This is a genomic window from Stenotrophomonas maltophilia (assembly GCF_006970445.1).
In the GTDB taxonomy this organism is placed as follows: domain Bacteria; phylum Pseudomonadota; class Gammaproteobacteria; order Xanthomonadales; family Xanthomonadaceae; genus Stenotrophomonas; species Stenotrophomonas maltophilia_AU.
Map to the genome: position 1 here is coordinate 1,276,883 of NZ_CP033877.1, position 57,671 is coordinate 1,334,553.

Below are 57,671 nucleotides of genomic sequence, written 5' to 3' on the forward strand. Positions count from 1 at the left end.
CGGGCTGAGCCGGGGGGATTGACCGCCGGGGCGCCCAGCCCGTAAAATCGCGGGCTCCGCCGGAATAGCTCAGTTGGTAGAGCGGCGCATTCGTAATGCGTAGGTCGCAGGTTCGACTCCTGTTTCCGGCACCAGTTGTAATGAAAAGCCCCGGCCTTGGCCGGGGCTTTTTGTTTGGGTTGTGCTGGCGGGCGCGGGCCCAAGGCCGGCGGAAACGTCTGATGGAACTGCGGGCATGTACCTGCTCGGTCGAGGTCATTACCATTGCCGAGGTGTATTGCTTGCGGCGCTGGGCTGGGCTGGGCTGGGCTGGGCAAGTCAGTTTCAATCAACAGGGGATGTCATGAAGAAGATCGTGGTGAGCCTGATGGCGTGCGTCGTTCTCGCCGGCTGTGCGACCCGTCAGATCAGCTCCGAACAGGCGCAGCCGGTGCCTGCCGAGCGGATTTTCGCCTTCAATGGGATGGGGGACAGTGCTTCCGGGCAGGTAATCGTCACGCGCGACGTCGGCGCGGTTGGTGGGGCGTGCCCACTTGCACTGTATATCGACGGCACCTTGGCAGCCCATCTGCAGCGGGGAGAGTCTGTCTCGCTGTCTGTGCCTGCCGGCAATCGCATTGTCAGCGCAAGTTTCGCGGGTAAAGGGCTCTGTTCGTGGGGGGATGAATCGGCGCACAGGCGCGAAATTTCCCACGTGGTCACGGCGGGTGGCAGAACCAAGATCCGTCTCGCATTGACCCATGATGGTGTGATTCAAATCGGTCCGACCGCGTTCTAGACGCACTCCACGCAAGACGAGCAGTTACATCAACAGAAAGCCCTGGCCGTTGCCGGGGCTTTCTGTTTGTGCCCGAAGGGAAAGGTCGGTCGGCGACGTCACCGATGCAAACACAGCTTCATTCACGTCCAACGATCACCGCACCCCGTGCCAGCCACCACGCCAGCTGCCGGAGATAGCCACCTGCTGCTCCCGCCGATGCACCGATCAGCAGGTGTGCGAGCACGCTGGCCCCGCGCGCGGCCCGCTCGCGCACCCAAGGCAGTACCGCCACCATCTGCGCAGCCAGCAACAGCATCAGCACGTCCAGCCCCAGCGCATCCACGACCGGCAACAACGGCAGCAGATCCGGATTGCAGGCCAGCACGATCACCAGCGCAGCACCCAGCACGGCCATCAGGCGGCGCCCGGCGGGCAGGGTGGTCCAGTGCAGCAGTCGGCTGATCAGGCGCATGGCGTTCCTTGTGTCACGTGCAGGAGTCCTCATCAGGCTCAATCGGGCGCACCGGCTGCCGCAGCACGGTTTTCAACCGCGCCGCGTCGGTCCTGCGCGGGTCGCTCAGGTAGATCTCATGATGGGGGCCGGCAAAGGTGTATCCCAGTGCGGGCATCAGTTCGTCATGCAGCTGCGCCAGGGTGGGGCCTTCGTCGTCGTAGGCGCCCACGTGCAAGGTCTGCAGGCTTGGGCCCTCGGCAAGGAGTTCATGGCGAAGGCTGGGCGGAGCCTCGCCCAGCTTCGTGCGCGCCTTGCTGATCGCGGCTTGCCACTGTGCGGGGCCGATGCCCTCTGGCGTGCGGATCATTACGGTCCAGGCCCACTCATCCTTCCGCCGCGCGGCGAAGCTGGCCGGGTCCTCGGCGCTCCACAGCGCTTCCAGCGGTGGCACCACGTAGTCCTGCCCCTTGGCCTTCAGCGCGAACTTCAGTGCATAGCTCACCGAATACAGCCACTGCACGGCCTGCAGGTAGGTGGGGGCCGTGTTCGGGTCGCCGCGACCATCGACCATCACGTAGGGCAGGGGCGGCACATCGACCCGTACGAATTTGCCGGCGGGCGGTTGATAGAGCGCCCGGTCGCGCTTCTTGAAGTCGATCTTGTCCACGGGCCTTCCTCCTGCGCCGAGCATCCCACGCCAGGCACCCGCCAGCACGCCTGAACAGGTTCAGATGACTTTGCCGAACGAGGGCGGACCGCGGGCCAGCACCTGATGCTAGGATGCCGGCCCCGGGCGTCCTGCCCGCCGCGCCCGCGCGGTGCGACAACGTGTCGCAGCCAGAATCGGGCCTTTCCTGCGCTCGATCATTGTCAATGCCTTTCTTAAATGGTGGGTGACGGCCTAAAATTGAAAGGCTGACTCGACCCCACCTCCCTGCCTGTCTTCCGGACCGGTGGGACCGGCTTTGGCCGGAACAGGCAGGACGGGGAACGGCATTCCCTCGCAATTGGATCGACCGATGATTCCGTTGAAAACCCTTGGGCGCTGGTTGCGCCCGGGCCTGCTGCTGTCGTTGCTGGTGATGCTCACCGGTTGCGATGCGGTGGCCATCCTCAGTCCGAAGGGCCAGATCGGCCAGGATGAGAAGACCCTGCTGATCACGGCCACCGTGCTCATGCTGCTGGTCGTCATCCCGGTCATCATCATGACCCTGACTTTCGCGTGGAAGTATCGCGCCTCCAACACCAAGGCCCGTTACGAGCCGAAGTGGTCCCACTCGACGGCGATCGAGGTGGTGGTGTGGTCGATTCCCTGCATGATCGTGCTGGTGCTGGCGGTCCTGACCTGGCGCTCGTCGCACGCACTGGACCCCTACAAGCCGCTGGATTCGGACGTCAAGCCGGTCACCATCGAGGCGATCTCGCTGGACTGGAAGTGGCTGTTCATCTATCCGGAAGAGAAGGTGGCGGTCGTCAACGAAATCAAGTTCCCGGTCAACACGCCGCTGAACTTCAAGATCACGTCCGATTCGGTGATGAATGCCTTCTTCATCCCGCACCTGGGCAGCATGATCTACTCGATGGCTGCGATGGAGACCAAGCTCCACCTGATCGCCAACGAGACCGGTGAATTCCCGGGCATGTCTTCGCACTACAGCGGCGCGGGCTTCGCCAAGATGCACTTCACCGCCTACTCGGTCACCGATGCCGAATACCGCCAGTGGCTGGACCAGGTCCGCGCCGGCGAGCAGACCCTGGACAAGGCCTCGTTCAAGGCGCTGGGCGAAGCACGCAACGCCGAGTGGTACCCGGTCACCTACTTCGGCAAGACCGAAGAAGGCCTGTTCGACTGGGTCATCGCCAAGCACATGGGCGACAACAAGCATTACGGCATGAAGCACAAGGCCCCGGCCGACGGTGCCGCTGCTGAAGGCCATGATGCCCATGCAGGTCACGAGGGCCACGAAGGCCATACCGACGCTGCCGCCGCTCCGGCCGAACACGCCGGACACACTGCTGACGAGCACGCCGCCGCCGGTCACGCCGGCCACGCGGGCTCGGGAGAATGAACATGTTGGGTAAACTCTCAATTGAGTCGATCCCCCACGATCCGATCGTCCTGACGACGTTGATCGGCGCGGTTCTTGGTGGCCTGGGCGTCATGGCCCTGATCACCAAGTTCAAGCTGTGGGGCTATCTGTGGAAGGAGTGGTTCACCTCGGTGGATCACAAGAAGATCGGCGTGATGTACCTCATCGTCGCCTTCGTCATGCTGCTGCGCGGTTTCTCCGACGCGATCATGATGCGTACCCAGCAGGCGCTTGCCGTCGGCGGGTCCGAGGGTTACCTGCCGCCGCACCACTACGACCAGATCTTCACCGCCCATGGCGTGATCATGATCTTCTTCGTGGCGATGCCGCTGATCACCGGCCTGATGAACCTGGCCGTGCCGCTGCAGATCGGTGCGCGCGACGTCGCGTTCCCGTTCGTCAACTCGCTCAGCTTCTGGCTGTTCGTGTCCGGTGCGGTGCTGATCATGCTGTCGCTGTGGATCGGTGAGTTCGCTGCCACCGGCTGGCTGGCGTTCCCGCCGCTGTCGGGCATCGAATACAGTCCAAGCGTAGGCATGGACTACTACATCTGGGGTCTACAGGTGGCGGGTTTGGGTACCACGCTCAGTGGTATCAACTTCTTCATCACCATCCTCAAGATGCGCACCCCGAGCATGAAGCTGATGCAGATGCCGGTGTTCACCTGGACCGCCCTGGTGACCAACGTGCTGATCGTCGCTGCCTTCCCGGTGCTGACCATCACCCTGGTGCTGCTGACCCTGGACCGTTACCTGGGTACGCACTTCTTCACCAATGACGGTGGCGGCAACGCCATGCTGTACATCAACCTGATCTGGATCTGGGGTCACCCGGAGGTGTACATCCTGGTCCTGCCGGCGTTCGGTGTGTTCTCCGAAGTCATCGCGACCTTCTCGCGCAAGGCGCTGTTCGGCTACAAGGGCATGGTCTACGCCACCGCCTGCATCGGCGTGCTGTCGTTCATCGTGTGGCTGCACCACTTCTTCACCATGGGCTCGGGTGCCAACGTCAATGCCTTCTTCGGCATCACGACGATGATCATCTCGATCCCGACCGGCGTGAAGATCTTCAACTGGCTGTTCACCATGTTCCGCGGTCGCGTGCAGTTCACCACGCCCGTGCTGTGGACCATCGGCTTCATGGTCACCTTCACCATCGGCGGCATGACCGGCGTGATGCTGGCGATCCCGGCCATCGACTTCGTGCTGCACAACAGCCTGTTCCTGATCGCCCACTTCCACAACGTCATCATCGGCGGCGTGGTGTTCGGCATGTTCGCCGGCATCACCTACTGGTGGCCGAAGATGTTCGGCTTCCGCCTCAATGAGTTCTGGGGCAAGTGCGCGTTCTGGTGCTGGTTCATCGGCTTCTACGTGACCTTCATGCCGATGTACGTGCTGGGCTTCATGGGCATGACCCGTCGTCTGCAGAGCACCGTCAACCCGGCCTACGAGCCGCTGCTGCTGGTGGCCGCTGCGGGTGCCTTCATCGTCGGTGCCGGCATCCTGTGCCAGATCATCCAGGTGGCCGTGTCGATCCGCGACCGCAAGAAGACCGCCGACCTGACCGGCGACCCGTGGGATGCCCGTACGCTGGAGTGGGAAACCTCTTCGCCGCCGGCCTTCTACAACTTCGGCAGCCTGCCGGAAGTCACCGAGCTGGACGATTTCTGGGAGCGCAAGCAGCGTGGTGAAGCCTGGCCGAAGCCGGCCAAGTACACCGACATCCACATGCCGCGCAACACCGGCACGGGCGTTGTCATCGGTGCCTTCAGCCTGGTGTTCGGCTTCGCGATGATCTGGCACATCTGGTGGCTGGCCATCGTCGGCTTCGTCGGCATGATCGCCACGTTCATCTACCGCACCTTCGACCAGGACGTGGACTACTGGGTCCCGGCCGCCGAGGTGGAACGCATCGAGAACGAACACCGCAAGCACCTGGAAAACCAGGGCCTGGTGAAGTCGGAGCTGAAGGCATGAGCACCAATACCTCGACCCTGAGCCACGGGCACGCCGCGCAAGCGGCGGCCCATGGCCATGACGACCACGAGCACCACGACACCGGCGGCAACACCGTCTTCGGTTTCTGGGTGTACCTGATGAGCGACTGCCTCATCTTCGCCTCGCTGTTCGCCACCTACGTGGTGCTGTCCGGCGGTACCGATGGTGGTCCCACCGCGAAGGACCTGTTCGAGCTGCCGTTCGTGGCGTGGGAAACCGCGCTGCTGCTGACCTCGTCGCTGACCTTCGGCCTGGGCATGATCGCCATGCACCGCAAGCAGGTCGGCCAGATGTTCCTGTGGCTGGCGGTCACCTGGCTGCTGGGCTTCGGCTTCATGTGCATGGAAGTCTATGAATTCCAGCACCTGATCCATCAGGGCTACGGTCCGGACCGCAGTGCCTTCCTGTCGGCGTTCTTCGCCCTGGTCGGCACCCACGGCCTGCACGTCAGCGCCGGCCTGCTGTGGCTGCTGGTGATGTTCGTGCAGCTGAAGAAGTACGGCCTGACCCCGACCAACAAGACCCGCATGGCGTGCCTGAGCCTGTTCTGGCACTTCCTGGACCTGATCTGGATCGGCGTGTTCTCCGTCGTCTACCTCAATGGAGCGCTGTAATGGCACATGACAACCATGCACACGACCACGCGGCCGGCGGCGAGAGCCACGGCAGCGTCAAGTCCTACCTGATCGGCTTCGTGCTGGCGGTGGTGCTGACCGTCATCCCGTTCTGGATGGTGATGTCGGGCGACTTCTCGCGCACCGTCAACGGTGTGGTGATCGCGGTCACCGCGGTGCTGCAGATGCTGGTCCACCTGGTGTTCTTCCTGCACCTGGACCGCTCTTCGGAAAGCCGCTGGAACGTCAACGCTGCGGCGTTCACCGTTGTGGTGATCGGCATCATCGTGATCGGCACCCTGTGGGTCATGCACAACATGAACGTGCACATGATGCACTGACGTCCTCGCGACGTTGCCACGCAGAAAGGCCGCCCTCGGGCGGCCTTTTTGTTTGCAGTGGGGGGCGGTGAGGAACATCCACGCATGGCGTGGATCTACTGGAGTGGTGGGTGCGGAGCTTGCTCCGCACACCGACTCACCCCACCCGGCGCATGAACTCTTCGGCCTCCATCGGCCGGCCGAGGTGGTACCCCTGCAGCTGGTCGCAGCCGAGCTCGCTCAGGTACTCGCGCTGCGCCTGGGTCTCCACGCCCTCGGCCACCACCTGCAGCTGCAGGGTGCGGCCCAGCGCGATGATCGACGAGACGATGGCGGCGTCCTCGTCGTTGCGCTCCAGGTCGTGCACGAACGCACGGTCGATCTTCAGTTCGGTGGCCGGCATGCGCTTGAGGTACAGCAGGCTGGAATAGCCGGTGCCGAAATCATCGATGGCGATGTGCACGCCCATCGCGGTCAGGTCGTTGAGAATCGCGAGGCTGGCATCGACGTCCTTCATCGCCGTGGTCTCGGTGATCTCCAGGGTCAGGCGTGCCGGTTCGATCCGGTGCCGTTGCAGCACCTCGCGCACGCTGTCCAGTAGCGCCGGCGAGGCAAACTGCAGCGGCGACAGGTTCACCGCCATTGTCCATTCGGCATGCCCGGCATCGTGCCATGCCCGCAGCTGCGCACAGGCCTGGTCCAGTACCCAGTCACCGATCGGCAGGATCAGGCCGCTGCGCTCGGCGATGGGAATGAACACATCCGGCGCCAGCAGGCCAAGCTCCGGATGCTGCCAGCGCAGCAGTGCCTCGGCGCCGGTGGCCGGTGCGCCCGCGGCAGGAAATTTGGGCTGGTAATGCAGGAGCAGTTCGTTGCGGGCGATGGCCTTGCGCAGGTCCTGCAGCAGGCGCAGCTGGCGGTTGGCACTGAGCTGCATCGAGGGGGTGAAGAAGGTATAGCCGTTACGCCCGGTTTCCTTGGTGTGGTACATCGCCGCATCGGCGTGCGCCATCAGCTCGCGCTCGTTGCTGGCGTCATCCGGGTACAGGGCGATGCCCAGGCTGGCGCTCACCTGCAGTTCGGCCGCATCCAGCGTGAACGGTTCGCCGGCAGCGGCGATGATGCGCTCGGCCACCACCACCGCATCGTCGGGAATATCGATGGCCAGCACGATCACGAACTCGTCGCCGCCAAGGCGGGCGAACGTATCCTGCGGCCGCAGCAGGCTGCCGATGCGCTGTGCCACCGCCACCAGCAGGCGGTCGCCGAGCTGGTGGCCATAGGCATCATTGACCGCCTTGAAGCCATCCAGGTCGCAGAACATCACCGCCACCGCATGATTGCGGCGCCGCGCCTTCTCGATGGCCTGCTCGATGCGGTCCTGCAGCAGCATGCGGTTGGGCAGCTGGGTCAACGGGTCGTGCAGTGCCGCCTGGATCAGCTTGTTGTTGGCGTGCGCCAGCGAATCGGCCAGCAGCCCGGTGCGCACGCGCATCTGCCGGTCGAACAGCGAGGCGACCAGGGCGATGCCCAGCGTGGCCACTGTGGTGACGATCACCAGCACCGCGAGCCAGCGCGTGTCGATGCCGCCACTGCCGACGGCGCCACAGATGCTGCCTTCGGGGAAGCGCGCCGCGGCCATGCCGGTGTAATGCATGCCGACGATGGCCAGGCCCATCACCAGTGATGCGAGCGCGCGCAGGAGAAGGGTGTGGCGATGCTCGGCGCGCAGGCGGAAGGCGATCCACAGGGCGGCGCCAGCGGCACCGATGGCCACCGCGATGGAGGCGGCAAACCAGCCCGGGTGGTAGTCGATGCCGGGCTGCATGCGCATCGCCGCCATGCCCAGGTAGTGCATGGTGGCGATGCCCAGGCCCATCAGCACGGCACCGGCCAGCAGCCGGCGCCACGGCAGGCTGGGGCGCGACACCAGCCACAGCGCATAGGCGGAAGCACCGATCGAGACCGCCAGCGAGTACAGGGTGATGCCAAGGTCGTAACCCACCGGGATCGGCAGGTCGAAGGCGAGCATGCCGATGAAGTGCATCGACCAGATGCCCAGCCCCATGGCCGCCGCGCCCCCCGCCAGCCACCAGCGGGCCACGCGGCCCTCGGCCGTGGCAAGGCGCCCGGCCATGTCCAGCGCCGTGTACGAGGCAAGAATGGCCACCAGCAGGGAGATGATGACCAGGCTCTGACTGTAACTGCCAGTCATGTTGAATCCAGTGGGGGAGGAAGGGGCGCCCGCAAGGCGCACGCCCGCGACCCCTATCGGCGCGGGTGGGCAGGACTTGAGCGGTCGCAGCACCTGCGACCCGGCTCGGCTATCCTGCCACGCCTGTTCCCGTTGCTGGAAATCATCCGATGGCAAAAGCCCGCACCGCCTACGTCTGCAATGAATGCGGCGCCGAATTCAGCAAGTGGCAGGGCCAGTGCACCGAGTGCAACGCCTGGAACTCGCTGTCGGAAATCGCGCTGGAAAGTGCCGCGGCCGCCAAGGCGCCGGCGTCGCGCCGGGCGGGCTGGGCCGGCAAGATCGATCCGCCGAAGATCACCGCCCTGAAGGACGTGGAGCAGACCGAGCACCGGCGGGTCACGACCGGCATCGGCGAGTTCGACCGCGTGCTGGGTGGCGGCCTGGTCGAAGGCGCGGTGGTGCTGGTGGGCGGCGACCCGGGCATCGGCAAGTCGACGCTGCTGCTGCAGGCGGTGGCGAAGATGGCGGTCGAACTGCCGGTGCTCTACGTCACCGGTGAAGAGTCGCTGGCGCAGGTCGCCGGGCGCGCGCACCGCCTGGAGCTGCCACTGGACGGGGTCAATGCGCTCGCCGAGACCGGGGTCGAGTCGATCCTGCAGCACGCGTCCAAGGCCGGCCCGCGGCTGATCGTGGCCGATTCCGTCCAGACCCTGTGGACCGAGAGCCTGACCGCCGCGCCGGGTTCGGTCAGCCAGGTACGCGAGAGCGCGGCGCGGCTGGTGCGTTTCGCCAAGGAAACCGGCACCGCCGTGTTCCTGGTCGGGCACGTGACCAAGGAGGGCGGCATCGCCGGCCCGCGCGTGCTGGAACACATGGTCGACGCGGTGCTGTACTTCGAGGGCGAGAGTGGCAGTCGCTTCCGCCTGCTGCGCGCGTTCAAGAACCGCTTCGGTGCGGTCAACGAACTGGGCGTGTTCGCGATGGGCGACAAGGGCCTGAAGGAGGTCTCCAACCCATCGGCGATCTTCCTGTCCGGCGGCAGCACCCATCAGCCGGGCAGCTGCGTGATGGTCACCCGCGAGGGCACGCGGCCGCTGCTGGTGGAGGTACAGGCACTGGTCGATGCATCGCCGCTGTCGAACCCGCGCCGTGTCGCGGTCGGCCTGGAGCAGAACCGCCTGGCGATGCTGCTGGCGGTGCTGCATCGCCACGGCGGCGTGCTGGTCGGCGACCAGGACGTGTTCGTCAACGTCGTCGGTGGCATCCGCGTGCAGGAGACCGCCGCCGACCTGCCGGTGCTGCTGGCGGTGCTGTCCTCGCTGCAGGACCGGCCGCTGGCGGAAAAGACCATCGCCTTCGGCGAAGTCGGCCTGTCCGGCGAGATCCGCCCGGTGCCCAATGGCGAAGACCGCCTGCGCGAGGCTGCCACCCATGGCTTCAAGCGCGCCATCGTGCCCAAGGCCAATGCGCCCAAGGGTGGTTCGGTGAAAGGCATGGAAGTGATCGCGGTGGAGCGCCTGTCCGAGGCCATCGACGCGGCGTGATGCCTGCCGCGCGCCCGCCGGGCACGGCCCGGCGTTGCCTTCGCGCGTGCGGAATGCGGCGGTGGGCACGGCAACGGTCAGCTTCCCTGTGCTAGTTTTTCCCGCTCGACGAAGACGCCCTCTGGCGTCTTTCCGTGCCCAGGAGTAAACGATTACATGCAGGACACCGCGCTCACTGCCCCCAACGCCGAGATCCGTCGTGCCGGGGTCGATCTCAATGGATTGATGACGGTGCTGGGCAAGCACCTGTATTCCACCCCGGTGGTGGCGCTGCGTGAGCTGGTGCAGAACGCGCATGACTCGATCATCCGCCGCCGCATCGAGCAGCCCGGCGTCGAGGTGCCTTCGCGCATTTCGGTGCAGGTCGATGCCGGTGCCGGCGTGCTGCGCATCACCGATACCGGTGCCGGCCTGACCCGCCAGGAGATCCACGATTACCTGGCCACCGTCGGCGTCGGCTATACCCGTGGCCTGCGCCAGGGCGGCGAGGACGATGAAGGCCTGATCGGCATGTTCGGCCTCGGCTTCCTGTCGGCCTTCGTGCTGGCGCGCCGGGTCAGCGTCCGCACTACGTCGTACCAGACACCGGATCTGGGCCATCTGTACGTGTCCAGCAACGCCGAGCAATACACCGTCAGCGAAGTGCCGGCACGTGCGGTCGGCACCGAGGTGGAGCTGGAGCTGCATCCGGACTTCCTGCCGCTGGCCAACGAGGCGCGCCTGCATGAGGTGCTGGGCCGCTACTGCGCGTTGTTGTCCGAGCCGATCTTCATCGGCGCTGCGGGCGAGGCGCTCAATCCCGAGCCACCGCCGTGGCGCGGCCAGGGGGATGTCGCCGTGCATCCGGTGCAGGCGCGTCGCCAGGCGCTGCAGTTCGCTGCTCGCTTCGAGCACGATTTCGAGCCGATCGTCACCGTGCCGCTGCGTGCCGATGGCAACAGCGATGCCACCGGCCTGCTGTGGGTGCAGGACGGCGCCACCTATGGCACCAGCGACAACCGCAACCTGTCGGTGTTCGTGCGCGGCATGCTGCTGGATGACGACGCCCGCGACCTGCTGCCGCCGTGGGCCGGTTTCATCGGCGGGGTGATCGAATCCTCGCGGCTGACGCCCACCGCCAGCCGCGAAGACCTGCAGCGCGATGACCAGTACCGCGCCGTGCAGCATGCCTTGCTGGAGGCATTGATCGACGGCCTGGCCGACGTTGCGCGGCAGCAGCCGGAAGCGTGGCGACGCGTATTGAGCCGCCACAACGAGGCGCTGCTGGGCGCGGCGCTGTGCGATGAGCGCCTGTTCGACCTGCTGCTGGAACACGTGCGCGTGCCGACCTCGCAGGGCGACCTGCCGGCCAGCGCGCTGCCAGCGCGGGGAGCCGTGCATGTGATCCTCGACAACGGCGGCGGCTTCGAGGAAATGCTGTTCCGTGCGATGGGCGTGCCGGTCGCGCATGGCCATCGCTACGCGGTGGTGCCGTTCCTGCGACGCTGGGCCCAGGCCAAGGGCCTGCGCCTGGTCGAGCTGGGGACCGAGCAGGGCAATCGCGCGCTGTTCCGCAGCGACGACAGCCTCGACGAGGCGCAGCTGGCATGGCTGCGCGAACAGTTGGGCGATGGCGAGCAGCTGCTGCCGGCGCGCTTCAGCCCGGAGGCATTGCCGGTGGTGGTGGTGCCCGACCGCGAGGCCGAGCTGAAGCAGCGCCTGGAGGACGACGAGAACGATAAGCGAGTTTCGATGGCGGCGCTGCGCCTGGCGCGGCAGTTCACCGCACGCATCGAATCGCGCGCACCCTCGCGGCTGTACCTCAACCTCGACAACCCGGCGGTGCAGGCGCTGCTGCGCGCCCAGCGCGAGGGCCACCCGCAGGCCGAAGCGGCGGCACGCCTGCTGCGCTCGCTGAAGATCATCGTCGCTGCGCAGGGCCGTCCCCTGGCCCGGGCAGCGACCGCCACGCCAGGCCCGGATCTCAACGGCGCCTTTACCGATATCGCCGGTGCCCTGCAGCAGATGCTGCGCTGAGCACCGCACCCTCTCATCCAGCCTTCGCTAGACAGGAGCACTTACCCCATGGACATCTGGAACTGGGTCGAAAAACTGCAGGGCGACCTGCGCCAGGCCGGCCAGGCGCAGAACGCGCACCTGCTGAACCGCCTCGCCGACGAGGTCAGTGAGCTGCAGATCGACCGCGTCGATGCGCTGCTGCCCGAAGCGCGCGCACTGGGCAAGGCGCTCGACAATCCCTGGGTCGACGTTTATGTCGGCCACTGGGCGCTGCGCAATCGTGTCGGCAACCGTGTTGAAGGCGAGAGCGCACTTGGCGAGGCCGTGTCGCTGTTCGAGCGCGCGCACCGCGAGGACACCCTGGAATGCCCGCAGTCGATCTGCGTGACCCAGGATCTGGCCGCCTGCTACGGCAATATCGATGGCCCGGGCTGGGTGCCGGAGCGCATCGAGGTGTGCGACGAGACCCTGGGCCGCATCGATCCAAGCTGGGCCTGCTTCCAGTGCCTGAGCTGCGAGAAGGCCGATGCACTGCTCGACGATGGCCGTGGCCAGGAGGCGCTGGATTACCTGCAGGTGCAGTCCGATGCGATCGAGGCCTGCGGCAAGGAGGTGTTCGACAGCTTCCCGGAGATGCAGATCAAGATCCTGCTCGCCGTCGGCCGGGCCGAAGAGGCACTGGTGCTGATCGAAAAGCGCGAGGCCGAAGTGGCGGCTTCCGGTGAGTACGAGCCGGCCAATTGCACGGTGCCGCGCCGCCTGTCCAAGGCGTGGGCGCTGGCCCAGCTGGGCCGCGACGAAGAGGCGCTGCAGCAGCTGGTGCCGTGGCGCGAGCTGACCCCGAACTACTGGCGGCTGTGGGCGAACACCGCCGCTGCGCTGTGCCAGCGTGACCCTGCACGCAATACGTGGGACCTGGGTACGCGCTTCAACACGATCATCGAGCACTTCGCCCGGGTCGGTTCGCATCGCCTGCTGATCGAAGTCGCGGCGCTGAGCCTGGAGCTGGCGCTGCAGCGGGGAGCGCGCTGGGTGGCGCTGCGCCAGCTGGAGCTGGCGCGTACCCATCTGGCGCAGCTGCGCCAGGACCGGGGTGCGGCTGCGCTGGTGGCCGGCCTGGCGGCACGCATCGATGCCTTGCCGGAGATGGCACCGCTGCCGGCACCGGCGGGCGAGTTGCTGGCGTGGCTGGACGCGCGGGGCGAGCAGAACCAGTCGCGCGATCCGGAGCGTGAGGCGCAGTGGCTGCTGCAGGCACAGGCGCAGCTGCCCGATGACGAGGCCTTGGCCGAGATGGCCGCCTCCGCGCTGGGCGCCTGTGGTGCACAGACCGAAGCGCGCGCATTGCTGTGGCGCTTCGTGCGCGCGCACGCGCAGGATGACGGCCCGGCCGCCTACACGCTGATGCGCTGGCTGGCCGAGCAGGGCGACGACGATGGCCTGCGCCAGCTGGCCGAACTCTATCGCGGCAGTGTGCCGGTGTTCGCGCACTGGTGCGAGGTGCAGCGCGCACGCCGCGTGTCCGACTGGCCGGCGCTGGAGCAGGCCGCGCAGGCGCTGCTGGCGGCATCGCCAGGTTCGCACGGTGCACGTGGCACGCTGGCGCGGATGTACATGGAAACCGGCCGTTTCAGCGAGGCGCAGGCCTGCTATGCGCAGCTGGTGGAGCTGCTGGAAGAGCCGAGCGCCGCGCATTGGGACCACATGAGTGCAGCCAGCGCGGCGCGCGACTGGGATGCGGTGCGCCGCTCGGCCGCAGCGATCGGCATGGAGCTGTCCAGCCAGGACGGCGTGGTCGAGGAGCCGTGGGGCTGGGTGATCATCCGCAGCGAAGAGAACGGCGAGCCGATGGAGTACTACGCCCGTCGCAGCGGCCCGGTGACCGCACGCATCGTCGAGAACGCGCCGGCCAACCGCGCGCAGCAGGTGGGTGACTGGGTGGTGTTCGATGCCGCGCTGGTGCATCCGGCACCGGAGGAGGAGGAAGCGCGCGAGCATTTCATCCCGACCTATGCGCAGGTGCATGTGCTGGAGCGCGGCGGCTTCGCCCGCAGCTGGCTGATCGACGGCGCACATCCGGGCGAAGAAGCCTGGAACGCCTTTGTCGCTGCGGCCGAAGCGCAGGGCTGGCAGGTGTGGTCGCACAGCCGCCCGGACTACACCGTGACCGATCCCGACGCGGAAGAGGGCACGCTGCCGGGCCTGCTGTTCACGGTCGCCCAGCCGCAGGACCATGCGCCGCTGGCGCTGCACCGCTTCCTGCAGCAGGAAACCGTGAAGTGGCCGCATCCGCACTGCTGGCTGCGCCTGGCTGAAGCCTGCGACCAGGATCGCCAGCCACACCTGGATGTGATCGAGCGTTACGGCTTGTAAGCCGGGTATCGGGTAGTGCCGGCCACTGGCCGGCAGCGCCGGGATATCCTGTATTGCCGGCCAGCGGCCGGCACTACCTCAAGGAGAAATACATGCGAAAGACAGGGATGTTCGTGATCGCCGGGCTGCTGCTGGCCCCCACCGTGCAGGCCGGGCCGGCCTGCCAGGAACCCGTGGCTGTGGCCCGCGCCTTCTACGAGGCAACGACGGGCGATGGCGACCTGCTGGAGCCACCACCGGCGCTGGTCAGCCCCGCTTTCGGCAAGGCGCTGCGCGGCGAGCGCGCCTGCCAGCAGCGCGAAGAGGGCATCTGCACGATCGATTCCGATCCGTGGCTGGATGCGCAGGACGGCGACATCGAAACGCCGGTGCGTTACAGCTGGAAAGAGGCGTCGGCCTCCGCCGGCCAGGTCGAGATGCGCTATTCGGTGTGGAAGAAGGCCTACGTGACCCGCCTGCCGATGGTGCGCCAGGGGCAGGGCTGCTGGCAGGTTGATGACATCCTCACCAACAGCGGCCGCTCGGTGCGGAAGATCCTGGCCCAACCGGTGCCTTGACCCGCTTACGGCATCCACGCATGGCATGGTCCAGTTGCCGGCCAGCGGCCGGCACTACGGGGGGGGGGCGACCGTTGGTCGGCACGCCTCTATCGCGAATGCCCGAACACCAGTTCGATCACGAACTGGCTGCCGAAGAACGCCAGCAGCAGCAACAGCATCGCCGCCAGTGTCCAGTGCACCGCCTTCATGCCGCGCCAGCCGTAGCGGCGACGGCCGATCAGCAGCACGCCGAATACGATCCATGACAGCACGCTCAGCACGGTCTTGTGCACCAGCTTCTGTGCCAGCAGGTCGTCGACGAACAGCACGCCGGTGACCAGGGTCAGGGTCAGCAGCGCGAAGCCGACGGTGATCACCCGGAACAGCAGCGATTCCAGGTCGGCCAGCGGCGGTAGCGCACGCAGCCACGGGCGGAACTCGCGGCGGCGCAGCGCGCGTTCCTGCAGCCACAGCATGATCGCCAGCAGCGCGGCGATGCTCAGCGTGGCATAGGCCAGCAGCGCCAGCCAGGCGTGGCTGGCCAGGCGCCAGCCCAGCACCTTGCTCGGTTCGTGGCCGTAGCCGTGGTAGGCCAGCAGCAGCACTGCGGCCAGCGGGAACACCACCACGCCCAGCGCCGACATCCGTCCACGCGCGCCGACCAGCGAGGTCAGCCAGGCCATGCCCAGGCCGACCAGAGACAGCGCGGCGAAGAAGTGCATGTCCGGCCCGCCGTTGGTACGCATCGCCACCATCACGTGGTAGCCGCCATGCAGCAGCATCGCCGGCAGGGCGGGCCACAGCCAGGTGGGGGAGCCGGTGCTTTCATCGCGGCCGAGCGCGCGCACCAGCAGGGCAGTGGCTGCCAGGTAGAGCAGGGCGGCGATGAGAACGATTGTCATCGTTGCAGTTTCGCATACCCCTGCGGTGGTGGCGACGGCCCCGTGGTCGCAGTCCGGGGGGACAGCCGGACCCGCTATACTGTCTGCCTTATTGTCCCCCGCTTTCAGACAGGTTGCGCCGCATGTTCGAGTCCCTGACCCAGCGCCTTTCCGGCACCATCGAGCGCCTGCGTGGCCGTGGCCGCCTGACCGAGGAGAACATCCGCGAGGCGACCCGCGAAGTGCGCATCGCGCTGCTCGAAGCCGACGTTGCGCTGCCGGTGGTGCAGGCCCTGATCGAGCGCATCAAGGTGCGCGCGGTCGGCCAGGAAGTGCTGAAGTCGCTCACCCCGGGCCAGGCCCTGATCAAGGTCGTGCGCGACGAGCTGACCGCGGTGATGGGCGCCGAAGCCAGCGACCTGAACCTCAATGTTCCCGCTCCGGCCATCATCCTGATGGCAGGCCTGCAGGGCGCCGGCAAGACCACCACGGTGGGCAAGCTGGCCAAGCACCTGAAGGAAAAGCGCAAGAAGAAGGTGATGGTGGTCTCGGCCGACGTCTACCGTCCGGCCGCGATCGAGCAGCTGAAGACCCTGGCCGAGCAGGTCGGCGTGCTGTTCTTCCCGTCCAGCGCCGACCAGAAGCCGGAAGCCATCGTCCGCGCCGCCATCGACGATGCACGCAAGTCGTTCGTCGACGTGCTGCTGGTCGATACCGCCGGCCGCCTGGCCATCGACGAAGCGATGATGGCCGAGATCAAGGCCCTGCACGCTGCGGTGAATCCGGCCGAAACCCTGTTCGTGGTCGACGCCATGACCGGCCAGGACGCGGCCAACACCGCCAAGGCCTTCGGCGACGCCCTGCCGCTGACCGGCGTGGTGCTGACCAAGACCGACGGTGACGCCCGTGGCGGTGCCGCGCTGAGCGTGCGCTATATCACCGGCAAGCCGATCAAGTTCGTCGGTGTCAGCGAAAAGCCGGAAGGCCTGGACGTGTTCCACCCGGACCGCATCGCCAGCCGCATCCTCGACATGGGCGACGTGCTGTCGCTGGTCGAGCAGGTCGAGCAGCAGGTCGACAAGGACAAGGCCGCCAAGCTGGCCGAGAAGGTCGCCAAGGGCAAGAAGTTCGACCTGAACGACATGCGTGACCAGCTCGAGCAGATGCAGAACATGGGCGGCATCGGCGGCCTGATGGACAAGCTGCCGGGCCTGGGCAATATCCCCGACCACCTGAAGCAGCAGGTGAGCCAGGGCAAGGAAGTGCCGCGCATGATCGCGATCATCGGCTCGATGACCAAGAAGGAGCGGCGCAACCCGAACCTGCTCAACGGCTCGCGCCGCGCGCGCATCGCCAAGGGCTCGGGCGTGACGCCGGCTGACGTCAACAAGCTGATGAAGCAGTACATGCAGATGGAAAAGATGATGAGCAAGATGGCCGGCGGTGGCATGAAGGGCATGATGCGCAGCATGAAGGGCATGATGGGCGCCATGGGCGGCCGCGGCATGCCATTCCGTTGATGCAGCGACGGGGCCGGCGCGCATTGCGACCCGGCCCCGGTCACAATGACTGGCGTATGCTGGATGGCGACTTCTCCAACAGGTATGTCGCGTGAACGCATCGCCGATTCTTGAACGCGCCGACACCTTCTGTCGGCGTTTTTCATTGCAGCTTCCGATCCTGCTGGCACCGATGGCCGGTGCCTGCCCGGTGCCGCTGTCGGCCGCGCTGGCCAACGCCGGCAGCATGGGTGCGATGGGTGCGGTGCTGTCGCCGGCCGCTGATATCGGCTGCTGGATGGATGACTTCCGCGCCGCTTCCAATGGGCCGGCGCAGGTGAACCTGTGGCTGCCGGATCCGGCGCCCGTTCGCGATGTCACTGCCGAAGCCACCAGCCGCGCCTTCCTCGCCCAATGGGGCCCGGACCTGCCTGCCAGCGCGGCCGACGCCACGCCGGCCGATTTCGATGAACAGTTCGCCGCCTTGCTGGCCGCGCGCCCGGCGGTGGCCTCGACCATCATGGGCGTGCTGTCGCCGCGCCACGTGCAGCAGTTGAAGGACGCCGGCATCGCCTGGATCGCCTGCGCGACCACGCTGGCCGAAGCGCGCGCGGCGCAGGATGCCGGTGCCGATGCGGTGGTGGCGCAGGGCGCCGAAGCCGGCGGCCATCGCGGTGCGTTCGACCCCAGTCTGGCCGAGCGCCAGCTGGTGGGCCTGTTCGCGCTGCTGCCGCGCTTGGCCGATCACCTGCAGATTCCGGTGATTGCCGCCGGTGGCATCGCCGATGGTCGTGGCATCGCCGCTGCGCTCACCCTCGGCGCCAGTGCCGTGCAGATCGGCACTGCCTTCCTGCGCACGCCCGAAGCGGCGATCGCCTCGGCGTGGGCCGATGGGCTGGCCGCCAGCGAACCGGAAGACACCTGGCCGACCCGCGCCTTCAGCGGTCGCCTGGGCCGCGGCCTGGCGACACCCTATGTGCGCGCCGCCGCTGCAGAAGGCGCCCCGGCGCCGCGTCCGTACCCGGTGCAGCGCGGGTTGACCGCGCCGATGCGCAAGCAGGCCGTGCAGGAAAACCGTCTGGCGGCGATGCAGGCCTGGGCCGGGCAATCGGCGTGGATGGCACCGGCACAGCCTGCCGCCGACGTGTTGCGTGGTATGTGGAAACAGGCGCAGGCGCTGCTGCGATGACGCTGACCTGCAACGGCCAGTCGGCACAGGTCGAGGACCTGCTGCCGGCGCTGGTGAACTATGGCCACTTCACTTCGCTGCAGGTGCGCGAGCACGCCGTGCAGGGACTGGACCTGCATCTGGCGCGGCTGTCGCAGGCCACGCGCGAACTGTTCGGCAGCGAGCTGGATACGGCGCAGGTGCAGGGTTGGATGGTGCAGGCGCTGCGGCAGGCCGGCCTGGCCGATGCCTCACTGCGGGTGACGGTGTACTCGCGCCGCTTCGATTTCCGCAACCCGCTGGCGGCGGTGCCGGTGGACGTGCTGGTGGCGGTGTCCGCGCCGGTGACGCTGACCGCCTCCAAGCGCGTGCGCAGTGTGGCCTGGCAGCGTGAACTGCCGCAGATCAAGCATGTGGGCACGTTTGGTCTGTTCGCCGAACGTCGCGCGGCGATGGCGGAAGGATTCGACGATGTGCTGTTCGTGACCGCCGATGGCGACGTGAGTGAGGGCAGCACCTGGAACCTGGCCGTGCACGATGGTGAACGGCTGCTCTGGCCGCAGGCGCCGGCCCTGCGCGGTACGGCCGAAGCGCTGCTGAAGCAGCATTGGCCCGGCGCGCAGCTGACGCAGCCATTGGCGCTGTCGGAGCTGGACAGCGTGAAGGCCGCTTTTGCCTGCAACGCCAGCGGCCTGTGGGCGCTGGAGGCCATTGACGGGCATGTCCTGCCCGGCTCGCAGGCACTGGCTGAACAGGGCAGGGCGGCGCTGGCGGCGGTGGCCTGGGACAGATTGACATCAGATCCCTTTTGCGGCGCATAAGGGATCGGACCTCGGGAGTGCATCCCGGGGTTGGCTCGGCCGGGCTCTGCCGCTATAATCGCCCGCTTACCTCGCCATCCTGGCGACTGGGCAATAGGAAAAACACCATGGTCAAGATTCGACTGACCCGCGGCGGCGCCAAGAAGCGTCCGTTCTACCACATCATCGTGACCGACGTGCGCAGCGCGCGCGACGGCCGCAACATCGAGCGCGTTGGCTTCTACAACCCGGTCGCCCAGGGCGCCGAGAAGCGCATCGAGCTGGACCTGGCCCGCGTTGACCATTGGGTCAAGAACGGCGCCCAGCCGACCGACAAGGTCCGCAACCTGATCAAGGAAGCGACCAAGTCCCAGGCCGCTGCGGCCTGATCCTGACGGGCCACGCTTCGGCGTGGCCCTCTTGGTTGAAGCAGATGAAAGATATCGAGCGCCGCATCCTGCTGGGCAGGGTTGTCGGCGCTTTTGGTGTGCGCGGCGAGATCAAGCTCGAGTCCTGGACCGAGCCACGTTCCGCCATTTTCCGTTACCAGCCGTGGATCGTGCGCAGCCCGTCCGGCGTGGAAACCACGATTGAAGGTGTACGCGGCCGCGACAGCGGCAAGCACCTGGTCGCCCGTTTCCCCGGCGTCGAGGACCGCGATACCGTCGAAGCGATGCACGGCACCGAGATCTACGTGGCCCGCAGTGCATTGCCGCCGCCGAAGCCCGACGAGTACTACTGGGTGGACCTGGAAGGCCTGGACGTGAAGACCACCGAGGGCATTGCCCTGGGCCAGGTCTCGCATCTGTTCAGCACCGGTGCCAACGACGTGGTGGTGGTCCGTGGTGACCGCGAGCGGATGATTCCGTTCGTGCAGCCGGACTTCGTCAAATCGGTCGACTTCGAGGCCAACCTGGTCGTGGTCGACTGGGATCCCGAGTTCTGAGTGTGAGCATGCGTTTCGACGTCATCACCCTGTTCCCCGAGTTTCTCGCCCAGTCCGCTGGACTGGGCGTGGTCGGGCGCGCGCAGGAGAAGGGGCTGTTCAGCCTGCATGGCTGGAACCCCCGTGATTACGCCGAAGGCAACTACCGTCGGGTGGACGACCGTCCGTTCGGTGGTGGCCCGGGCATGGTGATGCTGATCGAGCCGCTGCAGGCCTGCCTGCAGGCGATCCGCGATGCTGATCCGACCCCGGCACGGGTGATCTACCTCAGCCCGCAGGGGGCGCCGTTGACCCAGGCCAAGGTGCGGGAACTGGCGGCACTGCCGCGCATGGTCCTGCTCTGTGGCCGCTACGAGGGCATCGACGAGCGTTTCCTGGAGGCCAATGTCGACGAGGAAATTTCCCTCGGCGACTACGTGCTGTCCGGTGGCGAGCTGGGCGCGGCGGTCATCATCGACGCCGTGGCCCGCCTGCAGGATGGTGCCCTGAACGACGCGGAATCGGCGGCGCAGGACAGCTTCGAGGGCGACCTCGGCCTGCTCGACTGCCCGCATTACAGCCAGCCGGCCCAGCACCCGCTGGGTGACGTGCCGGACGTGCTGCGCTCGGGCAACCACGCGGCCATCGCGGCATGGCGCCGCCAGCAGTCGCTGGTCCGTACCGCCCAGCGGCGCCCGGACCTGCTGGATGAACAGGCGCTGGGCAAGGCCGACCGCAAGTTGCTGGAACTGGGCCGTCAGGCCCGGAAACACAAGGCCAGCCCCTAGCGCAGGGCTGGCTTTATCGGCTATCATGGCCAATTCCGCCAGCCTCGGCCGGCGCGCGCAGTACCCAAAACAAACGTGCAGCACAGTCCCGTGACTGCATGAGCCTACGTTGTCGACACGACACGCCCACCCGAACAAGAATCGGTGTAACCCATGAGCAAGCTGAACAAGTCCATCGTCGCGGAATTCGAATCCGCCCAGATCACCCGTGAACTGCCGAAGTTCAGCCAGGGCGACACCGTTGTCGTCAACGTGAAGGTGAAGGAAGGCAGCCGCGAGCGCGTGCAGGCCTACGAAGGCGTTGTCATCGCCACCAAGAACGCCGGCCTGAACTCCTCGTTCACCGTCCGCAAGATCTCGCACGGCTACGGCGTCGAGCGCGTTTTCCAGACCCACAGCGCCATCATCGACTCGGTCGAAGTGAAGCGTCGTGGTAAGGTCCGCGCCGGCAAGCTGTACTACCTGCGTGGCCTGGAAGGCAAGGCTGCCCGCATCAAGGAAGACCTGGCTGCCGCTGCTGCCGCCAAGGCTGCCCGTCTGGCCGAAAAGGCCTGATAAACAACTTCGGTTGTTGCCGCGACGGCCACCTTCGGGTGGCCGTTTGCGTTTCCGGCATCGCATCGGCCACGATCAGGTGATGAACGACATCAACCCGCGCTATCCCGCCGTGATCCAGTCAGCGTTGCGCTTCCTCGACGGCAAGGGGCTGGCGCGTGTGCAGTCGGCGCCTTTGCTGCATCGCCTGCTGTGGCGCGTGGGCATCGCACTTCCACCGCCGATCCTGGCCGGCTTCGGTACCAATGCGCTGGTGCAGAGCCTGTTGTTCGGGCTGTTCTGGACCGCGCTGATGTGGCTGATGCTGTGGCAGGGCAGCGAGCGCCCACTGGCGCTGTTGCTGGTGGCCGGCCTGGTAGCCGGTGCGCTGTTCGGCATTGTGATGGCGGCGCTGATGCGCTCGCTGCGCCGGCACCGCAAGCTGCCGGACTGGCGGCAGTTCCGGGCGCGGCAGGCGGACTGAGCCGATGGCGCACTGCGCCGTGACCGCCCGCTACGGGCCGCGCTAGGCTGCAGCTTCATCCCGATGGTCGTACCGTGCGATGCCTGCCAAGCGAACCGCACCTTCTGCCGCGCCCACGCTGCTGTCCGGCGGCAACCCACAGATCGCCAAGGGCGAGGGCGATGCCCCGGTGCAGGCGTACATCGCCGCCATGCCGGACTGGAAACGCCCGATCGGCGCACAGCTGGATGCGTTGATCGAACAGGCGGTACCCGGCGTGCACAAGGCGGTGAAGTGGAACTCGCCGATGTATGCGGTGGCGCCGGGCGAAGGCTGGTTCCTCAGCTTCCATTGCTTCACCCGCTACATCAAGGTGGCGTTCTTCCGCGGCGCGGCGCTGACGCCAGTGCCACCCGAGCCGTCCAGGAGCGCCGATACGCGCTACCTGCACATCGCGCAGGATGGCGCGCTGGATGAAGCACGGTTCCTCGACTGGGTGCGCCAGGCCGCCGCGTTGCCCGGCGAGCGCATGTAACCCCGACGTTCTGATTTCCTTCCCGACGAGAGCCGCTGATGGCCACGCATGCACCGAACCCTGCCGATGCCGGAACACCGGCGGCCGAACTGATCGACGCGCGCATCGTCGAGCTGGGGGATTGGCGTGGTGAAACCCTGGCACGTGTGCGTGCGTTGATCCATGAGGCGCTGCCCGACGTGCAGGAAACCTGGAAATGGCGGGGTACACCGGTGTGGGAGCACAACGGCATCCTGTGCACCGGCGAGACCTACAAGCAGGCAGTGAAGCTGACCTTCGCCAACGGGGCGGCGCTGGCCGACCCGAAGGGCCTGTTCAACGCCAGCCTGGAGGGCAACACGCGGCGTGCGATCGACATCCATGAAGGCGCGATGCCGGATGCCGCTGCGTTCAAGGCGCTGATGCGCGCGGCGGCGACGTTCAACGCGGCGAAGAAGAAGCGGTAGAGCCGGCCGCTGGCCGGCTGTTGCGCGATGCTTCCGGAGAGGTGTGAAGTTGCCGGCCAGCGGCCGGCACTACCGGGGCGGCGCTGACTCCAGCGCTGCATCCGGATCGGCCACCGGCGACGGTGGGCAGGCGGGAATTTCCGAGGGCGTGGCCAGTTCTTCGGCATGCGAGGGCTTGCCCATCATCTTCGCCTTGCGCCAGCCACCCCAGCGGTAATACGCCAGCGACAGCAGCATCGACACCAGTGAGCTGACCGGGAAGCTCCACCAGATCGCATCGGCGCCCCAGTACGGCTGCAGCAGTTCGGCGAAGGGGACGCGTACGCCCCACAGCGAGCCGGCCAGGATCAGCAGCGGCGGAATCACCGCGCCGGTGGAGCGCACCACGCCGGAGATCACGAAGCTGACGCCGAAGAACAGGAACGAGCCGATCACCACGTGGTTGAGATGGCGGGCGATGTCCAGCGCCTGGCTGGCCGGTGGCAGGAACAGTGCCAGCAGCTGGCGATCGAACACCACCAGCGGCAGGATCAGCGCGCCGGTCAACAGGAAGTTGAACAGCACGCCCTGGCGCGCGGTGCCGCGCACGCGATCCCAGCGCTGCGCACCGACGTTCTGTGCGGCCATCGAAGAGCACGCCGCACCGATCGCCATCGCCGGCATCTGCAGGTAGTTCCACAGCTGCAGGGCAGCGCCGTAACCCGCGCCGGTGTCGGTACCGTACTGGTTGACCATGGTCATCAGCAGGATCACCGACAGCGAGATCAGCACCATCTGCAGGCCCATCGGCACGCCCTTGATGACCAGCGCCTTGAGGATGGTCATGTCGAGCTTGAACAGGCGCATGTCGGCGCGGCCCAGCCACAGGGTGTGGCGCTTGTGCCGCATGTACAGCAGCAGGCCGGCCAGCGACAGCGTCTGCGCGACCAGCGTGGCCCAGGCCGAGCCGGCGATACCCAGCGCGGGGAACGGCCCCATGCCGAAGATCAGGACCGGGTTCAGCACGATGTCCAGTGCCACCGACACCATCAGGAAGCGGAACGGCGTGCGCGAGTCACCGGCACCGCGCAGTGCGGCGGTGAGGAAGGCGAACGCGTACAGCGTCGGCATCGCCAGGAAGATGATCTGCAGGTAGGCCTCGGCCAATGGCAGCGAGGCGGCCGGCGTGCCCATCGCCGCCAGCAGCGGATGCGCCATGAACCAGCCAGCGATGGCGATGATCACCGACAGGCCGATGAAGAAGGTGGCGCTGGTGCCGACCACGCGCCGCGCCTGCGCGATGTCGCGCGCGCCGATCGCCTGGCCGATCAGGATGGTCGAGGCCATGCCGAAGCCGAACACCGAGCCGATCAGGAAGAACATGATGTTGTTGGCGTTCGCGGTGGCGGTCAGTGCCGCCTCGCCGAGGAAGCGCCCGACCCAGACCGCATTCACCGAACCGTTCAGCGACTGCGCGATGTTGCCCGCCAGGATCGGCAGGGAAAACAGCAGGAGATTGCGGCCGATCGGGCCGGAGGTCAGGTCAAGCGGCGCTTTGGCCATGGAGTGGTGATCGAATCCCGGGAGGCGCACACTAGCATCAAGCCGGTTTGCGGGATGTGGCAATGCATCAACGACTGCAGGTGAAGTGGAGCGTGCCGCTGGCCTTGATCAGCGCTGTACTGGCCGCATGTTCGATGGACGACCGGCTGGGCGATACCCAGATCCGGCCGACCGACCGGCCCGAGTGCCTGGTCGGCAGCCAGCGCCAGGACCTGGCCTCCGGCGTGCGGCCGCTGATCGGCGGCACCGGCTGCCGGGCCGATCCGGATAACCCGCGTCCTCTCAACAAGCCACCGGAGTAGTACCGAACAATGCCTGAGCTTTCCCCGCTGTCGCCCAGTGTCCGCCTGGACATCTGGCTGTGGGCGGCCCGTTTCTTCAAGACCCGCAGCCTGGCCAAGCAGGCCATCGAAACCGGCAAGGTCAGCGTTGCGGGGCAGCGCCCGAAATCCTCACGTGCGGTGCGCGTGGGCGAGCAGCTGCAGGTCGACCGTGGTGAGGAGCATTTCGAGGTCCAGGTGCTGGGCCTGAGCGACCAGCGCGGGCCCGCACCGGCGGCACAGCAGCTGTATGCCGAGAGCGAGGCCTCCAAGGCCCGTCGTGCCGAACAGCGTGCGCTGCGCATCGCCGCATGCGATGGGTTCCAGCCGCCGGAGCACAAGCCGGACAAGCGCGCACGGCGGTTGATCCGCGCACTGGGCGATATCGACGCGTTGTAAGCAACAGGGCGCCGGACCGGGTCCGGCGCCCGCAAACCTCAGCGCTTGCCACCCAGCAGGCTGCCGCCGATCTTCAGCAGGTCGCCCACGCCGAGCTGGCCGTCACCGTCCTGGTCCAGCAGGCTGCCGAGCAGGCCACCGGCAAGGCCGCCCTGCTGCTGAACCTGCTGCTTTTCCTGGCCGAGCGCCTGGCTGAGCGAGCCGGCATCGGCCTGGCCGCCACCGAGGCGTTGGGCGAGGAAGGCCATCACGATCGGCGCGAGGATCTGCAGCAGTTGGCTGGTGCGGCCACTGTCGAGCTGGGTGGCCTGGGCGAGGCCGGTTTCCACCTTCTGCTGGCTGCCGCCGAAGATGTGGCCGAGGATGCCGGCACCGTCGCTGGCGGCACCGCCGCCACCGCCGCCCAGCACCGAGCCGAGCACGCTGCCCAGGTCCAGGCCGCTGTGGTTGTTCTGCAATGCGCCGAGCAGCGCCTGTGCGCCCTGCGGCTGCGAGGCGTTGTTGCCCAGCGCGCCCATCAGCACCGGCAGCGCGGCGCTGATCGCACCGGAAGCCTGTGTATCGCTGATGCCGAGCTGCTGCGACACCTGCTGCAGCGGGGCGCCCTGCAGTTTGGCGAGAAGTTCATCGGTCAGGCTCATCAGGGGAATCCTCGATTGGGGTTGGGCGTGCAGAAGGTACGACGCGGACCGTTAAAACGGCGACGCCGCCTCACAGGGAGGCGGCGTGCCGTACACGGGGCAGGGCGATCAGAGCTCGATGTCTTCGGCGCCCGGGGTCGCGGTGGGGAAGTCCGCTTCCGGCTGCGCCGGCTTGAACGGATCCGACGGCTGGCTGGCCAGCGCCTTCAGGGCCGCGGCGATGCCGGCACCGTAGGCCGGGTCGGCCTTGTTGCAGTTGTCGATGTGGCGCTGCTTGATGAAGTCCGGCGCATCGCCCAGGGCGCGTGCGGTGTTGGCGAACAGGCGGTCCTTCTGTGCCTGGTTGTAGCTGCGGAACAGGGCACCGGGCTGGCTGAAGTAGTCGGCGTCGTCCTCACGGAAATTCCAGAAGTCAGCGTCGCCGCGGATCTTCATCGGCGGCTCGCGGTACTGCGGCTGTTCCTGCCACTGGCCGTAGCTGTTCGGCTCGTAGTGCGGCAGGCCGCCGTAGTTGCCGTCCACGCGCATCGCACCGTCGCGGTGGTTGCTGTGCACCGGGCAGCGCGCTGCGTTCACCGGAATCTGGTGGTGGTTCACGCCCAGGCGGTAGCGCTGCGCATCGGAGTAGGCGAACAGGCGTGCCTGCAGCATCTTGTCTGGCGATGGGCCGATGCCCGGCACCAGGTTGCTCGGTGCGAACGCCGACTGCTCCACGTCCTGGTACCAGTTGACCGGGTTGCGGTTCAGTTCGAACTGGCCCACTTCGATCAGCGGGTAGTCGCTCTTCGGCCACACCTTGGTCAGGTCGAACGGATGCACGCGGTAGGTTTCCGCGTCCAGCTCCGGCATGACCTGGATGAACAGCTTCCACTTCGGGAAGTCGCCCTTCTCGATCGCGGCGAACAGGTCGCGGCCGTGGCTTTCGCGGTCATGGCCGACCAGGATCTGCGCCTGTGCGTCGGTCAGCGATTCGATGCCCTGCTGGCTGACGAAGTGGAACTTCACCCAGAAGCGTTCGCTGTCGGCGTTGGTGAAGCTGTAGGTGTGCGAGCCGAAACCGTGCATGTGGCGGAAGCTGCGCGGAATGCCGCGGTCGCTCATCACCACGGTCACCTGCAGCAGGGCTTCGGGCAGCAGCGTCCAGAAGTCCCAGTTGTTGCGCGCGCTGCGCAGGTTGGTGTGCGGGTCGCGCTTGACCGCCTTGTTGAGGTCGGCGAACTTGCGCGGATCGCGCAGGAAGAACACCGGGGTGTTGTTGCCGACCAGGTCCCAGTTGCCTTCTTCGGTGTAGAACTTCAGCGCGAAGCCGCGGATGTCACGCTCGGCGTCGGCGGCGCCACGCTCGCCGGCCACCGTGGTGAAGCGGGCGAACATCTCGGTCTGCTTGCCGACCTTCTCGAACAGCTTGGCGCGGGTGTACTTGCTGATGTCGTGGGTGACGGTGAAGGTGCCGAACGCGCCTGAGCCCTTGGCGTGCATGCGGCGCTCGGGGATGATCTCGCGGTTGAGGTTGGCCAGCTTTTCCAGCAGCCATACGTCTTCCATCAGCAGCGGGCCGCGCGGGCCGGCGGTCTTGCTGTTCTGGTTGTCCACCACCGGTGCGCCGAAGGCCGTGGTCATCGGCGTGACCGGGTCATCGCCGTGCTTCTGCTTCGGCGTGGTGCTCAGCTCGCGCTGCTGCTGGGCGCCTTCCTCGGGCGACGGTGCGCTGTGATACGGGCACTTGGCGTTGTTGTTGTCGGACTGGCTCATCGGCTGGCTCCTGGTGGCGGTGAAGACGTGGGTAAACATCTTCACTCGACTTTAGCTATGGCCGGATGAAATGAATAATCGAATGATTCGTTCAGGTTGATAGATTCTGTCAATTGAAACGCAGAATCGGATTTGCAGATCCTTTCGATAGGCCTCCCGCAAGATCGGCGGGAGGCCTTGGGCGTGCGCTGCGGTTACAGCAGCGCCTTCAACCGGTACAGGGCTTCCAGCGCCTGCTTCGGCGTCAATTCGTCCGGGTCGATGGCCGCCAGCGCATCCTGCGCCTTGCTGGCCGGTGCGCTGAACAGGCCGAACTGCTGCGGCGCATCCAATGCCTGTGGTGCCAGCTCGGCGGCATGGCTTTCACCACCGCGCTGTTCCAGCTCGGCCAGGCGACGACGCGCCTGCGCCACGGTGGTGCGCGGCAGGCCGGCCAGCGCGGCCACCTGCAGGCCGAAGCTGCGGTTGGCCGGGCCGTCCTTCACCGCGTGCATGAACACCAGTGCTTCACCGTGCTCGACGGCATCCAGGTGCACATTGGCGATGCCGCTGCGGCCGCCCTCGTGCTGCTCGTCGGCCAGCGCGGTCAGCTCGAAGTAGTGGGTCGCGAACAGCGTGTAGCAGCGGTTCTGGTAGGCCAGGTGGCGGGCCACCGCGTCGGCCAGCGCCAGGCCATCGTAGGTGGAGGTTCCGCGGCCGATCTCGTCCATCAGCACCAGCGAATGGGCGGTGGCGTGGTGCAGGATGTAGCTGGTTTCGGCCATCTCGACCATGAAGGTCGACTGCCCGCGGGCGAGGTCGTCACCGGCGCCGATGCGGGTCAGGATGCGGTCGATCGGGCCGATCAGCGCACGGCTGGCCGGCACGAAGCTGCCGATGTGGGCCAGCAGCACGATCAGCGCGTTCTGCCGCATGTAGGTCGATTTACCGCCCATGTTCGGGCCGGTGATGACCAGCATGCGACGGTCCGGATGCAGGTCCAGATCATTGGGTTCGAACGGCTGCTCGCGCACCGCCTCGACCACCGGATGGCGGCCACGCTCGATCTTCAGGCAGGGCTCGGCCTGCAGCTCCGGGCGCGCCCAGTCCAGCGCCTGCGCGCGTTCGGCGAAGGCCGCCAGCACATCCAGTTCGCTCAGTGCAGCGGCACACTGCTTCAGCGGTTCCAGCTGCCCGCCAAGGGTATCCAGCAGCTGCTCGAACAGGTACTTCTCGCGCGACAGCGAACGGTCGCGCGCGGACAGCACCTTGTCTTCGAACGCCTTCAGTTCTTCGGTGATGTAGCGCTCGGCATTGGTCAGCGTCTGGCGGCGGGTGTAGTGCACCGGCGCACGGTCGGACTGGCCCTTGCTGATCTCGATGTAGTAGCCGTGTACGCGGTTGTAGCCCACCTTCAGGGTGGGAATGCCGCTGCTCTCGCGCTCGCGCAGTTCCAGGTCGACCAGGAACTGGTCGGCATGGGTGGACAGGCGGCGCAGCTCGTCCAGCTCTTCATCGAAGCCGTCGGCCAGCACGCCGCCATCGCTCAGCTTCAGCGGCGGCATCTCAGCGATGGCGCTGGCCAGCAGCTGCGCGCACTCATCGTGTTCGCCCAGCGCGGCATGCAGGGCCTGCAGGCGCGGCGAATCCAGCGGCGCCAGTACTTCGCGCACGGCTGGGAGCAGCCCCAGGCCATCGCGCAGGGTGGAGAAATCACGCGGGCGCGCCGAACGCAGCGCGACGCGGGTGAGGATGCGTTCCAGGTCGCCGAGGCGGCGGAACTGCTCGCGGATGTCGGCGTCGCTGCCACGGTCGATCAGGGTTTCCACCGCATGGTGGCGCTGTACCAGCACCTCGCGCAGGCGCAGCGGGCGGTGCAGCCAGCGGCGCAGCAGGCGCCCGCCCATCGGCGTTACCGTGCTGTCGAGCACGCCCAGCAGGGTGTTGCGGGTATCGCCGTCGACGCGCGTATCCAGTTCCAGGTGGCGGCGGGTGGCGGCGTTCATCGCGATCGCCTCGCCAGCGGTTTCCATCGCGATCGAGGTCAGGTGCGGCAGGCGCTGCTTCTGGGTTTCCTCGACATAGCCGAGCAGGGCGCCGGCGGCAGCGGTGGCGCGCGGCTTGTCATCGATGCCGAAGCCGCTCAGGTCATGCAGCTTGAAGAAGTTCAGCAGCTGGCGGCGGCCGCTGTCGGCGTCGAACAGCCACGGCGCGCGGCGGCGCACGCCGGTGCGCTGGCGCAGGAATTCCGGCCAGTTTTCTTCGTCGGGCACCAGCAGCTCGGCCGGTTCCAGTCGGGCCAGCTCGGCTTCCAGCGCGTCGTCGGTTTCCACTTCGTTGACCAGGAAGCGGCCACCGGCGAGGTCGGCCCAGGCCAGGCCGTAGCCCTGCTTCGTGCGCGACAGCGCCATCAGCAGGGTATCGCGGCGTTCGTCCAGCAATGCTTCGTCGGTGACGGTGCCGGGGGTGACGATGCGCACCACCTTGCGTTCGACCAGGCCCTTGGCCAACGCCGGGTCGCCGATCTGCTCGCAGATCGCCACCGATTCGCCCAGCGCCACCAGCCGTGCCAGGTAGCCTTCATAGGCGTGCACCGGCACGCCAGCCATCGGAATCGGCGCGCCGCCGGAGCTGCCGCGCTGGGTCAGGGTGATGTCGAGCAGGCGCGCGGCCTTGCGCGCATCGTCGTAGAACAGCTCGTAGAAGTCGCCCATGCGGAAGAACAGCAGCAGGTCCGGATAGTCGGACTTGGCTGCGAAGAACTGCTTCATCAGCGGGGTGTGTTCGGCGGACTTTTCTTTGGACATGGGGCTCGTGAATCCGGGGCATCCGTTCGCGCCGGAGGGCGGCGCGGCGGAGCGGGTACAGGGATGCCCATGGTAACTGGTGGGGGCAGGGGCTGCCGCATTCGCAGGCGTGGGCTGCCGCTTGCTTCAGGCCTGCACCAGGGTGATGTCCGGATGGGCCGCGAAGATCTCCATCACGATCTCGAAGTAGGTCTGCCCCTCGCCGCACTCCAGCGCCGCCAGCTGCTGCTCGATGGCCGCGGTGTTGAATGCGCCGGGATGGGCCAGTTTGGCCTGCAGCCAGCTGCGTGTGGCAGCCGCGCCCAATGCTACGCGGCTGTGTTCGACATCGCGCCAGATGATGGTGCGGGTGGACCGACCGGCCAGGGCGCCATATCCGCCGTACAGCAGGTCATCCAGCGCATCCAGGCTGGGCGCCAGCTGCCAGTCTTCGCCGGCCATGAACACGCGGTTGATCTCGGCATAGAGGCTGGCGATGTCGCCGATGGCGGCGCCTTCGATCTGTAGGAGGATGGTCATGCGCCGACTGTAGCGTCAGCAGGCGAAAGCCGGCGTGCTGAACGTCCGGGGTCACGCCATGGCACGCGCGCGCATACGTCCGGGCCATTTGCGGTGTGGTTCCCCGCAGCCCACTGAATTTGCAATCTTCCCTATAGAAGTTCCTGTGGCGGCCGATACGCTTTGCGCCTTTCTGCGCTTCGCGCGGCGGCGTGCTCTCGCGTGTGCGACGGCAGACCCGAATCAAGCCGGCACGTCGATGCCTTGTCCTTTTCCGGGCAGGGCGCCCGACGGCCTGCATCAATATCAGGAAAAGACTGTGCGGTCAGGGAAGAAGCAGGCACGACAGGTGTGCCGTTGTGGTGGGTGGGTGGTGTTGCTTGGCATGACCTTCAGTGTTGCCGCCCAGCAGGCCGGTGATCCAGCCGCGCAGGAACTGCTGCGGCAACAGGAACGCGAACGCGTGCTGCGCGAGCAGCAGGAACAACGCCCCGACGTCCGCCTGGAGCGGGATGCGCAGAAGGACCGCGAGCACCTGCCGGCGCGGGAGCAGCCCTGCGTGCGCATCGATCGCATCGCGCTGGAAGGCGACGACAGCCAGCGCTTCGGCTGGGCACTGGCGGCGGCCGACCCGGTGGATGATCCGGCCACCGGCCGTTGCCTGGGGACCGAAGGCATCAACGTGGTGATGAAACGCGTGCAGAACGCGATCATCGCCCGTGGCTATGTCACCACGCGGGTGCTGTCGGCACCGCAGGACCTCAACCAGGGCACGCTGACGTTGTCGGTGGTGCCGGGCCGGTTCCGCGAGGCCGTGTTCTCCGATCCGCAGGGCCGGCATCCGGCCATCGCCAACGCACTGCCGTTCCGCAGTGGCGGCCTGCTCAACCTGCGTGACATCGAGCAGGGGTTGGAGAACCTGCAGCGCGTGCCCACCGTCAGCGCCGACATCAAGATCGCGCCGGCCGACGGCGAGGGTGCGGCGCCGGGCCAGAGCGACCTGCAGATCGACTGGACGCAGCGTTCACCGGTACGCGCCAGCGTCACCCTGGACGATGCAGGCAGCCGCGGCACCGGCAAGCTGCAGGCCAACGCGACGCTGTCGCTGGACAATCCGCTAGGCCTGAACGAGTTGTTCTACATCAGTGCCGGCCGCGGCGTGTTCAATGGCCGAGGCAGGGACACCGACAGCTGGACCGCGCACTACGACGTGCCCTACGGCTACTGGCTGTTCGGGGCCACCGCCAGCGCCTACGACTACAGCCAGGACGTGGTCGGTGCCTTTGAACGCTATGACTACAGCGGCCGCAGCCGCAACGCCGAAGCGCGGGTGGACCGGCTGCTGCTGCGCAATGCCAAGATCAAGTTCAGCGCCTATGCACGCGGCTGGCAGCGCGAGTCGAAGAACTACATCGACGATACCGAGATCGAAGTGCAGCGCCGCCGCACCGCCGGCTGGGAACTGGGTCTGACCCACAAGCAGTTCATCGGCACTGCCACGCTCGATGCCAGCGTGCCTACCGGCGTGGCACTGGCGCCTTCCACGCCCTACGCTCGCCGGAAGAGAAGGCGCTGCAGTGGGACCCGACGCTGCCGCTGGAAGGCACCTCGCGGATGAAGCTGATCACCGCTGATGCGCAGTTCAGCGTGCCGTTCCAGGTGGGCAAGCAGCGCCTGCGCTACACCGCCGCATGGCGGGCGCAGTGGAACCGAACGCCGCTCTCGCCACAGGACCGCTTCGCCATCGGTGGCCGCTATACCGTGCGCGGTTTCGATGGTGAAAGCTCGCTCAGCGGCGAGCGTGGCTGGTCGCTGCGCAACGATCTTTCGCTGGGCATCGGCGGCGGCCAGGAGTTCTACGTGGCCGCCGACTACGGCCGTATTGGCGGCCCATCCGTGCAGTGGCAGTCCGGCCGCGACCTGGCCGGTATGGCGCTGGGCCTGCGCGGCGGCTGGCAACAGCTTTCCTGGGATGGCTTCGTGGGCTCGGCGCTGCACAAGCCCGCCCATTTCCCCACCGACTACACCACGTTCGGCTTCAGCCTGGCCTGGCGCTACTGATCTGCCACAAGGACACGTGACATGAACACTATCTATCGTCTGGTTTTCAACCGCGCGCTGCGCGTCTGGCAGGTGGCTTCGGAGCTGGTGAAGGGCGGCGGTGGCCTGGTCGGCCATGTGCCGGGCCGGCAGAGCGCGGCACTGTCGCCGCTCGGCTTCGCGCTGATGTGCTCACTGGGCTGGGTCAGTCTGGCAGCCCCCGCGCTGGCGCAGTCCGATGCGCGCATCAGTTCCGATCCGAACGCGCCAGGCCGTGAACGGCCGACGGTGGTGACCGCACCCAACGGCGTGCCGATGGTGAACATCACCACGCCGTCGGCGGCGGGTGTGTCGCGCAACCGCTATTCGCAGTTCGACGTGGGCCGCGAAGGCGTCATCCTCAACAACGCCCGCGGCCAGGTGCAGACGCAGCTGGGCGGCTGGGTGCAAGGCAACCCGTGGCTGGCCACTGGCAGTGCACGGGTCATCCTCAATGAAGTGAATGGTCCGGCCAGCCGGCTCAACGGCTATGTGGAGGTGGCCGGGCAGCGCGCCGAAGTGATCATTGCCAACCCGGCCGGCATCCAGGTCAACGGTGGCGGCTTCCTCAATGCCAGCCGGGTGACCCTGACCACCGGCGCCCCGATGTTCAGCGGTGCAGGCGCACTTGAGGGCTACCGTGTCACCGGCGGCGCGATCCAGATCGATGGCGATGGCCTGGACAGCAGCCGTGCCGACTACACCGACCTGATCACCCGTTCGTTGAAGGTCAATGCCGGCATCTGGGCCAACCAGCTGCAGGCAACGCTGGGCAGCAACGTGGTCAGTGCCGACCACAGCCAGGCCAGCGCGAGCGCGGCCAGCGGCGAGGCACCGATGTTCGCACTGGACGTCGGCGCACTGGGCGGCATGTTCGCCAACAAGATCTGGCTGGTCGGCAACGAGCACGGCGTGGGCGTGCGCAATGCCGGCAGCATCGGTGCGCAGGCCGGCGAGCTGGTGGTGACGGTGGATGGCCGCCTGGAAAACACCGGTGCGCTGCAGTCGCGGCAGAACGTGCGCGTGCAGGCCAGTGGCGACCTTGCCAATGCCGGCACCATCGCGGCTTCGCGTGAGGTGGCCATCACGTCCGGCGGCACGCTGGACAACAGCAACGGCACGCTCAATGCGCAGCGCCTGCAGCTGCAGGCGCAGGGGTTGCGCAACCAGGGCGGCGCGATTGAACAGACCGGCGTGCAGGCCCTGGTGCTCAAGGCCGACGCCGCCAGCAACCGCAGCAACGGCCTGCTCGGCGCACTGGATGCGGTGGCGTCAGGTGGCAATGAAAGCAATCCTGGCGGCGGCGCGTCGCCGGGCGGCGGCGGAACGCCCGGAACCGGCACGCCGGGAACCGGGGGAGGAAATGGCGGTTCGACCGGTGGCCCGCCGGTGGAGCCCATGGCCGACGGCCTGATCGCCATCACCGGCACGATGGACAACGACGGCGGCAGCATCAGCAACGGCGGCGCGGTGTCACTGGCTGCACGCAACGGTCTCGACAACAGCGGCGGTCGCCTGGGAGTGAGCGCGCTGCAGGCCGGGGGCGAGCTGCGCAACGATGGCGGCACGCTGCAGGTGCATGGCGATGCCGCGCTGCAGGTGAGCCTGTTGTCCAACCAGAAGGGCGCGCTGAGCGTGGCTGGTGGCCTGCTGCTGGATGCGCAGTCGCTCGACAACCGCGGTGGTGAACTGCGGCACGCCGGCAAGGCGGCATCGTCATGGATGGTGCATGGCCTGTTCAACAACGACGGTGGCCTGCTGGCCACCAATGCCACGCAGCTGGCGTTGCGCGCAGGCCAGGTCGGCAATGCCGATGGCCGCATCGAACATGCCGGTGAGGGGGGGCTGCAGCTGGATACGGGCGACTGGGCCGGCGCCGGTGGCCGGCTGAGTACCCTGGGCCGCCTGCAATGGACGGCCGGCAACGCCGATCTGCGCAACGGCTCGCTCAGTGCGGCCGGATTCGACATCGTGGCCGGGACGCTGGACAACCGGGGTGGCAGCCTGCTGTCGCTCGGTACCGGTGCCAGTTCGGTGAAGGCCACGGCGCTGGACAACAGTGCCGGCGGCACGCTGGCCGGCAATGGTGATCTGGGGCTTACCGCGATCACGCTGGACAACCGCAAGGGGCTGGTGCAGCAGGCCGGCACCGGCAGCCTGCGGGTGCAGGCCGACACCCTGCGTGGCAGCGAGGGACGCCTGCTCAGCAACGGCGCGCTGGTGCTGTCCGGCGGCGAGATGGACGTGAGTGGCGGTACCACGTCGGCGCAGCGCGTGCAGATCCAGGCCGATGTGCTGCGCAACCGCCAGGGCCAGATCGTTGCGCAGGGAACGCAGGTGTTGGCACTGGACGTGCGCGATGCGCTCGACAACCAGGGCGGCCAGGTCGTCGGCAACGGCGGGCTGCGCATCGACGCCGGTCGCATCGACAACCAGCAGGGCACGCTGCAGTCGGCCAGCACGCAGGGCGTGGCGCTGACGGTGCGCGACACCCTGGACAACAGCGGCGGCGGCATTTCCGGCAATGGCCAGGTGCAGCTGCAGGTTGGCAGCCTGGTCAATCAGGGCGGCAAGGTGCTGGCGGCAGGCAGCGGCGCGCTGCAGGTGCAGGCCCGCGAACGTCTGGACAACAGCAACGGCGGCCGCCTGGCCGGTACGGGTGATCTGCGGCTGCAGGCCGCACGACTGGACAACCGCAGCGGTGCGATCGAACACGCCGGCGGCGGCACGTTGCAGATCCGCGCCGACAGCGTGCAGGGCGCGGGCGGCCGCATCCTCAGCCAGTCGACGCTGGCGCTTGAGGGCGGCGATCTGCTGCTGGGGGCCGGTAGCATTACCCAGGCCGAGCACATCGCCATCGACGCGCAGCGCCTGGACAACGCCGGCGGCAACCTCAGCGCGACCGGCAGCGACGCGCTGCGGCTGCGCGTGGCGCAGCGTATGGACAACAGTGGCGGCACCATCGCCGGCAATGGCGCGCTGGAGGTAGAGGCCGGCGAACTGATCAACCGCAAGGGCACGCTCAGCGGCGCCGGTACGGCTGACAGCACGCTGCAGATCGCCGGAGCGCTGGACAATCACGAAGGCACGATCGCCAGCAACGCCAACCGCCTGGCGGTCACTTCCGCACGGCTGGACAACAGTGGCGGCAGCATCCGCCAGGCTGGCAACCAGGGCCTGGACATCACCACCGGCCGCCTGGACGGCAGCAAGGGCACGCTGGTCTCCTCGGCCACACTGACCCTGCGCGCCGACGACGTGGATCATCGTGACGCGACGCTGGGCGCCGATCGCTTCGACCTTGAGGCCGCCACGCTCGACAACGGCGGTGGCCGCATCATCGCCAGCGGTGAAGGCGCCAGCCGCATCAAGGCGACGACGCTGGGCAATGCGGGTGGCACGCTGGCCAGCAATGGCGACCTGACCCTGCTGGCACAGATGCTGGACAACAGTGCAGGCAGGATCCAGCACGCCGGCAGCGGCCAGCTGCAGGTCTCGGCGCAGACCCTGCTGGGCAACAGCGGCAGCGTGCTCGGCAACGGCAGCTTCGTGCTGGATGGCGCCAACCTCGATCTGACCGGGGCAACCACCTCGGCGCGCCGCGTCGACATCACTGCCGACACCCTGACCACCGCCGGTGGCACGCTTACCGCAACCGGTGAAGACGCGCTGCGCCTGCGCGTACAGGGTGTTCTGGACAATCGCGGCGGTTCGCTCGCCAGCAATGGCGCGCTGGATGTCACCGCGCAGCAGCTGATCAATGCGCAGGGCACGCTGCAGGGCGCAGGCACCGGTCACTCCACGCTGGCGATCGGCCACGCTCTGGACAATCAGAAGGGCCGCATCCTGCTCGGTGGTGCCGGCACCGTCACCGCGGCCAGCCTCGGCAACCAGGGCGGCACCGTACATGCGGGCGGCAGCGCGCTGGTGCTGGGCGTTGACGGTCGTCTCGACAATGGCGAGCAGGGCCTGCTGTCCAGCACCGGCACGATGACCCTGGAGGCCGGCAGCCTCGACAACCGCCACGGCACCCTGGTCGCTGGCGAGGACCTGAGCGCGACCACGGCGGCAGGCGTGGACAACAGCGACGGTGCGATGCAGGCCGGCGAACGGCTGCAGTTGCAGGCCAATGGCCTGGACAACCAGCGCGGCACGCTGCTGGGCGGCCAGCTGGACATCGATACCCGCGGCCAGCGGCTGGACAACCGCGCCGGCACGCTGGGCACGCAGAAGGGCGACCTGATCGTTCGCAGTGGCGCGATGGACAACCAGGGCGGTCGCGTGCAGGCGGCGGCCGACCTGACCATCAACACGGCCGGGCAGGACATCGACAACCGCGCCACCGCCGGCAGCGGTGGATTGCTGGCGGCCGGTAAGCTGCAGCTGGATGGTGGCGTGCTGGACAACCGTGGCGGCGCAGTCAATGCACAAGGCGATGCGCGCTTGCTGCTGGCCCGCGTCGACAACAGTGGCGGTGGAACACTTGCCAGCTCCGCGAATCTGTCCCTGCAGGCGGCGAGCCTGGCCAATGCCAGTGGTCGCGTGCAGGCCGGGCGCAACCTCGACCTGACCCTGGGCGGGCACCTGGACAACGCCGTCGGCGCGATCGCGGCCGGGCAGCGGTTGACCCTCACTGCCGCCAGCGTGGACAACCGCAACACCCGTGGCGGCGACGGCACGCGTGGCCTGCAGGCGGGCCAGTTGCAGTTCGGCGCCCAGTGGCTGGACAACAGCCAGGGCCAGGTCGTCACCGATGGCGGTGCGCGGCTGCAGATCAACGGCCAGCTGCAGAACACCGGCGGCGTGATCAGCACCGGCGGCAACCTGGACAGCCAGGCGGACAACGTCGCCAACAGCGGTGGCCTGCTGCGCGCCGATGGCAGCCAGACCCTGGTGGCACGTGCGCTCAGCGAAGACGGCCAGGTGCATGCGCAGCGTGACCTCGGCCTCACCCTGCAGCAGGGCATGCACCAACGTGGTGAATGGATCGCCAACGGCACGCTGTCGCTGAACCTGTCCGGCGACCTCGACAACCAGGGTGTGGTGCGCGGTGGCAACCTCGACCTCAACGCCCAGAACATCACCAATGCGGCTTCGGGTGAGATCTCCAGCCAGGGCACGACCCACCTCAATGCCCGTGGCCAGCTGACCAACCGGGGCCTGATCGATGGCGCGCTGACCCACCTGGAGGCCGGCGAAGTCGACAATCTCGGCACCGGGCGCATCTACGGTGATCGCGTGGCGATCTCCACCGGTGTGCTGAAGAACCGCGCCGAAGAGGCCGGTGGTGCCTCCCGCGTCGGTACCGTAGCCGCACGCGAGCGCCTGGACCTGGGCGTGCGCGAGCTGCAGAACACCGGCAAGGGCCTGATCTACAGCGGCGGTGATGCTGCCATCGGCGGCACGCTGAGTGCCGATCGCATCGCCAGCGGCATTGCCGGGCGGATCGACAACATCAGCTCGGTCATCGATGTGACCGGCAACCTGTCCATCGATGCGCAGGTGGTCAACAACATCCGCGAGAACGTGGTCGTTTCGCAGACCAGGACCGTGATGGATCCGGTGCGGCTGGACCGCCCGGCATGGTGGCGCAACGGCAAGAACGGCACCGAGGACATCCGCAGTACCAGCCACTACTCCGCGCACGAGGTGTACTACCTCGACCCGGCCGACATCCTCGAAGACACGCCGCACATCACGCCTGATGGCTTTACCGTGCATCGCGCGGTGGTGCGCCTGAGCTCGAAGACCAGTGCCTACTTCTTCGGGCGCGGTGGCCTGTATGCCGGCCTGGGCGAGCGCGCGCGCCTGAACGTGCAGGATGGCACGGTGGTGATGTACTACGTCGGCCGCCAGGACAACCAGGTCAATCCGGACCAGGTGCGTGTCGGCGCGGATGACCCGTTCGCCGAGCTGAGTACCTTGCATCCCGATGCGCCGGCATTCCGATATGTCGACGACAAGCTGACCTATTCCAGCAACTACGGAACCTGCACCACTAACTGCGTGCAGTTGTGGACCTACAAGGACTACAACGATCCGGACCATACGCTGACCAATCCGCGCGGCTCGGGTGGCAACAACGTCAGCAGCAATGAGCAGTACCGCATCGCCACCCGGACGGTGACCGAAGATGTGCTCGGCGCCGGGGTAGGCGCCGACGCGGTGATCCGCTCCGGCGGCGCGATGCGCATCGGCACCGACAGCCTGAAGAACCACTACGGCAGCATCGCCGCAGGGGGCAACCTGAGCATCGTGGGACTGACCGCGACGGCGAAGGTGGAGAACCTGGCGCAGACGCTGTTCCGCACCCATGAATTCAACAATGTGGGCCACACCTACAGCAACGAACGGGTCACCTGGAGCAATGACACGATCTCCGAGGAGATCGGCAGGATCGGTGGCAGCATCACCAGTGGTGGCACGCTGGTCATCGACGTCGGTGACCTGAGCAACCTCAACCAGGGGCGAAACGCGCCGAACGTGCAGAACGGTTCAGCGATGGCCAACCTCAACGTGCAGGGGCCGAAGGCGCTGCCGGATGGGCCGGGCCATGGCGGTGCGCAGGGGCCGGGCCAGTCCACCGGCACCGGTGCCGAACGCGCGCTGGCGCAGGCGGCCGATGCCGCCGGCACCCAGCAGGGCGGCAACGTCGGCGGCGTCGCCGGCAACAGCGGCACCTCTGGGCCGCGCGTGGTCGCGGCCAGTGGTGGATCACCGGACCGCATCGCGATGGGCGCACCGGACACGCGCGCGCCGAGCGCCAGCCTGTTCAACGTCAATCCCAACAGTGACCACTACCTGGTCGAGACCGATCCGCGCTTCACCGATCACAAGACGTGGCTGAGCTCGGACCACCTGCTGGGCCAGATGGGTTACTCGCCCGATACCGTGCACAAGCGCCTGGGGGATGGCTACTACGAGCAGAAACTGGTGCGCGAGCAGATCGGCCAGCTGACCGGTCGCCGCTTCCTCGACGGTTACGCCAGCGACGAGGCGCAGTACCGCGCGCTGCTGGAGGCCGGTGCCACGGTGGCCAGCGAATGGGGCCTGCGTCCCGGCGTGGCACTGACCGAAGCACAGATGGCACAGCTGACCAGTGACATCGTCTGGCTGGTCGAGCAGACCGTCACCCTGGCCGATGGCAGCACCACCACCGCGCTGGTGCCGCAGGTCTACCTGCGCCTGCGCCCGGGCGACCTCGACGGCAACGGTGCATTGCTGGCCGGTGCCAATGTCGATATCAATCTGGGCAATGGCCTGGTCAACACCGGCAACATCGCCGGCCGCAAGCTGGTGACCATCGATGCAGGCAACATCGAGCATCTGGGCGGCAGTATTTCCGGCCAGTACGTCGGGCTGTCGTCGGACAAGGACATCCGTGTTGTGGGTGCCGCCGTGACGGCCACCGATGCGCTGTCGGTCAAGGCGGCGGGCAATGTCACGGTGGCCTCCACGGTGGAGACACAGCGGGGCGGTGGCACCTACCAGTACGAAACCAACCGCATTGATCGGGTCGCCGGCCTGTATGTAACCAACCCCAGCGGCGACGGCATGTTGTCGGTGGTGGCTGGCGGTGACATCAGCCTGCAGGCCGCACAGCTCCGCAACGCTGGCACTGACGGCCTGACCCAGCTGGCGGCAGGCGGCACTCTGGATGTTGGCTCGATTGCGCTGGAGGAACGCCGCGACGCTACCTTCGATGAACGCAACCACCAGCGCAGCAGCAGGACGACACATGCCGCATCGTCGGTGCAGGGCGCTGGCGACGTGGTGCTGGCCGCTGGCAAGGACATCACACTGGCCGCCGCGCAGATCAAGGCGGGGGGCGGTCTGGCATTGCAGGCCGGTGGGGACATCAACAGCCAGGCGCTGGTGGACAGCGAAAGCCGCGATTTTGCCAATGCGGGCAAGCGCAGTTCGCTGCAGCTCAGCCAGCGTGATGAAACGGTGCGGGGTAGCCAGTTGTCTGCTGACGGCGGAATCGCACTCAGTGCAGGCCGCGATGTGAACTTGGTAGCCGCAGAGGTACGAAGCGAACAGGACGCGATCAGTATTGGTGCCGGTCGTGATGTGAATCTGACATCCGCGCAGGAAAAGCACACCTGGGAGCAGGACACGCAGCGCAAGAAGCGTGGGCTCACGTCCACTACGCGTACCTCAACGCACGATGCAACCCAGGATGCACTGGCCGTTGGCACGGTTTTGTCGGGTGAGCGGATCAGCATCGGCGCAGGTCGTGACATCACAGTCGAGGGCGCAAAGATTGCAGCCACTGGCGATGTAGTGATGGCTGCCAAGGGCAATCTCAGTATTGTTGCTGCGGAGTCCAGTCATTCCGAACAGCACAGTAGCGATCGCAAGAAGTCCGGGCTGCTTGGGGGGATGAATGGCAGCTTCGGGGTTACTTTCGGCAGCCGAAGTGCCGGCAACAGCAGCTCCCTGACCGAAACGGTCGCGGAAGGAAGCATCGTCGGCAGCGCGCTGGGCAGCGTGACACTAACGGCGGGAGAAACGCTGCACATCGGCGGGTCAGATGTTCTCTCCAAGAATGGAATGACGTTGCTTGGCAAGGATGTACGCATCGATTCAGCAGAACAGCACTCGGAGTACAACGACAGGAACTACTTCAGGCAGTCAGGTCTGAACGTCGCCGTGGGCGGTGCGACCGTTGATACGATTCAAAGTGCACGCGCCGTGTATGCCTTCGCCAAGCGCGCAGACGAGGTCGAGGACGATCGCCTCAAGGCGCTCTATGCGTACAAGGCGGCGCAGGGTGCAATCGCGGTGGCCCAGGCTGCGGGGCAGCAGTCGGGCGATGGAGGTGGCGGCGCCGGATTGAACGTCCGGGTGACCGCAGGAACCCAGCGATCCCAGTCGGAAACGACGATGGAGCAGACGACCCATCGTGGCAGCACATTGCACAGTGATGGCGATGTGGTGATCGCAGCCACGGGCAGTGATCTGACCGTGGTGGGCAGTAACGTGTCAGGTCGCAACGTAGATCTTGCGGCGGCCAAGGATCTGATGATCAGAAGCAGCGAGGATCGCTATGCCCAGGACAGCAGAAGCCAGTCCCAGGGTGGAGAGATCGGTGTTGCGATCAGTGGAAGCAGCGGCGGCGGTGCAGCGATCGGTGTCTATGTTGGCGCCAATGCCGCGCGTGGCAAGGCCGACGGGAACGGCACCGTCCACAACGAAAGTTTCATCAAGGTCGGGGATCGCCTTACGTTTGCGAGTGGTGGAGACACGACTCTGCAGGGCGCACAGCTGGTTGCCAACCAGGTGATTGGCCAAGTGGCGGGCAATCTGACGGTGCGCACAGAGCAGGACACGGATAGATACAAGAGTCAGCAGCTTGCGGCGAAAGGTGAAGCCACGATTGGCTATGGCTTCGAGGGTAGTGCCAGCGGCAGTGCCGCCATGATTGACAGTGACTACCGTAGCGTCCGTGAGCAGACGGGAATCGCCGCTGGTGACGGGGGCTTCCAGTTGCAGGTGGCGGGCAACACGCATCTGGTCGGGGCCGTCATCGCAAGTACCGCGGATCCCTCGAAGAATCTGCTGTCGACGGGTAGCTTGACGGTTGAGGATCTCAAGAACCGAGCGGAGTTCGTTTCTGCATCGATCAGTGGCGGTACCAGCGGCGGTGGGAGCCCCTCGGACGGGTTCAATTTCGACCCGTCGGTGATGCCGGGCCTGCCGACGGGTGACAGCAAGAGCTCCACCACGCGAAGCGGCGTGGCCGACGGCACGATCGACATTCGAAATGGAGATAGCAGTACGCTGGCAGGTCTGCAGCGCGGCGTAACCAGTCTGGACAATGCCAATGGGTTTGCGCCCATTTTCGACGAGAAGAAGGTTCAGGAGCGGCAGGAACTGACGCAGATCCTGGGAGAGATTGGTTTCAAGGCCGTTGGCAATCTGGCCTCCAAGAAGAGTGCCCAGGCCAAGGTGGACCTGGAAGTTGCGCGCGCCAACGGCGATGCCGAGGCCGAGGCCGACGCGCTGCGGCGGATCAGCGAGTGGGGTGAAAGCGGGCGCAACAAGGTCCTGCTGCATGGCCTGACAGGCGCTGCCGTTGCGGCATTGAGCGGGGGCGATATTGGTGGCGCTGCAGCGGGTGCTACCGGTGCCGCGCTGGCCAAGGAGGCAATGACGCGTTTCCTCACAGGCCAGGGCATGGATCCGCGAAGTGGTGAGTTCAACAGCTTGATCGAACTCGCCAGTGCTGCGCTGGGCGGGGTCGTGGGTGGTGCCGACGGTGCGGGCACGGCGCTACTGGGTGATCAGTTCAACCGACAGTTGCATCCTGATGAAATCAATTTCCTGTCCGCAAAAGCAAAGGACTTCGCCAATCTGCTGTTCGGATGCGGGGAAAGCTGTAGTGACGACCAGGTCAAGGTGGCACGGGGGCGTCTGTTACGCGAAGCCTACGCACGTGTAGATGCCATATACGGCTCGTATGAGGCAGATTTTGCGGCGTCAAGCTTCATTGGCTCAAACCCAATGATGTTCGTTGGTCCCGATGGTCAGCAGCGCGAGGGGTTCATAGAACTGGACAATGATCGCCGCAATGACCACAGCCTGTACAAGGATCTGCTTGGCACCCGGCGAACGGAATTCAATCTGTTGACGGAAGCACTGCTGGACGGTGGGAAAACCGAAGCGGCGCTAAGGCTGGACTACAACCGGCAGCTCGCTGAGCTCGCCACGAGTGCACGTGGCCGTGATGGAGTGATGATCCTCGAAACCTTCAGTGGAGAAATCGGGGGGTGGGGCTCAGTAGTAAAGAATGTACTGAAGGGGGATGGTGAGGCCGCAAGCCTCGCAGCTGCACCTCTTCTTATTTTTACGAAGGTGCCGGGGGCCAAGGCCGCAGCCGAGTTGGCGGAGGACCTAGCGACGCAGATTGTGAAGGGAGCCGCGTCGCGGGCCGAGGCAACAGCAGGCACAATGAGTGCGAACATTGGCACTCCCTTGACCTTCAACAAGGCGACCAGGACTTGGAGTAGTCCGGGAGGGCTTGACTATGGGATGGGCTCTATACATGGAAATCGTATCAAGCACATATTGGCACATACGGTTCCAAACCCAGCAAAGGTCACGCATTCCGTTTTCGTTGAGGATAGATCCAAGTTGATCTCTCTTATCGACGAGGCTTGGAGGATGAAGGGCGCTGCGGTGCCTGGAGATCCGGGAGCATTCATCGTCCCAATGGGGCGAGTGATTGGCACTGCCGGTGAGAAGAACATAAGAATTATTGTTAAGCCTGGCACCAATAAAATAGTATCTGCGTATCCTGTACAGTGAGGTGTTTCGTGATTTGTCCGCGTTGTGAGCAAGGTGAGATACTTGAGGCCCGCGTCAAGGAGAGTGGGGTTCAGGTGTTTGTCTGCGACGAATGTGATGCTGTATGGTTTTCTTTGAGTGACATCGGCGTTTCTCCGTTCCGGGATCTTGAGACCTATCTAGAGGAGAATTCAATTGCTCCATCTTGGGAGTCAATTTCCGTGGATCGGCGACTGTGATGCCTTGATGCACGCGACGGTTTTTATCTGGTGAAACAGCAGGAACAGGGGTCGGCACTGAAACAGGGTCGGCCATTTGAGAGTGGCTGGAATGCAGCAAGCTGCAAGCCACGTATGAGCAAGGAGTAGGTGCGACCTCAGATGGAGTCCTATGTGCTTCATCAAGTGCTACGCCGCGACGTGCGGGTTACGCTTTTTGCTCTTCTTTCAGTTCGAGAGCACCTATGCGGCAAGGCTCGGGAAGGATCTGGTCTTCCCGGGGCTTGCTGCCCCGTGATGCCCGACAACCGGGTCGCAGCTCCTAGCCTGATTCCACCTCGCTTCACGTGGCGATATATCTTATGGATATAAGGCGCAGCCTCCGGCCTGCGTGCAGCCACCACTTCGACCGTGGTGACCGCCGGCAGCCAGCGCGCCAACAGCGAGCAGAGCCATTCGACCAGTGATGCCCGCGTCAGCCAGTTGGCTGCAGGCGGCGACCTCACGTTGATTGCCAACGGCGGCTCGATCCTCAGCCAGGGCACGCGGATGTCGGCCGAGGGCAACGCCGTGCTGCTGGCCACCAAGGACATCGTGTTCGACGTGGCCCACAACACCGAACGCAGCGACAGCAGCAGCCGCGGCAAGGGCTGGGGCTTTGCCAACAACACCAGCGGCCTGCCGTTCGGTACCAACAACTCGCAGAGCCAGGGCAGCGGCAGCAGCGACGCCATCACCGGCACGCAGCTGTCGGTCGGCGGCGGCGTGCGCATGGCCACCACCGAGGGTGACATCAGTCTCACTGCTGCGAACATCGCGGCGGAGAAGGACGTCAGCATCCGCGCTGCGGGCGACCTGACGATCCGTAGCGGGCAGGACACAGTCAGCAATGCCAACCGCTCGGACAGCAAGGCGATCGGCACTGTGCAGATCTCCGATACCGAGAAGTTCTCCGGCTGGCACCGCGAGCAGCACCGGGACGACAGCGCGCAGGTATCGCAGGTGGCCAGCAGCATCGGCAGTCTGGGCGGTAGCGTGAACCTGGCCGCCGGTGGCAAGTACACGCAGACGGCCAGCAACGTGGTGGCCGCCAAGGACGTGAACATCACCGCTGCCGAGATCGAGCTGCTGACCGCCAACGAAAGCGGCCACTACTCGCAGAGCGACAAAGACCTGAAGATCGGCGTGTTCGCGCGGGTGAAGTCGCCGTTGATCGACCTGATCAACAACGTGGACGCGGCCCGTCAGTCCGATGATCGCCTGCAGAAGATGCAGGGCATGGCGGCAGGCGCCAACGCGTACCAGGCGGCCAGTGCGATCTCGGCACTGTCCGGCCGTGGCGGCAGTGGCGAACTGTTCCGTGCTGAAGCAGGCATCGGCTTCAAGACCGCCAACAGCAGTGCCGATGGCAGCAGCATGGTGTCGCGTGGCTCTACCATCCAGGGCGGCGGCAACGTCAACCTCACCAGCACCCAGGGCGACATCCATGTGGTGCAGGGCAACCTGAGTGCAGGCAACACGCTCAGCCTGGATTCGGCCGGCGACATTCTGCTGGAAGCTGGCAAGGCGCATGTGGCCGACCGCAGCAAGAGCAGCAATGCCGGCGCCGAAGTCGGCGTGGGCGTCTCGGTAGGCGCGCAGACCGGCGTGTACGTTTACGCTGAAGCCAGTGTTGGCAGCAGCAAGGCCAATGCCGAGAGCAGCACCTGGCAGAACACCACGCTGACCGGCAAGAACATATCGATGAAGGCCGAGGGCGATACCACGCTGCGTGGGGCCACGGCGACCGCTGATCGCATCGACGTCAAGACCGGCGGGACGCTGACCATCGAATCGCTGCAGGACATCGCCGAGAGCATGTCCAGGAACAGCCAGGTGGGTGGTCGCGTGCAGGTGTCGTTCGGTACCGCGTGGAATGCCGACGGTTATGCCAGTGCAGGCAAGGCCAGCGGCAGCTATCAGGGTGTTGGCCAGCAGAGCGGCCTGTTTGCCGGCAATGGCGGGTACCACGTCGATGCAGGTCACGTGAACCTGGTGGGCGGCGCGATTGCCAGCACCAATGCGGGCAACAGTGAACTGACTGCGGGCTCGCTGACGTTCACTGACCTGCAGAACCACATGGACTACACAGCCAGCTCCGGCAGCATCAGTGGCGGTGCGGGCGGGGAGATGGATGGCTGGACGCCCAAGCCGGGAACCGCCGCACCCCGAGGTGGTCCGGGCCTGCCGATGATGGAAAAGGGCAGCGACAGCAGCTCCACCCTGGCCACCTTGACCGAGGGCAACATCACCATCGGTGGCAGACAGACGTCGGCGGCCGAGCTGGGCATCAACACCGATGCCAGTGGAGCGCATCGTGCGCTGGATGCACTGCCGGATGCGAGCAAGCTGCTGGCGGATCAGCAGGCGATGGCGGCTGCGGCGGGGACGGGGCTGGCCACCAGCCAGCAGATTGCCTGGGGTATTGGGAGGGCGGATGCGGAGAAGATCACGGACAAGTATCGGGAAGGGATGAGTCCGGAAGAGAAACGGGCATTCGATGCGCTCCTTCCCGACGAGCAGTTCAAGCGCCTCGTCGCGTTCGATGCATCCTACCCGGATGCGCTGGTGACCCAGCAGAAGTGGGCCCCTGATGGCGTCTATGGGCGCGCGCTCGGCGCGGTGACCAGCGCGTTGGTCGGTGGTGTTGAAGGGCAGGGGCTGGGTCAGCTGGGTTCCAACGCGCTGGCGCCGTATGCAGCTGAACTGATCGGCAAGACGTTTGACCCGAACAAGCAGAGTGCTGTGCCTAGCGAGGCCATGCAGATGCTGTCGCACGCGCTGCTGGGCGCGCTGTTGGCAGAGGCCAATGGTGGCAAGGCGGGAAGTGGGGCGTTGGCGGCCGGTGGTGGTGAGCTTGCGGCGAAGTTCCTGGGCGATTACTACGCCAAGCAGAATAAGGGGCAGTTGTCGCCCGAGCAGGCGGAGCAAGTAAGGGTGCTCGGACAAGCGGTCGGCGCAATGGCGGGAGGGCTTTCCGGTGCAGGGATTTCTGGCGCGACATTGGGCATGGGTATCGCGAAGAACTCCGTTGAGAACAACTACCTGAATCACGACGAGCGGATGGAGTACCTTCAGGCGACTGTTATCTGTTCTGATGCGGGTAAAGACTGCGATATCAAGGAAAACTTCGAGCGGCTCTCTGCGGAGCGCGATTACAAGTTGTTGATGGCGTGCCAAGTGCCAGGATCTGCCGCATGTGCTGAGCAGCGTTCACTTGCGAAAATTGCATTGGAATCGCATAACTCACCTATATATAAGGGGGAGTATGACGCATGGATGGCGGAAAACGCCGATAAACTCATCGCTGCGAGCAAGAATGCCGGTTCTGGGGTCAACCTTGAAAAAATTGCCATTCACTCTTCTACCGAAGATCTGCAAAGGAAGGTGTACTGTTCGCTGGTTGGTGAGTGTGGTTCGAACACTGTCGATCTATTGCGTGGTGCAGGCTACGGTGCGGAAGCCGACTGGCTGTCGTCGACGAATCGAGCAGTCGCTGGTGCTGCCTTCGTAAACGGGCTCTGGACCGGGGGGAAGGACTTGGTAGCGGGTGCTGCAAGCATGAACCAGATCGGTGTTCTGTTGGGTTTGGTCTCGGATTACAAGGAGATGGACAAGCTTGGCTTGCAAGCATTCTCCGAAAAACGCAACAACGCGATAAGCCAGGCCATCAATGAGTACATGGAGAAGACGGCAGGCCTTGCGTACTACCTGACTGGTGGTAGGAACTCGTGGAATTTTGAAGACGTAGATCAGGCGGCTGACATTGGTGGAGAGCTCACGTTTGACATCGGAACTTCCTTGGTCGGGCCGGAGGCATTCCTCGCCAAGAGGACCATGACGGCCGCTTCGGAGGTCAGACTTATCGCCGATGCGGAACAGCAGCTCATAAAGTACATCGCAGGTATTGGAAGGAACCCGCCAGCGACCGCAATCGGTGCTGTTGATCCTACAACTGGTAGAATTGTGACTACGTCGAGTGGCCCTGTTCCTGATGTGATCGCGCCGGGCCTGAAGGCGTACGCTGATTCGCTCGGGGGCCTTGGCGTCAAGACAGCATGTGGGAATACTATTGGTCGTTGCGCAGAATTCAGAGCTGCAAACGAACTGATGCTGGCAAATCCACGTCTGAAGCTTGAGGATATTAAATTTACTGCTGCTGTTCGGCCGAGAAGTGGCCTTCCTGTTCCTAGATGTGATAATTGCAGGGATATATTTGGAGATGAGTAGTATATGGAAATGGATGAAGAATTTCTTGAGGTAAATGACATTGATTGGTTTGCGGTTGGTGCTGATGGGTGTGTTTGTCATTTTGCTACCGGAGGGCGTGGTGTCGTTCCGCGCCAGGTTGCATCGTCCATCGAGAGCTGGCAATTGGCGTGTGACTATATTTACTCGCTTCCTGTTTTCTCGGGCGTCATCGTGGTTGAAGAGAGTTTGCCTGATTTCAGTGGGCTCGCTCAGCGCGAGGCCTATCTTCGCTCTTTCCTTGAAATGGCGAGTCGCGGGATTTTTAGCCATGACGTAAGTGGGGATGGTTATCGCCTTATCGCCAAGCCGGAGCTTGCGATTCGCGAAGACGACCTCCCCGAGCGTGTTCGAAATCATATTCCAAAGATCGCCATCGGTTCGGACGATGATCTGCTTCATTTGATGCACTGAATGCGGCTTTTGTGGGAGTGTGTGAAACGGGTAGTCGATGCAGGGCCAGGCAATTGATCGGCTACCCGGTTGCCCCGCCAGAATAGTCAACCCTTTGAATAAATATCAGTGTTTTTTGAATGAAGAATCAGAACGAATGAAGATCGAGCCCGCTTTCAGTCGCGCTGAAAATGGTGTGGAGCGAGACGCAGACTCGGCCGCTGACGAGCCAAGTGAAAAGAGTGCACTGGCGATTTTGGTTAGGGACAGGTTCTCTACCTATTGCCGTTTCTGGAGCCTGGACGACGCTGCCGGAAGGGCGCCAAGGCGATGGAACTGGCCGGCATTCCTGTTCTCGTCACTCTGGTTCTTCTTCCGGCGCATGCATGCGTGGGGAGCGCTCTGGTTCATCCTTTCGCCGTTGATGATGACCGCCTTCGTGCTGATGGGGCTGCCGTGGTTGTCTTTGCTTTCTTTCGTAGTGTTTCGCGTACTTGCTGGAATCCTGGCGAATCCGCTGTACCTGGCGCACTGCCGAAGGATTGTCCGCAAGGTTGATGCCGAGCATCGCGGGGCACATCGGCGGCACCTTGAACTGCAGAAGGCTGGCGGTGTCAGCTACACAGCTCTGGTGATCGCCTTGGCGGTAACGGCCTCACAGAACCCCCTGATCAATCTGATCGTTCGTTCGATATCAGAGCCAACGCCCACGCAGTCCGCTGTGTACGTGGCGGCGAACCCGCCGGATCTGCCGGACCCGCAGATAGAGGAAGCAGAGCGGGTGGCGTACCAGGAGCAAATGCGTGCAATCGCAATGACGGCGTGGCCAGCGGGCGTTCCAACCGAGGGCAATGCCTGCATTGTCGAGTTGCGTTTGGCGCCACCAGGTCAAGTGCTGGAGGCCAATGTCCTGGAGCCGTGTACGTTGAACGACGCCCAACGCGAGATGATGCTGGGTGAAATCAGGCGCACGGACTTCACGATCGAGGGGAAGATGCGGTTCTTCAACCGGCATACCCTCATTGGATTGTGATCGCTGACATCCGGCGAGAGTCGCTCTGGAAATGGGGCATGCAGGGAGATTATTGGTGAAAGAACAGCTCTTGACGATCGAGGAAGCCTACATGGCGATGTTCTACTTCCTCCAGATCGACTATTCCCGCGGCCCCAGCGATGAGATCGGGGGGCTGCTGGGTTCACGTGGCTGGAGTCTTAAGGAGGATCGAAGCCCCACGGATCCAGGTGCGTGGGAGGACTGGTTGGACGCGGTGAGAGCGTCCATGGGGAACAGCGAAGAGGGCATAAAGGATATGAGTGCTACCTACACTGATCTGAAGCGGTAGCCGGATTACTGCGAGCTCCCATGGGTGAGGTGGGCAGGGACAGTTCGTATGAATCAGGAATTCTTCAGGGCAGAAATGAAGCCGAAGACGAAAGCGGTCATGCCGAGTCATGAAGCTGTTGGCTTCAGAATGATGGTTCGATAATGAGCATTTCGCTGTTTCTCGAAGTCGAAGCCGGTGCCGATCTGGATGCCGTGCTGCATGCCCTGGATTCGATCCAGGCCGAGTACTCGGACAGTACTGACGGTCTGCATGGGTATCTTCCAGCGTCCAACACCAGCTTCGGGTTCTGCATCGTCGACCCGCCGGAGGCGCTCGTAGCGGAAGGGCTTGAAGTCGAGTGGCAGGTGGGCCTGCTCGGCTCGTTTCATTTCCGCGCGAGCGGGTTTGAAAGCGCGTGGGAGGAAATCTGCCGCTTCACAAAGCGCTACGCCGCGACGTGCGGGTACCGGTTTGTGCTCTCGTTCCAGTTCGAGAGCGTCTATGCGGCAAGGCTCGGGAAGGATCTGGTCTTCCCGGGGCCTGCTGCACCGTAATGCCGGATACCGGAGCGGCAGGCCCCGGCCTGATCCCATTCTGGCTACCGGTGGCGATATACCTTATGGATATAACGCGTTCGTGAGTCGTCTGATTTCACACCTGTCTGCACAGTTCCAGAGTTTTAGATCGATATAATAATATCGCCCCATAAAGTTTCCCCTGCCTGCGCCGCCATCGATCGTACGGCCATGATCAAGGGAATTGAGATGCTCGCCTTACGCAACCTCCGAGTGGGATCCCGGCTGGGTGCCGGGTTTGGATTGCTGCTGCTGTTCATCGTGGCCATCGTCGGCCTGGTGCTGTACGGAAATCACCTGAAGTCCGCCCAGTTCGAGAAAGTGGTGGACGTCAACATGGTGAAGATGCGGCTGTTGAACGACATGCTGGATACCAACAACGCAGTGTTGATGCACCGCCGGCTGATGGTGATCAAGCGTGGCGAGGATTTCGGCAAGGATTATCAGAAGGCGCAGGAGCTGTCGCGGACCTACGACGGCATCTGGGCCAAATACATCAAGATTCCGCGTGACGCCACCGGCGATGCCCTGGTTGCGAAGATCGACGCGGCACGCAAGGCGACCGATGCCTCCACCCAGCATCTGCACGAGCGCATGAAGGCCGGGGATTTCGACGGCGCGGCCAAGGAACTGCTCGCCGAGCATGGGCTGGCAACCGCATGGAACGAGGCCATCTCGACATTGCTGCGGCATCAGGAAGCGCTGACCGCGCGCAGCCGCGAGGAATACCGGTCAACCGAATCCTGGACCGGTACGTTGTCGATCGTGTTCGGCGTGCTGAGCCTGATACTGGGTTCACTGGCGGCGTGGGCCATCACCCGCAGCCTGACCCGCCCGCTGGAAGGTGCGGTGAAGCTGGCCGATGGCATCGCCAACGGGCGGCTGGACAGCAGCATCGACGCCTCCGGCAATGATGAGGTGACCCAGCTGCTCCGGTCGATGCAGCGTATGCAGGCGCAGCTGCAGTCGGTGATGGCGGCGCAGGGTGAGCTGGCGCGCCAGCACGATGCGGGCAGCCTCAGCTACCGCATGGACGAGAGTGCCTTCCCCGGTGACTACGGGCGCATGGTGCACGAAACGAATGCGCTGGTCGGCTCGCACGTGCAGGTGCAGAACAGGCTGATCGAAGTGATGAAGCATTACGCCCGTGGCGACCTGTCGGTGGACATGGATCCGCTGCCGGGCGAGAAGGCGGCGATCACCCAGGCCATGGACGAGACCAAGAACAGCCTGTCGGCGATCAACAGCGAGATCCGCCGGCTGGCGACGGCAGCGGCGGCGGGCGATTTCAGCCTGCGCGGCGATGAAGACCGCTTCGCCTATGATTTCCGCGACATGGTGACCGGGCTCAATCGCCTGATGCAGACCACCGACGAGAACCTGGTGCAGGTGTCGACCCTGCTGCAGGCGATCTCGCGCGGAGACCTGACCGTGCGCATGCAGGGCGACTTCCATGGCGTGTTCGCCCGCATGCGTGATGACTGCAATGCCACCGTCGATCAGCTCAAGCAGATTGTCGGCCGCATCCAGTCCAGCGCGTCCAGCATCAACCTGGCGGCAGGCGAGATTGCCTCGGGCAACACCGATCTGTCGCGGCGCACCGAGCAGCAGGCGGCGAACCTGGAAGAGACGGCTGCGTCGATGGAGGAACTGACCTCTACCGTGAAGCAGAACGCCGAGCATGCCCGCCAGGCCAACCAGCTCGCGATTGGCGCGCACGGTGTCGCCTCGCAGGGCGGCGAGGTGGTCGGACAGGTGGTCACCACCATGTCGGCCATCGAAGCCTCGTCGAAGAAGATCGCCGAGATCATCTCGGTCATCGACGGCATCGCCTTCCAGACCAACATTCTGGCGTTGAACGCGGCAGTGGAAGCCGCGCGTGCCGGTGAGCAGGGCAGGGGCTTTGCGGTGGTGGCCAGTGAGGTGCGTACGCTGGCACAGCGCTCGGCCGGTGCGGCCAAGGAGATCAAGGGCCTGATCGAGGATTCGGTCGGCAAGGTCGCCGATGGATCGGCGCTGGTCCGCCAGGCTGGCACCACGATGGGCGAGATCGTGGCCTCGGTGCAGCGCGTGACCGACATCATGGCCGATATCTCTGCTGCCTCGCAGGAGCAGAGCTCGGGCATCGAACAGGTGAACCAGGCGGTGGTGCAGATGGACGAGACCACGCAGCAGAATGCGGCGCTGGTGGAAGAGGCCAGTGCGGCGGCACGCTCGATGGAAGAGCAGGCCAACCTGCTGGCCGAGGCGGTTTCGGTGTTCCGCACCGGTGCGGCGACGGCAGCGGCGGTGGTACGCCCTGCATTGGCAGCGGTAGCTGCGACGGTCACTCCAGTGCGTCGGCCCGCTGCGCTTTCACCCCGCATCGAGCCGACACTGGCGGCCAATGCCGTTGGTTGGGAAGAGTTCTAGCAGAGGGCAATGCCGGTAGGGAGACGGCGCCCATCACGATGGCTGATCGTGATGGGCGCGGATTTTCTTCCTGAACGCGCGATGGCCGATGAGGTGGCGGACACGCGCATTTCACTTCCGGTTGCCAACTGCGGGAGGACACTGGCGCCATACCGGAACTCAGGAGATGGCCATGAAGACCTCGACCCGATTGCTTGTGCTGGGCACCCTGCTGGCGGCTTCGTCGGTAGCCGGTGCACAGACCTACGGGCCGCGCGATGAAGGACGCCGATTCAACGATGGCAGCCGCGTGGTCTGCAAGAACGTGGAAGTGCAGCGCAACTCGCGCGATCCCAACCGCATTGCCGGTACTGCCACGGGCGCGGTGATCGGCGGCCTGCTGGGCAACCAGGTGGGCGGCGGCAATGGCAAGAAGCTCGCTACCGTGGCCGGTGCTGTTGCCGGTGGTGCGGCCGGTCGCCAGATCCAGGGCAACAGCCAGCAGAAGAATGGCGACCGCGTGGTCGAGCGCCGCTGCGAACGCGTCTATCGCTGACCGATCGCCGGCAGCCCCGGTTTTCCCCTTCCACATCGCAGTACTCGAACGCCGGCCCCGCGCCGGCGTTCTTCGTTGCAGGAAAAAGGGACGGAGGGGATTAAGTCGCAATCCCCCAAACCGGCCGCTTACGACTTAATCCCCTCCGTCCCCTTTTTTGCGAGGAGGCGCCAGGTGGCGAGGCTGCCGTAGAGCAGCAGCAGGACGGTGAGGGTGATCAGTTCGTGGCTGACTTCGGCCAGGCTGGCGTCCATCTGGTTCAGGCGCACCATCAGGTTGATGCCGGAGGTGGTCGGCAGCAGCTGCGCCAGCCAGACCAGCGGTTGCGGCGTCATCACTGCGGGCCACGACAGGCTGGCGAGGAAGAACAGCGGGATCGAGGTGGCGATGATGTACTGGAAGGCGCGTTCGCGGGTGCGGAAGAAGCTGCCGACGAACAGGCCGAAGGCCACGGTGGCGGCGATGAACAAGGTGCCGCCCAGCAGCTGGCCCAATGGGTTGCCGCCGCGCGGATAGTCCTGCACCCAGGCGGTGAAGCCGGCGTAGTAGAACAGGCCGAACAGGCCGATCAAGCCGAAGCCCATCGCCATGCCGGCCAGGGTCGGCAGGTCGAAGCGCAGGCGCCGGCCGAGCGCGAGGCGGCGGCCGCCGAGCAGGACGCCGATGCCCATCAGCAGCGTCTGGTGCACGATCAGCTCGGCCACACCGGGCACGATGGCGCTGCCATAGCCTTCCTGCGTGTTGTACAGCGGGCGCTGCACCAGGGTGACCGGTGGTGCCTGCGGTGCGCCCATGAAGGCGGCCTGGCCGACCACCGCATCACGCCCGAACGCACCCAGTGCATCGGCCACGCTGCCCAGCACCCAGCTGGCACGCCCCAGGTAGGCGCCGTTGCCGAGCAGCACCAGCTTGGCCGGATGGCCGCGCAGGATGTCGCGTTCCAGGTTGGCCGGGATCAGCACGATGCCTTCGGCGTGGCCGGCTTCCAGCTGCTGCCGGGCACTGTCGATGTCTGCCGGTTGCCCGACTACGCGTGCCACCCGGAGTGCATCGAGCTTGCGCAGCAGCTCGCGGCTGGTCGCGCTGTGGTCTTCATCCACCACCAGCACCGGCAGGTTGCCGGCCACCTGGTGGCGGTATGCGGCCGGGTAGAAGAACGAGTACAGGATCACCGCGCCGACCATCACCACGATCGCATAGCGGTCGCACAGCACCGCCATCAGGGTCTGCCGCAGGCTGCGCCAGAGTGCGCTCATGCGTCGGCCCCTGCGGGATGTGCGGCGGCAGGCGTGCGCGCAAAGGCGATCAGGCGCAGGCCACCCAGGCCACCGGCCACCACTGCCATGAGCAGCAGCGTGGCCAGCGGCCATACCGAAACCTGCAGCGGCGAACCGATGAACTGCTGCTGGGTCTGCAGCTTGATGTAGGCGCTGAGCGGCAGCAGCTGATGCCAGATGCGGGTGAACAGGGGGCCATCCAGCACCGGGAAGGTGGCGCTGGAGAACGCCAGTGCGGTGCCGATGCTGAGGCCGACCGCAGACAGCGCGGTACCCATGTCGCGGGTGACGCCGACGAAGAACAACGCGTAGGCGGCCGTGGACAGGTAGAACAGCGGCTGTGCGAGCAGCAGCACGAGCACGCTGCCGGCCACACCATCGCCGCGCAGCCAAGCGAGGTAGCCGATGCCGAGCGCGCCATACACCGAGAACAGCAGGACGTACGGCGCGATCTTGCCGGCAATCGCCGACCATGGCGTGCGGCCGAGCCAGGCGGGCAGGGTACCGTCGCGGATCTCGCGGCCGAGGCTGCCGGCCACCGCAAGTGCCAGCACCAGCGACAGCACCGCGGGGAAGATCAGTGGCAGCAGGAACAGCTCGTAGCTGCGCGCCGGGTTGTACAGGATGTCCGACTGCACCGCGATCGGTGCCGCACGCAATTTACCCGGACCGACCTGCAGTCCGATGCGCTCGCGCAGCAGGCGTGCGTTCCAGGCCGAGACCGCGTCGCCGATATCGCGCGCCGCGGACTGGCCGGTGGTCATGTAGGTGGCGTTGTAATAGGCGAACACCGTGCCCTGGCGTCCACGCAACGCCTGCCGGGTGACATCGCGCGGCACCAGCACGATGGCGAACACGTCCAGGCTGCGCAGTTGCGACCGTGCGTCTTCCAGGTCCACCGGCTGGCTGGCGATGCGCACGCCGGGGCTGGCATCGAGCATGCGCAGCAGCAGGCGGCTGTCACTGCTGTGGTCGAGGTCGACCACCGCGATCGGGATGTCGCGCATCACCGAAGGGGTGAACATCCACGCCATCACCACCAGCATCAGCAGCGGCAGCAGGGTGACCAGCAACAGGTCGGCGCGGTTGCCGCGCAGTGACCGCAGCTCGCGCCGCCAGCTGGCGGCGAAGCCGCTGCTGTCGGGGCTCAGTGCTGGGGCCATGCGAACAGCACGCTCATGCCGGGGCGGAAGCCCTCGATGCGGCGTACCGGGCGCACCCGCACCTCGAAGCTGCGGACGTCGTAGCCGGACGACTGGCGGGTGGTCCGCCAGGTCGCATAGTCACCGGCCGGATTGATGAAGTAGACCTCGAATTCGCCATCCAGGCCGAGTGCCGGCACGCTGCCCTGCAGCTTGCTGCCGACCTTCAGGCCCTGCATCTGCGATTCGCGCAGGTTCATCGCCACCCACATGCGGTCGATGTCGACCAGGGTGAACACCGGGTAGCCGGCCGGCACCAGTTCGCCGGGGTCGGCCATGCGCTTGTTGATCTCGCCGGCCACCGGCGCGCGCCCTTCCACTTCGGCACGCGCGGCGTTGACCTCGGCCACCGCGCCCTGTGCCTGCTGCACCTGGCCCTGTGCGGCACGCTTGTCCTGCTCGCGTGCGCCGGCCAGTGCCATGTCGTACTGCGCGCGGGCGGCACGGGCCAGTTCACGCGAACTGGTGGCCTGGGCATGCGCTTCATCGCGCTTCTGCCGGGTCATCACGCCTTCGTTGAACAGGTTCTGCACGCGCTGGTAAGTAGCTTCGGCCAGCGTCGCACCGGCTTCGGCCCGCTTCCAGTTGGCTTCGGCAGCGCGGATGTCTTCGCTGCGCGCGCCTTCGTCGGCCTTGTCGGCCACCGCCTGTGCGGCGGCCAATGCGCCGTGCGCCTGCTGTTCCTTGGCGGCCACTTCGGGGCTGTCGAGCAGGAACAGCACCTGCCCAGGCTGCACGCGGTCGCCCTCGCGCACCTTCAGTTCGGCCACGCGCGCGGTGATCTTGGCGGCCACGTTGATCGTGTCCGCATCAGCCATGCCCTGGATCTGGTCGGCCGGGCTGCGCCAGGCCAGCCACAGGCCGAGCACCACCACGACCAGCAGCACCACTATCAGGATCGGGCCCAGGCGGCGCTTGGCCGGGGGCGTCGTCGCGTCGTCGTGCAGCACATCACTCATGGTCGATCACCTCGTCCGCACGCCGCCGGAACTCTTCGAAACGGTCCATCTGTCCACTGACCTCCAGCAACTGTGCCAGCGCAATATCGTATTGGTAGGCGGCCTGTGCGCGCTCGACACGGGCGCCGCCCAGGCCGAGCCGCGCGTCGATCACATCCAGCGAGGTGGCCTGGCCTTCGCGGAATGCCAGCTCCTGCAGGCGCAGGTTTTCCTGCGCCTGGGCGATGCTGCTGTCGAGCAGCACGTACTGC

43 protein-coding genes, 1 tRNA gene and 2 pseudogenes (2 of these 46 running past the window's edge) are annotated in these 57,671 nt (G+C 65.8%); 33 read left to right on the plus strand and 13 right to left on the minus strand.

The genetic code is table 11. The annotated features are described in order from the left end of the window. From EGM71_RS05865 to EGM71_RS05875, 3 genes are all read left to right on the plus strand, one after another. Positions 1 to 45, plus strand: partial view of a 2-hydroxyacid dehydrogenase gene (locus EGM71_RS05865; RefSeq protein WP_188488399.1) — the 3' portion only. 996 nt of this gene lie to the left of the window's left edge; the window shows 45 of its 1,041 coding nt (coding positions 997-1,041); the start codon falls outside the window, past its left edge; the stop codon is at positions 43 to 45. A gap of 13 nt (positions 46 to 58) precedes the next feature. Beyond that, positions 59 to 134: transfer RNA gene (locus tag EGM71_RS05870), tRNA-Thr, on the plus strand. Between the two features lie 101 nt (positions 135 to 235). Further along, positions 236 to 778: a hypothetical protein gene (locus EGM71_RS05875; protein WP_223224540.1), complete on the plus strand. Its 543-nt coding sequence runs from the start codon at positions 236 to 238 to the stop codon at positions 776 to 778. 118 nt (positions 779 to 896) lie between these two features. On the opposite strand, the gene EGM71_RS05880 is transcribed toward EGM71_RS05875, so the two are convergent. Both EGM71_RS05880 and EGM71_RS05885 read right to left on the minus strand, forming a co-directional pair. Further along, positions 897 to 1,232, minus strand: coding sequence for a hypothetical protein (locus EGM71_RS05880; protein WP_188488401.1), 336 nt, complete (start codon positions 1,230 to 1,232; stop codon positions 897 to 899). Positions 1,233 to 1,245: 13 nt separating this feature from the next. Continuing rightward, positions 1,246 to 1,881, minus strand: a complete 636-nt coding sequence (locus tag EGM71_RS05885; protein WP_188488403.1) for a GyrI-like domain-containing protein — start codon at positions 1,879 to 1,881, stop codon at positions 1,246 to 1,248. Between the two features lie 352 nt (positions 1,882 to 2,233). On the opposite strand from EGM71_RS05885, the gene cyoA reads away from it, so the two are divergent. From cyoA to cyoD, 4 genes are read left to right on the plus strand one after another with little or no spacing between them, the layout of a single operon-like run. After that, positions 2,234 to 3,283 (plus strand): ubiquinol oxidase subunit II, encoded by a 1,050-nt coding sequence (gene cyoA / locus EGM71_RS05890; RefSeq protein WP_188488404.1) that lies wholly within the window; start codon positions 2,234 to 2,236, stop codon positions 3,281 to 3,283. 2 nt (positions 3,284 to 3,285) lie between these two features. Beyond that, positions 3,286 to 5,283, plus strand: a complete 1,998-nt coding sequence (cyoB, locus tag EGM71_RS05895) for a cytochrome o ubiquinol oxidase subunit I (RefSeq protein ID WP_188488406.1) — start codon at positions 3,286 to 3,288, stop codon at positions 5,281 to 5,283. After that, positions 5,280 to 5,918: a cytochrome o ubiquinol oxidase subunit III gene (cyoC, locus tag EGM71_RS05900; protein WP_188488408.1), complete on the plus strand. Its 639-nt coding sequence runs from the start codon at positions 5,280 to 5,282 to the stop codon at positions 5,916 to 5,918. The genes cyoB and cyoC overlap by 4 nt, the downstream gene beginning before the upstream one ends. Then, entirely contained in the window at positions 5,918 to 6,259 is a 342-nt protein-coding gene (cyoD, locus tag EGM71_RS05905; RefSeq protein ID WP_014036396.1) for a cytochrome o ubiquinol oxidase subunit IV, read from the plus strand. Before cyoC ends, cyoD begins: the two co-directional genes overlap by 1 nt. Positions 6,260 to 6,395: 136 nt before the next feature. Here the strand turns inward: cyoD and EGM71_RS05910 are convergent, their stop codons facing one another. Then, positions 6,396 to 8,453 (minus strand): putative bifunctional diguanylate cyclase/phosphodiesterase, encoded by a 2,058-nt coding sequence (locus EGM71_RS05910; RefSeq protein ID WP_188488410.1) that lies wholly within the window; start codon positions 8,451 to 8,453, stop codon positions 6,396 to 6,398. Positions 8,454 to 8,602: 149 nt separating this feature from the next. Between EGM71_RS05910 and radA the strand changes: the two genes are divergently transcribed. The 4 genes from radA to EGM71_RS05930 all read left to right on the plus strand — a co-directional run bounded on the left by radA (position 8,603) and on the right by EGM71_RS05930 (position 14,907). Then, positions 8,603 to 9,979 (plus strand): DNA repair protein RadA, encoded by a 1,377-nt coding sequence (gene radA, locus EGM71_RS05915; RefSeq protein ID WP_188488412.1) that lies wholly within the window; start codon positions 8,603 to 8,605, stop codon positions 9,977 to 9,979. A 156-nt stretch (positions 9,980 to 10,135) separates the two neighbouring features. Next, the gene (locus EGM71_RS05920) at positions 10,136 to 11,995 is read left to right on the plus strand and encodes an ATP-binding protein (RefSeq protein WP_188488414.1); all 1,860 of its coding nucleotides are present in this window, start codon (positions 10,136 to 10,138) and stop codon (positions 11,993 to 11,995) included. A gap of 48 nt (positions 11,996 to 12,043) precedes the next feature. After that, on the plus strand, positions 12,044 to 14,350 hold the full coding sequence (locus EGM71_RS05925) for a tetratricopeptide repeat protein (protein WP_188488416.1): 2,307 nt from the start codon (positions 12,044 to 12,046) through the stop codon (positions 14,348 to 14,350). 92 nt (positions 14,351 to 14,442) lie between these two features. After that, positions 14,443 to 14,907 carry a hypothetical protein gene (locus tag EGM71_RS05930; RefSeq protein ID WP_188488418.1) on the plus strand — a complete coding sequence of 155 codons (465 nt, stop codon included), beginning with the start codon at positions 14,443 to 14,445 and terminating at the stop codon, positions 14,905 to 14,907. Positions 14,908 to 14,996: 89 nt separating this feature from the next. On the opposite strand, the gene EGM71_RS05935 is transcribed toward EGM71_RS05930, so the two are convergent. Further along, positions 14,997 to 15,791: a cytochrome C assembly family protein gene (locus EGM71_RS05935; protein WP_188488420.1), complete on the minus strand. Its 795-nt coding sequence runs from the start codon at positions 15,789 to 15,791 to the stop codon at positions 14,997 to 14,999. A gap of 122 nt (positions 15,792 to 15,913) precedes the next feature. Here EGM71_RS05935 and ffh point away from each other — a divergent pair, with 122 nt between their 5' ends. The 10 genes from ffh (at position 15,914) to EGM71_RS05985 (ending at position 22,928) form a co-directional block, all read left to right on the plus strand. After that, on the plus strand, positions 15,914 to 17,290 hold the full coding sequence (gene ffh / locus EGM71_RS05940) for a signal recognition particle protein (protein WP_188488422.1): 1,377 nt from the start codon (positions 15,914 to 15,916) through the stop codon (positions 17,288 to 17,290). A gap of 91 nt (positions 17,291 to 17,381) precedes the next feature. Beyond that, a complete protein-coding gene (locus tag EGM71_RS05945) occupies positions 17,382 to 18,458 on the plus strand; it encodes an NAD(P)H-dependent flavin oxidoreductase (RefSeq protein WP_188488424.1) in 1,077 nt (358 codons plus the stop codon). Beyond that, on the plus strand, positions 18,455 to 19,258 hold the full coding sequence (locus tag EGM71_RS05950; protein ID WP_188488426.1) for an aminotransferase class IV family protein: 804 nt from the start codon (positions 18,455 to 18,457) through the stop codon (positions 19,256 to 19,258). The genes EGM71_RS05945 and EGM71_RS05950 overlap by 4 nt, the downstream gene beginning before the upstream one ends. A 107-nt stretch (positions 19,259 to 19,365) precedes the next feature. Beyond that, positions 19,366 to 19,626 carry a 30S ribosomal protein S16 gene (gene rpsP, locus EGM71_RS05955; RefSeq protein ID WP_005415733.1) on the plus strand — a complete coding sequence of 87 codons (261 nt, stop codon included), beginning with the start codon at positions 19,366 to 19,368 and terminating at the stop codon, positions 19,624 to 19,626. Between the two features lie 44 nt (positions 19,627 to 19,670). Beyond that, the gene (rimM, locus tag EGM71_RS05960; RefSeq protein ID WP_188488428.1) at positions 19,671 to 20,183 is read left to right on the plus strand and encodes a ribosome maturation factor RimM; all 513 of its coding nucleotides are present in this window, start codon (positions 19,671 to 19,673) and stop codon (positions 20,181 to 20,183) included. 8 nt (positions 20,184 to 20,191) lie between these two features. After that, the gene (gene trmD, locus EGM71_RS05965; RefSeq protein WP_188488430.1) at positions 20,192 to 20,950 is read left to right on the plus strand and encodes a tRNA (guanosine(37)-N1)-methyltransferase TrmD; all 759 of its coding nucleotides are present in this window, start codon (positions 20,192 to 20,194) and stop codon (positions 20,948 to 20,950) included. 153 nt (positions 20,951 to 21,103) lie between these two features. After that, positions 21,104 to 21,505, plus strand: a complete 402-nt coding sequence (gene rplS / locus EGM71_RS05970) for a 50S ribosomal protein L19 (RefSeq protein ID WP_005408597.1) — start codon at positions 21,104 to 21,106, stop codon at positions 21,503 to 21,505. Between the two features lie 82 nt (positions 21,506 to 21,587). Then, a complete protein-coding gene (locus EGM71_RS05975) occupies positions 21,588 to 21,968 on the plus strand; it encodes a DUF6404 family protein (RefSeq protein WP_188488432.1) in 381 nt (126 codons plus the stop codon). Between the two features lie 79 nt (positions 21,969 to 22,047). After that, the gene (locus EGM71_RS05980; RefSeq protein WP_188488434.1) at positions 22,048 to 22,482 is read left to right on the plus strand and encodes a DUF1801 domain-containing protein; all 435 of its coding nucleotides are present in this window, start codon (positions 22,048 to 22,050) and stop codon (positions 22,480 to 22,482) included. Positions 22,483 to 22,520: 38 nt separating this feature from the next. Beyond that, positions 22,521 to 22,928: a DUF1801 domain-containing protein gene (locus EGM71_RS05985; protein ID WP_188488435.1), complete on the plus strand. Its 408-nt coding sequence runs from the start codon at positions 22,521 to 22,523 to the stop codon at positions 22,926 to 22,928. 69 nt (positions 22,929 to 22,997) lie between these two features. Here the strand turns inward: EGM71_RS05985 and EGM71_RS05990 are convergent, their stop codons facing one another. Next, complete coding sequence (locus EGM71_RS05990) at positions 22,998 to 24,470, minus strand: MATE family efflux transporter (RefSeq protein ID WP_188488437.1); 1,473 nt, start codon at positions 24,468 to 24,470, stop codon at positions 22,998 to 23,000. Positions 24,471 to 24,532: 62 nt separating this feature from the next. On the opposite strand from EGM71_RS05990, the gene EGM71_RS05995 reads away from it, so the two are divergent. Together EGM71_RS05995 and EGM71_RS06000 are read left to right on the plus strand one after the other, a co-directional pair. Beyond that, positions 24,533 to 24,772 (plus strand): hypothetical protein, encoded by a 240-nt coding sequence (locus EGM71_RS05995; protein ID WP_188488439.1) that lies wholly within the window; start codon positions 24,533 to 24,535, stop codon positions 24,770 to 24,772. Positions 24,773 to 24,781: 9 nt separating this feature from the next. Next, on the plus strand, positions 24,782 to 25,189 hold the full coding sequence (locus EGM71_RS06000) for an RNA-binding S4 domain-containing protein (RefSeq protein WP_188488441.1): 408 nt from the start codon (positions 24,782 to 24,784) through the stop codon (positions 25,187 to 25,189). A gap of 38 nt (positions 25,190 to 25,227) precedes the next feature. Here the strand turns inward: EGM71_RS06000 and EGM71_RS06005 are convergent, their stop codons facing one another. The 4 genes from EGM71_RS06005 to EGM71_RS06020 form a co-directional block, all read right to left on the minus strand. Further along, positions 25,228 to 25,830, minus strand: coding sequence for a DUF937 domain-containing protein (locus EGM71_RS06005; RefSeq protein WP_010483234.1), 603 nt, complete (start codon positions 25,828 to 25,830; stop codon positions 25,228 to 25,230). Positions 25,831 to 25,938: 108 nt separating this feature from the next. Next, positions 25,939 to 27,582 carry a catalase gene (locus EGM71_RS06010; RefSeq protein WP_430544073.1) on the minus strand — a complete coding sequence of 548 codons (1,644 nt, stop codon included), beginning with the start codon at positions 27,580 to 27,582 and terminating at the stop codon, positions 25,939 to 25,941. Between the two features lie 194 nt (positions 27,583 to 27,776). Next, entirely contained in the window at positions 27,777 to 30,368 is a 2,592-nt protein-coding gene (gene mutS, locus EGM71_RS06015) for a DNA mismatch repair protein MutS (protein ID WP_188488443.1), read from the minus strand. A gap of 126 nt (positions 30,369 to 30,494) precedes the next feature. Further along, on the minus strand, positions 30,495 to 30,887 hold the full coding sequence (locus EGM71_RS06020) for a ribonuclease inhibitor (RefSeq protein ID WP_188488445.1): 393 nt from the start codon (positions 30,885 to 30,887) through the stop codon (positions 30,495 to 30,497). Between the two features lie 364 nt (positions 30,888 to 31,251). Between EGM71_RS06020 and EGM71_RS06025 the strand changes: the two are divergent. The 10 genes and pseudogenes from EGM71_RS06025 (at position 31,252) to EGM71_RS06070 (ending at position 53,982) form a co-directional block, all read left to right on the plus strand. Next, positions 31,252 to 32,927: pseudogene (locus tag EGM71_RS06025) on the plus strand (ShlB/FhaC/HecB family hemolysin secretion/activation protein). A gap of 21 nt (positions 32,928 to 32,948) precedes the next feature. Beyond that, on the plus strand, positions 32,949 to 44,258 hold the full coding sequence (locus EGM71_RS06030) for a hemagglutinin repeat-containing protein (RefSeq protein ID WP_223224541.1): 11,310 nt from the start codon (positions 32,949 to 32,951) through the stop codon (positions 44,256 to 44,258). An 8-nt stretch (positions 44,259 to 44,266) separates the two neighbouring features. Next, positions 44,267 to 44,476 (plus strand): zf-TFIIB domain-containing protein, encoded by a 210-nt coding sequence (locus EGM71_RS20985; RefSeq protein ID WP_188488446.1) that lies wholly within the window; start codon positions 44,267 to 44,269, stop codon positions 44,474 to 44,476. Between the two features lie 351 nt (positions 44,477 to 44,827). Further along, a pseudogene (locus EGM71_RS06040) lies at positions 44,828 to 47,546 on the plus strand (hemagglutinin repeat-containing protein); the annotation flags it as partial. A gap of 1,187 nt (positions 47,547 to 48,733) precedes the next feature. After that, positions 48,734 to 49,156 (plus strand): hypothetical protein, encoded by a 423-nt coding sequence (locus tag EGM71_RS06045; protein ID WP_188488448.1) that lies wholly within the window; start codon positions 48,734 to 48,736, stop codon positions 49,154 to 49,156. 136 nt (positions 49,157 to 49,292) lie between these two features. Beyond that, complete coding sequence (locus EGM71_RS06050; RefSeq protein ID WP_188488450.1) at positions 49,293 to 50,168, plus strand: DUF2628 domain-containing protein; 876 nt, start codon at positions 49,293 to 49,295, stop codon at positions 50,166 to 50,168. A 55-nt stretch (positions 50,169 to 50,223) separates the two neighbouring features. Next, positions 50,224 to 50,478: a hypothetical protein gene (locus tag EGM71_RS06055; protein WP_223224543.1), complete on the plus strand. Its 255-nt coding sequence runs from the start codon at positions 50,224 to 50,226 to the stop codon at positions 50,476 to 50,478. A 143-nt stretch (positions 50,479 to 50,621) separates the two neighbouring features. Further along, entirely contained in the window at positions 50,622 to 51,014 is a 393-nt protein-coding gene (locus EGM71_RS06060; RefSeq protein ID WP_188488454.1) for a hypothetical protein, read from the plus strand. A gap of 210 nt (positions 51,015 to 51,224) precedes the next feature. After that, positions 51,225 to 53,447, plus strand: coding sequence for a methyl-accepting chemotaxis protein (locus EGM71_RS06065; RefSeq protein WP_188488456.1), 2,223 nt, complete (start codon positions 51,225 to 51,227; stop codon positions 53,445 to 53,447). 166 nt (positions 53,448 to 53,613) lie between these two features. Further along, positions 53,614 to 53,982 carry a glycine zipper 2TM domain-containing protein gene (locus EGM71_RS06070; RefSeq protein ID WP_014646414.1) on the plus strand — a complete coding sequence of 123 codons (369 nt, stop codon included), beginning with the start codon at positions 53,614 to 53,616 and terminating at the stop codon, positions 53,980 to 53,982. A 128-nt stretch (positions 53,983 to 54,110) separates the two neighbouring features. Here EGM71_RS06070 and EGM71_RS06075 read toward each other — a convergent pair whose 3' ends face one another. The 4 genes in view from EGM71_RS06075 to EGM71_RS06090 are tightly spaced (each overlapping or abutting the next) and all read right to left on the minus strand, a layout consistent with a single transcriptional unit that may run on beyond the window. Next, positions 54,111 to 55,238: an ABC transporter permease gene (locus EGM71_RS06075; protein ID WP_188488458.1), complete on the minus strand. Its 1,128-nt coding sequence runs from the start codon at positions 55,236 to 55,238 to the stop codon at positions 54,111 to 54,113. After that, positions 55,235 to 56,422 carry an ABC transporter permease gene (locus tag EGM71_RS06080; RefSeq protein WP_188488460.1) on the minus strand — a complete coding sequence of 396 codons (1,188 nt, stop codon included), beginning with the start codon at positions 56,420 to 56,422 and terminating at the stop codon, positions 55,235 to 55,237. The genes EGM71_RS06075 and EGM71_RS06080 overlap by 4 nt, the downstream gene beginning before the upstream one ends. After that, entirely contained in the window at positions 56,407 to 57,420 is a 1,014-nt protein-coding gene (locus EGM71_RS06085) for an HlyD family secretion protein (protein WP_188488461.1), read from the minus strand. The genes EGM71_RS06080 and EGM71_RS06085 overlap by 16 nt, the downstream gene beginning before the upstream one ends. After that, on the minus strand, positions 57,413 to 57,671 hold the 3' end of the coding sequence (locus EGM71_RS06090) for a TolC family protein (protein ID WP_188488463.1). 1,148 nt of this gene lie beyond the right edge of the window; the window shows 259 of its 1,407 coding nt (coding positions 1,149-1,407); its start codon lies off the right edge, out of view — the gene reads right to left on this strand; its stop codon occupies positions 57,413 to 57,415. The genes EGM71_RS06085 and EGM71_RS06090 overlap by 8 nt, the downstream gene beginning before the upstream one ends.

Bases quoted from the DNA above. Each gene is read 5' to 3' on its own strand.
- EGM71_RS05875 (WP_223224540.1), top strand. From the start codon at position 236: ATGTACCTGCTCGGTCGAGGTCATTACCATTGCCGAGGTGTATTGCTT.
- EGM71_RS05880 (WP_188488401.1), bottom strand. From the start codon at position 1,232: ATGCGCCTGATCAGCCGACTGCTGCACTGGACCACCCTGCCCGCCGGG.
- cyoA (WP_188488404.1), top strand. From the start codon at position 2,234: ATGATTCCGTTGAAAACCCTTGGGCGCTGGTTGCGCCCGGGCCTGCTG.
- cyoB (WP_188488406.1), top strand. From the start codon at position 3,286: ATGTTGGGTAAACTCTCAATTGAGTCGATCCCCCACGATCCGATCGTC.
- cyoC (WP_188488408.1), top strand. From the start codon at position 5,280: ATGAGCACCAATACCTCGACCCTGAGCCACGGGCACGCCGCGCAAGCG.
- cyoD (WP_014036396.1), top strand. From the start codon at position 5,918: ATGGCACATGACAACCATGCACACGACCACGCGGCCGGCGGCGAGAGC.
- EGM71_RS05910 (WP_188488410.1), bottom strand. From the start codon at position 8,453: ATGACTGGCAGTTACAGTCAGAGCCTGGTCATCATCTCCCTGCTGGTG.
- radA (WP_188488412.1), top strand. From the start codon at position 8,603: ATGGCAAAAGCCCGCACCGCCTACGTCTGCAATGAATGCGGCGCCGAA.
- EGM71_RS05920 (WP_188488414.1), top strand. From the start codon at position 10,136: ATGCAGGACACCGCGCTCACTGCCCCCAACGCCGAGATCCGTCGTGCC.
- EGM71_RS05925 (WP_188488416.1), top strand. From the start codon at position 12,044: ATGGACATCTGGAACTGGGTCGAAAAACTGCAGGGCGACCTGCGCCAG.
- EGM71_RS05930 (WP_188488418.1), top strand. From the start codon at position 14,443: ATGCGAAAGACAGGGATGTTCGTGATCGCCGGGCTGCTGCTGGCCCCC.
- EGM71_RS05935 (WP_188488420.1), bottom strand. From the start codon at position 15,791: ATGACAATCGTTCTCATCGCCGCCCTGCTCTACCTGGCAGCCACTGCC.
- ffh (WP_188488422.1), top strand. From the start codon at position 15,914: ATGTTCGAGTCCCTGACCCAGCGCCTTTCCGGCACCATCGAGCGCCTG.
- EGM71_RS05950 (WP_188488426.1), top strand. From the start codon at position 18,455: ATGACGCTGACCTGCAACGGCCAGTCGGCACAGGTCGAGGACCTGCTG.
- rpsP (WP_005415733.1), top strand. From the start codon at position 19,366: ATGGTCAAGATTCGACTGACCCGCGGCGGCGCCAAGAAGCGTCCGTTC.
- rimM (WP_188488428.1), top strand. From the start codon at position 19,671: ATGAAAGATATCGAGCGCCGCATCCTGCTGGGCAGGGTTGTCGGCGCT.
- trmD (WP_188488430.1), top strand. From the start codon at position 20,192: ATGCGTTTCGACGTCATCACCCTGTTCCCCGAGTTTCTCGCCCAGTCC.
- rplS (WP_005408597.1), top strand. From the start codon at position 21,104: ATGAGCAAGCTGAACAAGTCCATCGTCGCGGAATTCGAATCCGCCCAG.
- EGM71_RS05975 (WP_188488432.1), top strand. From the start codon at position 21,588: ATGAACGACATCAACCCGCGCTATCCCGCCGTGATCCAGTCAGCGTTG.
- EGM71_RS05980 (WP_188488434.1), top strand. From the start codon at position 22,048: ATGCCTGCCAAGCGAACCGCACCTTCTGCCGCGCCCACGCTGCTGTCC.
- EGM71_RS05985 (WP_188488435.1), top strand. From the start codon at position 22,521: ATGGCCACGCATGCACCGAACCCTGCCGATGCCGGAACACCGGCGGCC.
- EGM71_RS05990 (WP_188488437.1), bottom strand. From the start codon at position 24,470: ATGGCCAAAGCGCCGCTTGACCTGACCTCCGGCCCGATCGGCCGCAAT.
- EGM71_RS05995 (WP_188488439.1), top strand. From the start codon at position 24,533: ATGCATCAACGACTGCAGGTGAAGTGGAGCGTGCCGCTGGCCTTGATC.
- EGM71_RS06000 (WP_188488441.1), top strand. From the start codon at position 24,782: ATGCCTGAGCTTTCCCCGCTGTCGCCCAGTGTCCGCCTGGACATCTGG.
- EGM71_RS06005 (WP_010483234.1), bottom strand. From the start codon at position 25,830: ATGAGCCTGACCGATGAACTTCTCGCCAAACTGCAGGGCGCCCCGCTG.
- EGM71_RS06010 (WP_430544073.1), bottom strand. From the start codon at position 27,582: ATGAGCCAGTCCGACAACAACAACGCCAAGTGCCCGTATCACAGCGCA.
- mutS (WP_188488443.1), bottom strand. From the start codon at position 30,368: ATGTCCAAAGAAAAGTCCGCCGAACACACCCCGCTGATGAAGCAGTTC.
- EGM71_RS06020 (WP_188488445.1), bottom strand. From the start codon at position 30,887: ATGACCATCCTCCTACAGATCGAAGGCGCCGCCATCGGCGACATCGCC.
- EGM71_RS06030 (WP_223224541.1), top strand. From the start codon at position 32,949: ATGAACACTATCTATCGTCTGGTTTTCAACCGCGCGCTGCGCGTCTGG.
- EGM71_RS06045 (WP_188488448.1), top strand. From the start codon at position 48,734: ATGGATGAAGAATTTCTTGAGGTAAATGACATTGATTGGTTTGCGGTT.
- EGM71_RS06050 (WP_188488450.1), top strand. From the start codon at position 49,293: ATGAAGATCGAGCCCGCTTTCAGTCGCGCTGAAAATGGTGTGGAGCGA.
- EGM71_RS06060 (WP_188488454.1), top strand. From the start codon at position 50,622: ATGAGCATTTCGCTGTTTCTCGAAGTCGAAGCCGGTGCCGATCTGGAT.
- EGM71_RS06065 (WP_188488456.1), top strand. From the start codon at position 51,225: ATGCTCGCCTTACGCAACCTCCGAGTGGGATCCCGGCTGGGTGCCGGG.
- EGM71_RS06070 (WP_014646414.1), top strand. From the start codon at position 53,614: ATGGCCATGAAGACCTCGACCCGATTGCTTGTGCTGGGCACCCTGCTG.
- EGM71_RS06075 (WP_188488458.1), bottom strand. From the start codon at position 55,238: ATGAGCGCACTCTGGCGCAGCCTGCGGCAGACCCTGATGGCGGTGCTG.
- EGM71_RS06080 (WP_188488460.1), bottom strand. From the start codon at position 56,422: ATGGCCCCAGCACTGAGCCCCGACAGCAGCGGCTTCGCCGCCAGCTGG.
- EGM71_RS06085 (WP_188488461.1), bottom strand. From the start codon at position 57,420: ATGAGTGATGTGCTGCACGACGACGCGACGACGCCCCCGGCCAAGCGC.